Source organism: Kitasatospora sp. NPDC023120 (genome assembly GCF_055560835.1).
The window spans coordinates 281788-337856 of record NZ_JBVHHY010000002.1 but is presented as its reverse complement, the minus strand read 5'-3'; the positions used below and the strand labels follow the sequence as shown (position 1 = coordinate 337856).

The 56069-nt window shown below is 74.3% G+C and carries 50 protein-coding genes and 1 pseudogene (1 of these 51 running past the window's edge); 28 read left to right on the top strand and 23 right to left on the bottom strand.

Annotation, left to right across the window (positions count from 1 at the left end; all coding sequences use genetic code 11):
- Positions 1 to 154: 154 nt before the first annotated feature.
- Together ACZ3TI_RS04095 and ACZ3TI_RS04090 are read left to right on the top strand one after the other, a co-directional pair.
- Positions 155 to 421, top strand: a complete 267-nt coding sequence (locus ACZ3TI_RS04095; protein ID WP_465723026.1) for a GlsB/YeaQ/YmgE family stress response membrane protein — start codon at positions 155 to 157, stop codon at positions 419 to 421.
- Between the two features lie 218 nt (positions 422 to 639).
- Entirely contained in the window at positions 640 to 906 is a 267-nt protein-coding gene (locus tag ACZ3TI_RS04090; protein ID WP_465723024.1) for a GlsB/YeaQ/YmgE family stress response membrane protein, read from the top strand.
- A 59-nt stretch (positions 907 to 965) separates the two neighbouring features.
- Here the strand turns inward: ACZ3TI_RS04090 and ACZ3TI_RS04085 are convergent, their stop codons facing one another.
- The 4 genes from ACZ3TI_RS04085 to ACZ3TI_RS04070 all read right to left on the bottom strand — a co-directional run bounded on the left by ACZ3TI_RS04085 (position 966) and on the right by ACZ3TI_RS04070 (position 4686).
- Positions 966 to 1889 carry an ADP-ribosylglycohydrolase family protein gene (locus ACZ3TI_RS04085; RefSeq protein ID WP_465723022.1) on the bottom strand — a complete coding sequence of 308 codons (924 nt, stop codon included), beginning with the start codon at positions 1887 to 1889 and terminating at the stop codon, positions 966 to 968.
- A 130-nt stretch (positions 1890 to 2019) separates the two neighbouring features.
- Positions 2020 to 2607 (bottom strand): TetR/AcrR family transcriptional regulator, encoded by a 588-nt coding sequence (locus ACZ3TI_RS04080; protein ID WP_465723020.1) that lies wholly within the window; start codon positions 2605 to 2607, stop codon positions 2020 to 2022.
- An 82-nt stretch (positions 2608 to 2689) separates the two neighbouring features.
- The gene (locus ACZ3TI_RS04075; protein WP_465723018.1) at positions 2690 to 3703 is read right to left on the bottom strand and encodes an aldo/keto reductase; all 1014 of its coding nucleotides are present in this window, start codon (positions 3701 to 3703) and stop codon (positions 2690 to 2692) included.
- 110 nt (positions 3704 to 3813) lie between these two features.
- Entirely contained in the window at positions 3814 to 4686 is an 873-nt protein-coding gene (locus ACZ3TI_RS04070) for a class I SAM-dependent methyltransferase (protein WP_465723016.1), read from the bottom strand.
- A gap of 281 nt (positions 4687 to 4967) precedes the next feature.
- On the opposite strand from ACZ3TI_RS04070, the gene ACZ3TI_RS04065 reads away from it, so the two are divergent.
- From ACZ3TI_RS04065 to paaE, 8 genes are all read left to right on the top strand, one after another.
- On the top strand, positions 4968 to 6449 hold the full coding sequence (locus ACZ3TI_RS04065; RefSeq protein WP_465723014.1) for a sensor histidine kinase: 1482 nt from the start codon (positions 4968 to 4970) through the stop codon (positions 6447 to 6449).
- Positions 6446 to 7105 carry a response regulator gene (locus ACZ3TI_RS04060; RefSeq protein ID WP_465723012.1) on the top strand — a complete coding sequence of 220 codons (660 nt, stop codon included), beginning with the start codon at positions 6446 to 6448 and terminating at the stop codon, positions 7103 to 7105. The genes ACZ3TI_RS04065 and ACZ3TI_RS04060 overlap by 4 nt, the downstream gene beginning before the upstream one ends.
- 733 nt (positions 7106 to 7838) lie before the next feature.
- Positions 7839 to 9209 carry a M20 family metallopeptidase gene (locus ACZ3TI_RS04055; RefSeq protein ID WP_465723010.1) on the top strand — a complete coding sequence of 457 codons (1371 nt, stop codon included), beginning with the start codon at positions 7839 to 7841 and terminating at the stop codon, positions 9207 to 9209.
- A gap of 249 nt (positions 9210 to 9458) precedes the next feature.
- Positions 9459 to 10451 (top strand): 1,2-phenylacetyl-CoA epoxidase subunit PaaA, encoded by a 993-nt coding sequence (paaA, locus tag ACZ3TI_RS04050; protein WP_465723008.1) that lies wholly within the window; start codon positions 9459 to 9461, stop codon positions 10449 to 10451.
- A complete protein-coding gene (paaB, locus tag ACZ3TI_RS04045; RefSeq protein ID WP_030234269.1) occupies positions 10448 to 10741 on the top strand; it encodes a 1,2-phenylacetyl-CoA epoxidase subunit PaaB in 294 nt (97 codons plus the stop codon). Before paaA ends, paaB begins: the two co-directional genes overlap by 4 nt.
- Positions 10725 to 11660 (top strand): 1,2-phenylacetyl-CoA epoxidase subunit PaaC, encoded by a 936-nt coding sequence (paaC, locus tag ACZ3TI_RS04040; RefSeq protein WP_465723006.1) that lies wholly within the window; start codon positions 10725 to 10727, stop codon positions 11658 to 11660. The genes paaB and paaC overlap by 17 nt, the downstream gene beginning before the upstream one ends.
- Positions 11654 to 12277, top strand: a complete 624-nt coding sequence (paaD, locus tag ACZ3TI_RS04035) for a 1,2-phenylacetyl-CoA epoxidase subunit PaaD (RefSeq protein ID WP_465723004.1) — start codon at positions 11654 to 11656, stop codon at positions 12275 to 12277. Before paaC ends, paaD begins: the two co-directional genes overlap by 7 nt.
- Complete coding sequence (gene paaE / locus ACZ3TI_RS04030) at positions 12278 to 13462, top strand: 1,2-phenylacetyl-CoA epoxidase subunit PaaE (protein ID WP_465723002.1); 1185 nt, start codon at positions 12278 to 12280, stop codon at positions 13460 to 13462.
- Between the two features lie 74 nt (positions 13463 to 13536).
- On the opposite strand, the gene ACZ3TI_RS04025 is transcribed toward paaE, so the two are convergent.
- Both ACZ3TI_RS04025 and ACZ3TI_RS04020 read right to left on the bottom strand, forming a co-directional pair.
- The gene (locus ACZ3TI_RS04025; RefSeq protein WP_465723348.1) at positions 13537 to 14625 is read right to left on the bottom strand and encodes an NAD(P)-binding domain-containing protein; all 1089 of its coding nucleotides are present in this window, start codon (positions 14623 to 14625) and stop codon (positions 13537 to 13539) included.
- A gap of 239 nt (positions 14626 to 14864) precedes the next feature.
- Positions 14865 to 15236 carry a YbjQ family protein gene (locus ACZ3TI_RS04020; protein WP_465723000.1) on the bottom strand — a complete coding sequence of 124 codons (372 nt, stop codon included), beginning with the start codon at positions 15234 to 15236 and terminating at the stop codon, positions 14865 to 14867.
- Between the two features lie 124 nt (positions 15237 to 15360).
- Between ACZ3TI_RS04020 and ACZ3TI_RS04015 the strand changes: the two genes are divergently transcribed.
- From ACZ3TI_RS04015 to ACZ3TI_RS04005, 3 genes are all read left to right on the top strand, one after another.
- Positions 15361 to 16293 (top strand): hypothetical protein, encoded by a 933-nt coding sequence (locus ACZ3TI_RS04015; protein WP_465722998.1) that lies wholly within the window; start codon positions 15361 to 15363, stop codon positions 16291 to 16293.
- A 116-nt stretch (positions 16294 to 16409) separates the two neighbouring features.
- Positions 16410 to 16898: a hypothetical protein gene (locus tag ACZ3TI_RS04010; protein WP_465722996.1), complete on the top strand. Its 489-nt coding sequence runs from the start codon at positions 16410 to 16412 to the stop codon at positions 16896 to 16898.
- Positions 16899 to 16965: 67 nt separating this feature from the next.
- Positions 16966 to 17727, top strand: coding sequence for an aminoacyl-tRNA hydrolase (locus ACZ3TI_RS04005; protein ID WP_465722994.1), 762 nt, complete (start codon positions 16966 to 16968; stop codon positions 17725 to 17727).
- 128 nt (positions 17728 to 17855) lie between these two features.
- Here the strand turns inward: ACZ3TI_RS04005 and ACZ3TI_RS04000 are convergent, their stop codons facing one another.
- The 3 genes from ACZ3TI_RS04000 to ACZ3TI_RS03990 are packed head-to-tail and all read right to left on the bottom strand — an operon-like array spanning position 17856 to position 20370.
- Positions 17856 to 18659, bottom strand: a complete 804-nt coding sequence (locus tag ACZ3TI_RS04000) for a hypothetical protein (RefSeq protein WP_465722992.1) — start codon at positions 18657 to 18659, stop codon at positions 17856 to 17858.
- Between the two features lie 23 nt (positions 18660 to 18682).
- Complete coding sequence (locus tag ACZ3TI_RS03995; RefSeq protein ID WP_465722990.1) at positions 18683 to 19456, bottom strand: ABC transporter permease; 774 nt, start codon at positions 19454 to 19456, stop codon at positions 18683 to 18685.
- Positions 19453 to 20370 carry an ABC transporter ATP-binding protein gene (locus ACZ3TI_RS03990; RefSeq protein ID WP_465722988.1) on the bottom strand — a complete coding sequence of 306 codons (918 nt, stop codon included), beginning with the start codon at positions 20368 to 20370 and terminating at the stop codon, positions 19453 to 19455. The genes ACZ3TI_RS03995 and ACZ3TI_RS03990 overlap by 4 nt, the downstream gene beginning before the upstream one ends.
- A gap of 183 nt (positions 20371 to 20553) precedes the next feature.
- Between ACZ3TI_RS03990 and ACZ3TI_RS03985 the strand changes: the two genes are divergently transcribed.
- Together ACZ3TI_RS03985 and ACZ3TI_RS03980 are read left to right on the top strand one after the other, a co-directional pair.
- Positions 20554 to 21780: a sensor histidine kinase gene (locus ACZ3TI_RS03985; protein ID WP_465722986.1), complete on the top strand. Its 1227-nt coding sequence runs from the start codon at positions 20554 to 20556 to the stop codon at positions 21778 to 21780.
- Between the two features lie 98 nt (positions 21781 to 21878).
- The gene (locus ACZ3TI_RS03980; protein WP_465723346.1) at positions 21879 to 22538 is read left to right on the top strand and encodes a response regulator; all 660 of its coding nucleotides are present in this window, start codon (positions 21879 to 21881) and stop codon (positions 22536 to 22538) included.
- Between the two features lie 112 nt (positions 22539 to 22650).
- On the opposite strand, the gene ACZ3TI_RS03975 is transcribed toward ACZ3TI_RS03980, so the two are convergent.
- The 3 genes from ACZ3TI_RS03975 to modA form a co-directional block, all read right to left on the bottom strand.
- Complete coding sequence (locus ACZ3TI_RS03975) at positions 22651 to 23727, bottom strand: ABC transporter ATP-binding protein (RefSeq protein ID WP_465722984.1); 1077 nt, start codon at positions 23725 to 23727, stop codon at positions 22651 to 22653.
- Between the two features lie 70 nt (positions 23728 to 23797).
- Entirely contained in the window at positions 23798 to 24604 is an 807-nt protein-coding gene (locus ACZ3TI_RS03970) for an ABC transporter permease (protein WP_465723344.1), read from the bottom strand.
- Between the two features lie 125 nt (positions 24605 to 24729).
- Positions 24730 to 25581 carry a molybdate ABC transporter substrate-binding protein gene (gene modA, locus ACZ3TI_RS03965; protein ID WP_465722982.1) on the bottom strand — a complete coding sequence of 284 codons (852 nt, stop codon included), beginning with the start codon at positions 25579 to 25581 and terminating at the stop codon, positions 24730 to 24732.
- Positions 25582 to 25903: 322 nt separating this feature from the next.
- On the opposite strand from modA, the gene ACZ3TI_RS03960 reads away from it, so the two are divergent.
- From ACZ3TI_RS03960 to ACZ3TI_RS03925, 8 genes and pseudogenes are all read left to right on the top strand, one after another.
- Complete coding sequence (locus tag ACZ3TI_RS03960; protein ID WP_465722980.1) at positions 25904 to 26971, top strand: RNA ligase (ATP); 1068 nt, start codon at positions 25904 to 25906, stop codon at positions 26969 to 26971.
- An 89-nt stretch (positions 26972 to 27060) separates the two neighbouring features.
- Entirely contained in the window at positions 27061 to 28422 is a 1362-nt protein-coding gene (locus ACZ3TI_RS03955; RefSeq protein ID WP_465722978.1) for a cytochrome P450, read from the top strand.
- Between the two features lie 380 nt (positions 28423 to 28802).
- Positions 28803 to 29666: an MHYT domain-containing protein gene (locus tag ACZ3TI_RS03950; RefSeq protein WP_465722976.1), complete on the top strand. Its 864-nt coding sequence runs from the start codon at positions 28803 to 28805 to the stop codon at positions 29664 to 29666.
- 121 nt (positions 29667 to 29787) lie between these two features.
- Positions 29788 to 32169: a sensor histidine kinase gene (locus tag ACZ3TI_RS03945; protein ID WP_465722974.1), complete on the top strand. Its 2382-nt coding sequence runs from the start codon at positions 29788 to 29790 to the stop codon at positions 32167 to 32169.
- A 419-nt stretch (positions 32170 to 32588) separates the two neighbouring features.
- Positions 32589 to 32999 carry a roadblock/LC7 domain-containing protein gene (locus tag ACZ3TI_RS03940; RefSeq protein ID WP_465722972.1) on the top strand — a complete coding sequence of 137 codons (411 nt, stop codon included), beginning with the start codon at positions 32589 to 32591 and terminating at the stop codon, positions 32997 to 32999.
- Between the two features lie 14 nt (positions 33000 to 33013).
- Entirely contained in the window at positions 33014 to 33487 is a 474-nt protein-coding gene (locus tag ACZ3TI_RS03935) for a DUF742 domain-containing protein (protein WP_465723342.1), read from the top strand.
- Positions 33468 to 33860, top strand: a pseudogene (locus ACZ3TI_RS03930) (GTP-binding protein); the annotation flags it as partial. The gene ACZ3TI_RS03935 and the pseudogene ACZ3TI_RS03930, both read left to right, overlap by 20 nt.
- Positions 33861 to 33997: 137 nt before the next feature.
- Entirely contained in the window at positions 33998 to 34975 is a 978-nt protein-coding gene (locus ACZ3TI_RS03925) for a hypothetical protein (protein ID WP_465722970.1), read from the top strand.
- A gap of 89 nt (positions 34976 to 35064) precedes the next feature.
- Here the strand turns inward: ACZ3TI_RS03925 and ACZ3TI_RS03920 are convergent, their stop codons facing one another.
- Entirely contained in the window at positions 35065 to 36477 is a 1413-nt protein-coding gene (locus ACZ3TI_RS03920; RefSeq protein ID WP_465722968.1) for a cation:dicarboxylate symporter family transporter, read from the bottom strand.
- A gap of 154 nt (positions 36478 to 36631) precedes the next feature.
- On the opposite strand from ACZ3TI_RS03920, the gene ACZ3TI_RS03915 reads away from it, so the two are divergent.
- The 4 genes from ACZ3TI_RS03915 (at position 36632) to ACZ3TI_RS03900 (ending at position 42277) form a co-directional block, all read left to right on the top strand.
- The gene (locus ACZ3TI_RS03915; RefSeq protein WP_465722966.1) at positions 36632 to 38392 is read left to right on the top strand and encodes an ATP-binding protein; all 1761 of its coding nucleotides are present in this window, start codon (positions 36632 to 36634) and stop codon (positions 38390 to 38392) included.
- Positions 38389 to 39147: a response regulator gene (locus tag ACZ3TI_RS03910; RefSeq protein WP_465722964.1), complete on the top strand. Its 759-nt coding sequence runs from the start codon at positions 38389 to 38391 to the stop codon at positions 39145 to 39147. Before ACZ3TI_RS03915 ends, ACZ3TI_RS03910 begins: the two co-directional genes overlap by 4 nt.
- A 218-nt stretch (positions 39148 to 39365) precedes the next feature.
- Positions 39366 to 40766, top strand: coding sequence for a diaminobutyrate--2-oxoglutarate transaminase (locus tag ACZ3TI_RS03905; RefSeq protein ID WP_465722962.1), 1401 nt, complete (start codon positions 39366 to 39368; stop codon positions 40764 to 40766).
- On the top strand, positions 40763 to 42277 hold the full coding sequence (locus tag ACZ3TI_RS03900) for a pyridoxal phosphate-dependent decarboxylase family protein (RefSeq protein WP_465722960.1): 1515 nt from the start codon (positions 40763 to 40765) through the stop codon (positions 42275 to 42277). Before ACZ3TI_RS03905 ends, ACZ3TI_RS03900 begins: the two co-directional genes overlap by 4 nt.
- Before the next feature lie 128 nt (positions 42278 to 42405).
- On the opposite strand, the gene ACZ3TI_RS03895 is transcribed toward ACZ3TI_RS03900, so the two are convergent.
- The 10 genes from ACZ3TI_RS03895 to ACZ3TI_RS03850 form a co-directional block, all read right to left on the bottom strand.
- Positions 42406 to 43203 carry an inositol monophosphatase family protein gene (locus ACZ3TI_RS03895; protein ID WP_465723340.1) on the bottom strand — a complete coding sequence of 266 codons (798 nt, stop codon included), beginning with the start codon at positions 43201 to 43203 and terminating at the stop codon, positions 42406 to 42408.
- Positions 43204 to 43410: 207 nt separating this feature from the next.
- Positions 43411 to 44685, bottom strand: coding sequence for a type III PLP-dependent enzyme (locus ACZ3TI_RS03890; protein ID WP_465722958.1), 1275 nt, complete (start codon positions 44683 to 44685; stop codon positions 43411 to 43413).
- Positions 44682 to 46526, bottom strand: a complete 1845-nt coding sequence (locus ACZ3TI_RS03885) for an IucA/IucC family protein (protein ID WP_465723338.1) — start codon at positions 46524 to 46526, stop codon at positions 44682 to 44684. Before ACZ3TI_RS03885 ends, ACZ3TI_RS03890 begins: the two co-directional genes overlap by 4 nt.
- A 29-nt stretch (positions 46527 to 46555) precedes the next feature.
- Positions 46556 to 47779 (bottom strand): MFS transporter, encoded by a 1224-nt coding sequence (locus tag ACZ3TI_RS03880; RefSeq protein WP_465722956.1) that lies wholly within the window; start codon positions 47777 to 47779, stop codon positions 46556 to 46558.
- On the bottom strand, positions 47776 to 49653 hold the full coding sequence (locus tag ACZ3TI_RS03875; RefSeq protein ID WP_465722954.1) for an IucA/IucC family protein: 1878 nt from the start codon (positions 49651 to 49653) through the stop codon (positions 47776 to 47778). The genes ACZ3TI_RS03880 and ACZ3TI_RS03875 overlap by 4 nt, the downstream gene beginning before the upstream one ends.
- Positions 49650 to 50876, bottom strand: a complete 1227-nt coding sequence (locus ACZ3TI_RS03870) for an ATP-grasp domain-containing protein (RefSeq protein ID WP_465722952.1) — start codon at positions 50874 to 50876, stop codon at positions 49650 to 49652. Before ACZ3TI_RS03870 ends, ACZ3TI_RS03875 begins: the two co-directional genes overlap by 4 nt.
- Before the next feature lie 162 nt (positions 50877 to 51038).
- Positions 51039 to 52034 carry an ABC transporter substrate-binding protein gene (locus tag ACZ3TI_RS03865; RefSeq protein WP_465722950.1) on the bottom strand — a complete coding sequence of 332 codons (996 nt, stop codon included), beginning with the start codon at positions 52032 to 52034 and terminating at the stop codon, positions 51039 to 51041.
- 47 nt (positions 52035 to 52081) lie between these two features.
- Positions 52082 to 53008 (bottom strand): ABC transporter ATP-binding protein, encoded by a 927-nt coding sequence (locus tag ACZ3TI_RS03860; RefSeq protein WP_465722948.1) that lies wholly within the window; start codon positions 53006 to 53008, stop codon positions 52082 to 52084.
- A complete protein-coding gene (locus ACZ3TI_RS03855) occupies positions 53008 to 54042 on the bottom strand; it encodes a FecCD family ABC transporter permease (RefSeq protein ID WP_465722946.1) in 1035 nt (344 codons plus the stop codon). Before ACZ3TI_RS03855 ends, ACZ3TI_RS03860 begins: the two co-directional genes overlap by 1 nt.
- A complete protein-coding gene (locus ACZ3TI_RS03850) occupies positions 54039 to 55034 on the bottom strand; it encodes a FecCD family ABC transporter permease (protein WP_465723336.1) in 996 nt (331 codons plus the stop codon). The genes ACZ3TI_RS03855 and ACZ3TI_RS03850 overlap by 4 nt, the downstream gene beginning before the upstream one ends.
- 294 nt (positions 55035 to 55328) lie before the next feature.
- Here ACZ3TI_RS03850 and ACZ3TI_RS03845 point away from each other — a divergent pair, with 294 nt between their 5' ends.
- Positions 55329 to 56069: the 5' portion of a (2Fe-2S)-binding protein gene (locus ACZ3TI_RS03845; protein WP_465722944.1), read on the top strand. Its footprint extends 84 nt past the window's final position; the window shows 741 of its 825 coding nt (coding positions 1–741); its start codon is at positions 55329 to 55331; the stop codon falls past the right edge of the window.

The following is a 56069-nucleotide window of genomic DNA, read 5'->3' as shown; positions in this document are numbered from 1 at the left end:
GAAGGACGCCACGCGCGGTCGGGAGGGGGAGGGCGGTGGCCGGTTCCGGACGTTGTGGCCCGTGCGGGTCGGAACCGGGTGGTGGGCGGGGGCGTCCTCCGGGGCAGAGCGCACGGAACGGGGCCGTCGCGCCGCGGACGGGAGGAACGGACGGATGAGCATCGTCGCGTGGATCGTGCTGGGCCTGCTGGCGGGAGCGCTGGCCAAGCTACTGCTGCCGGGCAAGGACCCGGGCGGCCTGATCGTGACCACCCTGATCGGCATCGCCGGGTCCTTCGTCGGCGGCTGGATCGCGTCGCACTTCATGCACCGGTCGATCAACGCGCACTTCTTCGACGGGGCGACCTGGGTGTCGGCGATCGGTGGCGCCCTGGTGTTGCTGATCGTCTACCGGCTGCTCTTCGGCAACTCGCGCCGATGAAGGGTGAGTTCGCCGCGAGAGCGAGGTGAGGGCGAGGCGAAGGGGCGGCGGCGGGGCATGCCGTCCACTCGCGGGTCGTTCGGAGCGGGGGCGGTCCCGGTGGCCGGTTCGCGTGGGTCGTCGGGGGCGCCGGAAACCATTCGGCGCCCTCTCGCGTCCTTCGGTCCGGGCCCGGAGTCTCGATGGGGCCGTCACGCCGATGACGCGAGGGGCGACGGATGAGCTGGATGGCGTGGATCCTGCTGGGCCTGGTGTCGGGGACCTTGGCCAGGATGGCGATGCCGGGCAAGGGTCAGCGCGGGCTGATCGGCACCACCCTGATCGGCATCGCCGGTTCCTACGTCGGCACCTGGATCGTCTCGCACTGGATGCACGGGTCGGTGAAGGTGAGCTTCCTCGACCTGACGACCTGGGTGTCGGCGATCGGCGGCGCGGTGGTGCTGCTCTTCATCTACGGGGTGCTCCTCCGCATCGTCCGGCGCTGACCGGCCGGTGCCGACCGGCCGTCGCCGGCCAGCGGGCGCCGACCGGCCGTCGCGGTCGGCTACCGGGCCGCGGGCGCCGCCGATCCGGCGACCCAGTCGGGCAGTTCCTCCCGCGCGGCGAGCCAGGCGGGCGGGACGTCGGCGAGCCCGGTGCGGGCGGCGACCACCCCGGCGGCGATGGCGCAGGTGGTGTCCTGGTCGCCCCAGCCCTCCAGGGTCTGCCAGAGCGCCTCGGGCAGTGAGTCCGGGTGCCCGGCGGCGGACCACAGGGCGAACGGGACGGTGTCCGGGGCGGAGATCAGGACCCCGGAACCGAGCACGTTGGCGGCGTGGCGGACGCTGGTGTGCCCGGGCAACCGGGCGGCGATCCGCAGTCCGGACCGGACGTCGCTGTCCGGCAGCCGTCCGGCGACCTCGGTCAGCAACTCGGCCCGGCCGGGCGGGGTTTCGCCCCGGCTCCGGACGGCGAACGCCGCCGCGAGGGCGACCGCGACGGCACCGATCACCGCCTCCGGGTGGAAGTGCGTGGTGAGCGCCTGCAGTTCGGCCTGCCGGGCCACCTCGGCCAGGTCGTCGGCGAACCAGGCGCCCAGCGGGGCGGCCCGCATCGCGGCGCCGTTCCCGTGCGAACCCTGGCCCTCGAACTGGCTGGAGGTGATGGCGCGCCAGTCCCCGCCCGCCTGGATCCCGCGTAGCACGCGGTGCATCGACGGGCCGTACTTGCGACCGTACTCGCGCGTGTACTCGGCGGCGAACTCCCCGGCCAGCTCGTCCTGCCGGACCTCGCCGTGGGTGGTGAGGTGACGGACCAGCACGAGCGCCATCGCGGTGTCGTCGGTCCAGTGCCAGGGCGCGGGGCGGACCAGGCGGGCGGCCAGCGCCGAGGGGGCTTCGTCCACCGGGACCGAGAACCAGCGGTCGCCGAAGGCGTCGCCGAGGGCGAGCCCCTGCAGGCTGTCCAGGACAGGACCGGCCGCACGCATGTCATCCTCCATGTGAGATCAACTGTGTGCGGTCAGTATGCCGGGACGGCCGAGGCGCCGACGACCGGATTTTCCTCCGGGCGCCGGCGCCCCGGTCATCCGTGGCTCCCGATCACCTGCCCGGGCTGCGTCACTTGGCCTTCAGGCCGCCGAGGACGAGCTTCCACACGGCTTCGAAGCGGTCGTCGGCCTCGGGGGCGGACCAGGTGGTCGCGTAGGCAGGGTCGTGGAACGGGGCGGTGGCGTCGAAGACGGCGCGGGCGGTGTTGCGGATGTGGGCGAGCTTGAACTCCTTGCCGTCCATGCCGTCCTGGACGATCTGCGCGATCTGGTCGACCAGGGTGTCGATGTGGGCGTCGACGGTGCCGCTGGTCTCCTCCACCAGCACCATGTAGGTCGCGAACAGCTCCGGGTCGTCGAGCGCCTTCTTGCGCTTGGCCGCGAACAGCGTCGTCAGCCAGCGGTGCAGCCGCTCGGCGGCGTGGCCGCCCTCGGTGGAGATGGTCGCGAGCTCGTGGTGCGCCTGGTCGAGCCAGCGCTGGGTGACCGCCTCGCGCAGCGCGGCCTTGCTCGGGAAGTGGCGGTAGACGCTGCTGTGGCTGACGCCGAGGATGCGGGCGACGTCCACGACGGTGGCCTTGGCCGGGCCGAACCGCCGGAGGACGTCCTCCGCCGCGATCAGGATCTGCTCGGCGGTCAGTGTGGTGTCCGTGGTCACGGGGAGGTCCGTCCTTAGGGTCGTGCGGTCGGGTGGGGCCGTGGGGCTGTGGATCGGTGCCGGTGCTGGCGGCCCGGGCCGGTCAGCGCTCGCTGTCCAGGTGGGCCATCTGGGCGGCAGCGTACCGGTCACCTGCGGCGGAGCCGGCGGGGACGGCCGCCTCGATGGCGGCGAGGTCGGCCGCTGTCAGCGTGACGTCCAGCGCGCCGAGGGCCTCGGTGAGGCGCTCCCGGCGGCGGGCGCCGACCAGCGGGACGATGTCCTGCCCGCGCGAGGCCACCCAGGCGATGGCGACCTGGGCGACGCTCGCCCCCTTCGCGGCGGCGATCGCGCGCAGCGCCTCGACCAGCGCGAGGTTGTGGGCCAGGTTCTCGCCCTGGAACCGCGGGCTGTGGCTGCGGAAGTCGGTGCCGGTGAGGGCGCGCTCCTGGTTCCAGTGGCCGCTGAGCAGGCCGCGGGAGAGCACGCCGTACGCGGTGATGCCGATGCCGAGTTCGCGGGCGGCGGGGAGGACGGTGGCCTCGATCGACCGGGTGAGCAGCGAGTACTCGATCTGCAGGTCGCTGATCGGGTGGACGGCGGCGGCGCGGCGCAGGGTGTCGGCGCCGACCTCGGAGAGGCCGATGTGGCGGACGTGGCCGGCCTTCACCAGGTCGGCGATGGCACCGATCGTCTCCTCGATCGGGACCTTCGAGTCGAGGCGGGCGGGGCGGTAGACGTCGACGTAGTCGGTGCGCAGACGGCGCAGGGTGTAGGCGAGCGCGGTCTTGGTGGCGGCGGGGCTCGCGTCGTAGCCGAGCCACTGGCCGTCCGGACTGCGCTGGGCGCCGAACTTCACGCTGATCTGCACGCTCTCCCGGTCGCGGCCGCGCAGGGCCTCGTGGATCAGCAGTTCGTTGTGGCCCATGCCGTAGAAGTCGCCGGTGTCGAGGAGGGTGATCCCGGCGTCGAGGGCGGCGTGGATGGTGGCGATGCTCTCGGCCTCGTCGGCGGGGCCGTACAAGTCGGACATGCCCATGCAGCCGAGGCCGAGGGCGGAGGTGACGGGGCCGGAGGCGCCGAGAGGGCGCTGTGCGAGGCGGGTGGTCGAGGGCATGGGCACTCCTGGGTCCGAGGGGAGCCCGGGCTGGGGCCCGGGGTAGGGCGGTCCGGGTGCCACTATGGCACGACAGCGAACAGATTTCAAAATCTGTTCGCTGTCGTCTGTTATCTGAAAGTTGAAATCTGTCGATTGTCATCTGTTAGGGATGATCGGTCGGCGGTCGTGTCTTCGAGCGCCCCAGGCGCCGCGTCCCCGGTCGCAACCTCCCCGGTCGCCCTCCAGTCCTCGCGGCCGCCGGGGGAACGGAGGAGGTGGGCGCGGGCGGGCGGCAGATTGCGCCACACCGTGCGCGAGCCCAGTCCGTAAGCCGCCTCGAACTCCCGCAGCAGCCGCACCACCGCCCGGTGGCGGGCGCCCCGGCGGGGCCCCGAGGTGAGGGTGCGTGCCGTCGCGGTGCCGAGGTAGCCGAAGTACGTCAGCTCGCCGCCCGGCGTCAGCAGCCGCAGGTAGAGGTCGAGGATCTCGCGGACCTGTGCGGGGTGGAAGTTGGTGAACGGCAACCCGGACACGATCGCGTCGTACCGCTCCCCGGGCCGCTCCCCGTGCTCCTCCGGTCCGTCCCCCGGCAGTGTCGGCGGACGGTGCTGCGGCAGTTCCTCGACCCGGCAGGCCGAGAGCCGCAGGCCGACCGCCGGGTGGCGGGCGGCGAGCACCGGGTCCTCGCGCAGCCGGTCGACGAACCGAGGGTTCGCCTCGACGACGTGCAAGCGGTCGCCCGGGCGCAGCACTTGGACCAGGCGACGGGTCACCACGCCCGTGCCGGCGCCGACCTCGAGCACCGAGATCGGGCGGTTCGGTCGGCTGGAGACCGGAACCACCAGCGCGCTCACCAACTCCGGGCCGCTGGGGGCCAGCGCGCCGGTGTCGTGGAAGGAGCGCAGGGCCTCGGCGAGGAACAGCAGGCGGTCGTCGCGCGAGGGTGAACTGTGCCTGCAGGGAGCCGAGTCGGCGCGCTGGATCAGCTGTTCGTTCGTCATGCCGTCGACGCTAGGGAGGGCGGGAGTGTCGCGAATCGGCCGGTCAGCGACGCGGACCCCCGACGAAAGTCGAGGGTGGGGTTGGCCGGAAGACAGGGGCGCCTCGGCGCCGGGCGCCCCTAGCATCGAGCCCGGGAAGCCCCTTGGAACGAGGCAACGAGGAGCGACGAACCGGGGAATGACGAACCGGGGAACGACGAACCGGGGAACGACGAACCGGGGAACGACGAACCGGGGAATGACGAACCGGGGAACGACGAACCGGGGAAAGGAGGAGCCCGATGCGCAGGAATCTGCTCGACTGGTACGGCCCGGACCACCGCCCCTGGACGGACACCTTGCTGCTGCTCGGCCTGCTCGCCCTCACCGTCGAGGAGGGGCTGGTCCAGTGGCTCCACGCCGACGGTCCGTTCCGGGTGTCCTGGACGGTCGTGGCCGCGCTCGCCGCGCTCTCGCTGCTCCTCGCCCGCCGCTACCCGGTCGTCTCCGCCGTACTGCCGGTGCTCAGCGCCGGACTGCTCAACCGCGCCTTCCCCGGTATGTTCAGCGTCTTCTACCTCGCCTACCTCGGCCGGACCGGCCCGGCGGTGGCCGGTGGCGCCGTCATCGCGGTGTCCGGCGCGACCGACGCGCAGTCGCTGGCCGGCTGGGCGGGCGCCGCCGGTTCCCAACTCCTCGTCCAGGCCGCCACCTTGTCCGTCGGCCTGTGGCTGCACGGCAGACGGGTGCTGATCCGCACCCTGCACGAGCAGGTCGACGCGCTGCGGCGGGAGCGCGAGCTGCGCGCCGAGCAGGCCAGGTCCGCCGAACGTGCCCGGATCGCACGGGAGATGCACGACGTGCTCGCCCACCGCCTGAGCCTGCTGGTGCTGCACGCCGGGGTGCTGCGCGACCAGGCCCGGGCCGGGACCGTCGCCGCGGACAAGGACCGCCTCACCCACCGCCTCGAACTGCTGCGCACCACCGCGGCTCGCTCGCTCGACGACCTGCGCGACGTCCTGGGAGCCCTGCGCGCCGACCCGCCGCCCCAACCGGCAGTGGAAGAGGAGCCGTCCGCGTCGGCGGGGGTCGTGCCGGCGGGGGTCGTGCCGGCGGGGGTCGGGCCGGTAGGGATCGCGGAAGTCACCGCGGCCGTTCCGGCGCCCGCCCTGCGCGACCTCACCGAACTCGTCGGCGAGGCGGCCCAGGCCGGGCAGCGGGTCGAACTGGCGCTCGCGGGAGATCCGGAGACCGTCCCGACCACCCACCGGCTGGCCGTGCACCGCCTGGTCCAGGAGGCGCTGACCAACGCCCGCAAGTACGCGCCCGCCGCGCCGGTCACCGTCCGGGTCGGCTACGGGGAGCCGGCGACCACCGTCGAGGTCCGCAACGGTCCGGGCGAGGCGCCGCCGGACGGTCCGGTCGCCGGCGGCGGGTACGGCCTGGTGGGGCTGAGCGAACGGGTCGGCGCGCTCGGCGGCCACCTCGACGCGGGCCCGGACGGCAGCGGCGGCTTCCGGCTCTCCGCCCAACTGCCCGCGCCGGGTCGGCCGCCGCAGACGATGGCGGAGCCCGCCCCCGCCCGTACCGGCGATCCGCCCCCGGCGCCGCGACAGCCGAAGCCGCACGGGCAAGCGAAGCCGTACGGGCACCGCACGCAGCACGGGCAACCGGCGCACCATGGGCAACCGACGCACCATGGGCAACCGACGCAGCATGGGCAACCGACGCAGCACGGGCAAGCGAAGCGACCGAGTCGGCAGTCGAAGGAGGATATCGCGTGATCCGTACGATGGTGGTCGACGACGATGCGCTGGTCCGCCTCGGCTTGGTCGACCTGCTCGCCCAGGACCCGGCGCTGACCGTGGTCGCCGAGGCCGCCGACGGGCTCCAGGCCGTCGAACTCGCCGGGAGCCGGCGGATCGACGTCGCGCTGATGGACATCCGTATGCCCCGGCTCGACGGCATCGCCGCCACCCGGCGCCTGCGCGAACTGCCCGACGCCCCGCGGGTCATCGCGCTCACCACCTTCGACCTGGACGAGTACGTGTACCAAGCGCTCGCCGCCGGGGCCGACGGCTTCCTGCTGAAGGACACCCCGCCCGCCGAGATCGCCCGGGCCGTGCACGTCGTCGCGGGCGGCCAGGGGATGCTGCACCCGGCGGCCGCGCGGCGCCTGATCGACCGCTACCACCGCGTCGGTGCGCCCCGATCGGTCGCCGCCCGCGGCCGGGTCGCCGGGCTCACCCCGCGCGAGACCGACGTCCTGCGCGAACTGGCCGACGGGCTCTCCAACGCCGAGATCGCGGGCGTCCTGGGGATGCGCGAGAGCACCGTCAAGGCGCACGTCAGCCGGATCCTGACCGGGCTCGGCGTCGGCAACCGGGTCCAGGCCGCGCTGCTGGCACGCGATGCCGGGCTGACCGGGGACGGTGCCTGAGAACGGCGGCGGAGGCTTCAGCGGGGGCTCCTCCGGTGATTCCTTCAGTGGTTCCTCGGTCGCTCCTTCGGTGGCGGCGCACGGCGGGGCTCGTCGGGGCATTCCATCGACCGGTGTTCACGCGGGTGTTCCCCGGACGTTCTCCCGGAGTCAGGCGCGGTGCCGGAGCGGGCTTCCCTGAGCCGTCGCGTGCTCCCGGTTCGTACCGCGGGCTGAGCCGCGGTCACCCATCCGGCGTGGAAATGCCGTGCCTTGGCCGTTTGCGCTGCCGAACTCGGGCGGCGGGTCCATGGTGGAGATGGGCGCGATCCGGCGACCGCGCCCGCGCGCCGATCCAGGCCCGCGCGCCGTGCGCCCGCCGCCGTTCTCCGACGGGTGTCCGAGGCTGGGGCCCGGTACCGGCACGCTGAGAGCAGGGCCACCTCGCAGGGAACCGAACGGTTCTTCTAGGCTCACATCTCGGCTTCCCTGCGGCGGTCCGGCCACTGCGCCCGCCGCCAGGAGGCCGCCGTCCACGGGGCTCCGGGCGGACCGGGGCCACCGGATCGAGCGAGGAGGACGCAATGCCAAGCACGTCGCCCAGCCGTTCCACCGCACTTGGGCCAGACGGGCCGTTCCGGCGGGCCGCCGACCATCCCGGTCTCACGGTGAGGTCCGGCCGGGCCTGGTACCCGGGGGGGAGCGGTCGGCCGGTCCGGCCGCTGAATACCGGCGGCGGCCGCGGAGGCGAGCGTTGAGTCCGCAGATCGTCGGGTCGCCCGCCGCACCGGGGGCCGCCGCCGAACCCGACCGAGTCCAGGTCTCAGTCCCGGCCGCCACCGACGGCGAAGCCCCCGCCACAGCCGCGACACCTACCGCGTCTGCCGCGCCTGCCGCACCTACCCCACCTGCTGCAGCCACCGCGGCCGCCGCGAACGCCACCGTCACCGCGGCGCTGCCCGGTCTGCCGCAGGCGCTCAGCGCCCGTGCCCGTACGCTCGCAGGCGCCGTCCGACGCCGCTGCGCCGACCTGGCCCGAATCGAGTCGCCCAGTGGGGACGCTCCCCGACTGGATGCGCTCGCCGAGGAGTTGGCCGCCGGCTTCCGCGCCACCGGTGCCACCGCCCGCCGCGAACCCGGTCCGGCCGGCGACCACCTCGTGCTGGAGTGGGAGGGACGGGACGACTCCCTGCCGCACCTGCTGATCGTCGGCCACCATGACACGGTCTGGCCGGTCGGCACCCTGGCGGACTGGCCGGTCACCGAGCAGGACGGTCGGCTCACCGGCCCCGGCGTGGTCGACATGAAGGGTGGACTCGCCATCCTGGAGGGCGCGTTGGCGCTGCTCGCCGACCTGGGGGAGCGGCCGCACCGATCCGTGCGCCTGGTCGTGGTCTCCGACGAGGAGGTCGGCAGCCCGGACGGGCGGCGCCTGGTCGAGCGCCAACTGCGCGGCGCGGCCGCGGTGCTGGGGCTCGAACCGCCGCACCCCGACGGTCGGCTGAAGACCGCGCGGCGCGGCAGCACCCGGGTCCGGCTCACCGTGACCGGGCGCGAGGCGCACGCGGGCAACGACGCCCACGACGGGGTGTCGGCGGTCGACGAACTGGTGGACCAGCTCGTGCTCGTCCGCGGTCTCGCGGGCCAGCCCGGTACCGAGCTCAACGCCGGTCGGATCAGCGGCGGTTCACGGGCCAACGTGGTCGCGGGCCGGGCCGAGGCCGAGCTCGGCCTGCGCTTCTCCACCGCCGAGGCGCAGCGCCGTACGCTCGACCACCTCGCCCGGCTCACCGCGCTGCGCCCGGGTGCCCGGGTGCGGACGGAGGTGCTGTCCAGCCGTCCGGCGTGGCCCGAGCGGACCGGCAACCCGCTGTTGCGGCACGTGCGTTCGCTCGCCGCGGTGCTCGGACAGCAGCTGGACGGCGCCCCGGCGGGCGGGGCGGGGGACACCAATCTGCCGGGCTCGCGCGGGCTCCCGACGCTGGACGGCTTCGGCGCGGTGGGTGCCGGGGCCCACGCCCGGCACGAACACATCCGGCTGGACCAGATCGCCCCCCGGATCGCCCTGCTGGCGGCGCTCCTCGCCGTCCCGCTGCCGCGACTGCGCGACCGCGCGGAGGGGTGAGCGAGCGGTGGACCGCTGACGCCTGAGGGCTGACCGCCCGCGGCGGGCAGCCGACGGCGAACAGATCACAGATGACAGATAACAGCTGACAGATTTCGAAATCTGTCAGCTGTTATCTGTTTCCTGCCTTGCCATCCCTCCGCCCCGCCGCGCAGAATGGTACCGACCGAACGGTCAGTCGGTTGGCGCCCCGAGTCCCGGGCGGACCGGCAGGGCAGGACACGAGAGGGGACCGTGGTGACAGCAGAGGTGGCAGAGGCGGTCCCCGCACAGACGCCGGAGGACCGGTTCGAGGCGGTCGTCGCCGCCGAACAGCGGATCGAGCCCAGGGACTGGATGCCCGACGCCTACCGGGCCACCCTGATCCGCCAGATCGCCCAGCACGCCCACTCGGAGATCATCGGCATGCAGCCCGAGGGCAACTGGCTCACCCGGGCCCCCTCGCTGCGCCGCAAGGCCATCCTGCTCGCCAAGGCCCAGGACGAGGCCGGTCACGGCCTCTACCTCTACGCCGCCGCCGAGACCCTCGGCGTCGACCGCGCCGAGCTCACCGAGAAGCTGATCTCCGGCCGCCAGAAGTACTCCTCGATCTTCAACTACCCGACCCTCACCTTCGCCGACGTCGGCGTGATCGGCTGGCTGGTAGACGGTGCGGCGATCTGCAACCAGGTCCCGCTCTGCCGCTGCAGCTACGGCCCGTACGCCCGCGCGATGGTGCGGATCTGCAAGGAGGAGTCCTTCCACCAGCGCCAGGGCTACGAGCTCCTGATGACGCTGATGCGCGGCACCGAGTCCCAGCGCCGGATGGTCCAGGACGCCGTGGACCGCTGGTGGTGGCCGTCGCTGATGATGTTCGGCCCCTCGGACGCCGACTCGCCGAACTCCGCGCGCTCGATGGCCTGGCGGATCAAGCGGCACAGCAACGACGAGCTGCGCCGGCGCTTCGTCGACATGACCGTCCCGCAGGCCCAGCACCTGGGCGTCACCCTGCCCGACCCCGAGCTGCGCTGGAACGAGGAGCGCGGCGGCTGGGACTTCGGCGAGCCGGACTGGTCCGAGCTGAACCGGGTCATCCGCGGCCAGGGCCCCTGCAACGCCCAGCGGATCGAACGCCGCCGCGCCGCCCACGAGGACGGCGCCTGGGTCCGCGAGGCGGCCGTCGCCTACGCCGCCAAGCGCGCCGCGGAGCAGTCCGCCCAGCAGCCCGCCCCGCACGCCACCGAACAGGAGAACGGAAAGTGACCGAGTCCAAGGCCGGCTGGCCGCTGTACGAGGTGTTCGTGCGCCCCCGGCGCGGCCTGAACCACGTCCACGTCGGCTCGCTGCACGCGTCCGACGACCGGATGGCCCTGCTCGCCGCCCGCGACCTCTACACCCGCCGCAACGAGGGCGTCAGCCTCTGGGTGGTCCGCTCGGACGCGATCACCGCTTCCACCCCGGACGAGCGCGACCCGTTCTTCGAGCCCAGCGGCGACAAGGTCTACCGCCACCCGACCTTCTACGACATCCCCGAGGATGTCCCGCACATCTGACGGGGGAGCCACCGTGCACGACCACACCACGTCCACCACCGAGGACGACCACGTGTACCTGAGCCTCGCCGAGGCCGTCCCCGGCCCCGAGGGCGAGGGCCGCTGGGCGTACGGGACGGGCTTCGCCGACCCGCTGCTCGGCGTGGACACCGACCTGCCCGCCGGGCTGGACGGCGCGGACCTCGCCGCCTACTGCCAGATGCTCGGCGACGACGCCCTGATCCTCGCCCAGCGGCTGATCGAGTGGTGCACCCGGGCGCCCGAGCTGGAGGAGGAGGTCGCGCTCGCCAACCTGGGCCTCGACCTGCTCGGCCAGGCCCGCCTGCTGCTCACCCGGGCCGGCCAGGCGGACGGCTCCGGCCGCACCGAGGACGACCTGGCGTACTGGCGCGAGGACCACGAGTTCCGCAACGTCCGGCTGGTGGAGACGCCGAACGGCGACTTCGCGTACTCGATCGCCCGGCTGCTGGTGTTCGCCACCGCCCGCGGGGCCCTGTACGAGGCGCTGAGCGCACACCCCGACCCGGTGCTGGCGGCGGTCGCCGCCCGGGGCGTCAAGGAGCTGGCGTACCACCGCGAGTACGCCACCGCCTGGACGCTGCGCCTCGGCGACGGCACGCCGTACTCCGCCGAGCGGATGCAGGCCGGGCTGGACGCCGTCTGGCCGCTGCTGGAGGAGCTGTTCACGGCGCACCCGGTGGAGCTGCGGGTGGGCGTCGACCCGGCCACCCTGCGCGAACCGGTGCTGCGCTCGCTCGCCGCCGTCCTCACCGAGGCCGGGCTGACCGTCCCGGAGGTGCCGCCGCTGGCCACCGTCCTCGGCCGGGCCGGGCGCGACGGCGTGCACACCGAGGCCCTCGGCCCGCTGCTCGCCGAGCTGCAGGTGGTGGCCCGCGCACATCCGGGGGCGACGTGGTGACGAAGACCGTCAGCGGGACAACGGCCGGCGGGACAGCGGCCGACGGGACGACCGTCGGCACGACCCGCGACCCGGCCTGGGCGGTCGCCGCGGCCGTTCCAGACCCGGAACTGCCGATGCTCACCCTGGCCGACCTCGGCGTCCTGGCCGACGTCGAGGTGGACGGCGGCAGCGGCAGCGTCACCGCCTGGCTGACCCCGACCTACTCGGGCTGCCCCGCCGTCGCCGAGATGGCCGCCGACGTGGACCGCCGACTGCGCGCGGCCGGGTACCCGGACGTCCGGGTACGGCTGCGGCTGGACCCGCCGTGGTCCACCGACCTGATCACCGCCGAGGGCCGCCGCAAGCTCACCGAGGCGGGCATCGCCCCGCCGCGTCCGACCTCCGCCGTCCAGGCGGCCGGACCGGTCCCGCTCGCCCTCGGCCCGACCCGCACCGGCATCGCGACCCGCACTGGGACCGAGGCCCGAACGGCAGCCGCCCCGGCCCCCGTGCCCTGCCCGCAGTGCGGCGGTACGGAGACGGAGGAGCTGTCCCGCTTCGGTTCCACCGCCTGCAAGGCGCTCTGGCGCTGCCGCGACTGCCGGGAGCCCTTCGAACGCGTCAAGGAGATCTGAATGCCCGCCGCCTCGTCCGCCGCTGTTTCGCCCGACTCCGCCGAGGCCCCGGCGACCGGCGCCCAGGCGACCGACACCCGGGCGACCGGTATCCGCCCGGCCCGGCGCCCCGCCTTCCACCGGCTGCGGATCGACCGGGTGGAGCGGCTCTGCGAGGACGCCGTGGCGGTCACCTTCGCGGTGCCGGACGAGCTGGCGGAGGAGTACGCCTTCCGCCCCGGGCAGACCCTGACGCTGCGCAAGCTGGTGGACGGCGCCGACGAGCGCCGCTCGTACTCGATCTGCGCGCCCGTCGGCGGTCCGCTGCGGATCGCCGTCCGGGAGGTGCCGGGCGGGCTGTTCTCGCGCTGGCTGGTGCGCGAGGCGCGGTCCGGTGAGGAGGTGGATGTGCTGACGCCGTCGGGCCTGTTCACCCCCGAGCTCGGCGTCCCCGCTGACCACGTGCTGCTCGCGGCGGGCTCCGGCGTCACCCCGATGCTGTCGATCGCCGGCTCGGTGCTGGCCGCCGACCGCCGCTCCACCGTCACCCTGCTCTACGGGAACCGGCGCAGCGACACCGTGATGTTCGCGGACGAGTTGGCCGACCTGAAGGACCGCTACCTCGGCCGCTTCCAGCTGGTCCACGTGCTCTCCCGGGAGACCAGGGACGCCGAGCTGCTCAGCGGCCGCCTCGACCCGGAGCGGGTGCGGGCTCTGCTGGCGGCGCTGGTGGACGTCGGGAGCGTCGGGCACTGGTGGCTGTGCGGCCCGTTCGGCATGGTCGCCGGGGCGAAGGATCTGCTCGCCGAGCTGGGCGTCCCCGGCGAGCGCGTGCACCAGGAGCTGTTCCACGCCGAGGACGAGCCGTTCCCCGAGCGCGACGAGGACTGGGACCGGACGGATCCCGCGGACCGGACGGACGACGGCGCGCAGAGCGAGGTCACCGTCGTCCTCGACGGCCGCGGCAGCACCCTCTGCCTCCCGCGCGACCGCTCCATCCTGGACGGCGCCCAGCGCTCCCGTCCCGACCTGCCGTTCGCCTGCAAGGGCGGCGTCTGCGGCACCTGCCGCGCCCTGGTCACCGAGGGCGAGGTGGAGATGCGCCGCAACTTCGCCCTGGAGGAGAAGGAGCTGGCCGCCGGCTACGTCCTCACCTGCCAGGCCCGCCCGCTCACCGACAAGGTGACGGTCGACTACGACCGCTGAGCCGCCAGGCCGTTTCGAGTGGTCGGGCGGTCGAGGGCGGTCCAGTGGTGGCCCGGTGCCGGCACGGCGGCTGGTCAGACGGCGGCCGCCGGGACGGGCTGCTCCGCCGGGTCGCCGAGCAGCTTGACCAGGTCGTTGACGGCCGCGCGTCCGGCCCGGTTGGCGCCGACGGTGCTGGCGGACGGGCCGTACCCGACCAGGTGGACCCGCGGATCGGCGGTCGCGCGGGTGGCGGTGAGCGCGATGCCGCCACCCGGGGAGCGCAGGCCGAGCGGCCCGAGGTGACCGACCTCGGGCCGGAAGCCGGTGGCCCAGACGATCGCATCCACCGCCAGCTCCTCGTCGCCCCAGGCGACCCCGCGCTCGGTGAGGCGGTCGAACATCGGGCGGCGCTGCAGCGCGCCCAGCTCCTCGGCGCGGCGGTAGGCGACGGATGGGCCGAGCCCGGTCACGCTCACCACGCTGCGCACCGGCAGGCCCTGCCGGACCCGCTCCTCGACCTTGGCGACCACCGCGCGCCCGTACTCGGGGGTGAACGGTCCGTCGTGGAAGACGGGTTCGGAGCGGGTGACCCAGACCGTCTCGCCGACCGCCGCGACCTCGGACAGCACCTGGATCGCCGAGGCGCCGCCGCCCACCACCAGGACGCGCTTGCCCGCGAACTCCTCGGGGCCGCGGTAGTCGGCGTAGTGCAGCTGCCGACCGGCGTAGTGGCCCGGGTAGTGCGGGAGGAACGGGCGGGTCCAGGTGCCGGTGGCGTTGATCAGCGCGCGGGTGGACCAGGTGCCGCGGTCGGTCTCGACCAGCAGCCGGGAGTCGGGGAGCTCTGACTCGGCGCGTACGGCGCGCACCGCGACCGGGCGTACGACCGGGAGCGCGTGCCGGGCCTCGTACGCTGCGAAGTACCCCGGCACCACCTCGCGCGCGGGGGCCTCGGGGTCGACCGGCGGGAGTTCGGCGTCCGGGAGGTCGTGGAAGCCGTGCACGGTGGCCATCCGCAGGGACGGCGAGCGGTGCGCCCAGGCGCCGCCCGGCCCGGCATCGGCGTCGAGGACGACGAAGCCGCCCTCGGTACCCGCCCGGTAGGGGGCGAAGCCGCGTCGGCGCAGGTGGTAGGCGGCGGACAGGCCCGCCTGCCCGGCACCCACCACCAGGACGTCCACGAGCTGCGGCGTCCCGTCCGTCGTTCCGTGGTCCGTTGCCGCGTGGTTGGTTGCACCGTAAACAGTCACGCCTCTGAAACATCGGGGGTCCGGTGGCTGTTCCCGCCGTTCTGCGAGCGGGGATCGCGGCGACGGCGAGCGTAGGGACGGGGCCGCGTAGGGATGGCGAGCGTAGGCGTGGGGACGCGTAGGGACGACGAGCGTAGGCGCGGGGAAGCGTCGGGCGGGGAGCGCGGGCGTCAGCTGACCGGGGAGATCACGGCGGCGGTGCCGTAGGCGCAGACCTCGGTGCCGACGTCGGCGGCCTCCGTCACGTCGAAGCGCATCATCAGGACGGCGTTGCCGCCGCGGGCCTTGGTCTGCTCGACCAGCCGCTGCATCGCCTCGTTGCGGCTCTCGACGAGGGTCTTCGTCAGACCGCGCAGCTCGCCGCCGATCAGCGACTTCAGACCGGCACCGATCTGGCTGCCGAGGTGGCGGCTGCGGACGGTCAGCCCGAAGACCTCGCCGATCACGTGATCGACCCGGAAACCGGGGATGTCATTGGTGGTCACGACCAGGACGTCGGCGTTCGGGCCCTGCCCGCCGCCGAACTCGTTGATGTCAGCCATGGGGCCCATCCTGCCGATGTCGGGCGTCCGAGTGACAGAGGCGCGGCCGGGCGTTGGCCGAGAAGGCTTCCGGAAGCTGGTCCCGACCGGTGATCGGGCGGCCGAAAAGCCGTACCGTAGCCCCATGGGCGAGCGAAGCGATCATCCACAGGGGCCGGGCGCGGCGGAGGACTCCGGTGCGCAGGAGATCGAGGCGACGGTGGTGCTGGGCCTGCGGATCACCGACTGGCCGGCCCTGCGTGCGGCCGCGATCAGGGCCGTCGAGGAGCTGGACTTCGACGGCATCGACCCGGCCGGCCAGCGCCGCGAACTGTTGCGCGAGGTCGCCGAGGACGCCAACGCGGCGCTCGGCGCGCTGCTGCACCCCGACCGGCTGGTGGCCGCCATCCCCGGGGTCGAGGCGGTCGGCGGCACGCTGGAGATCAGCGTGACCGAGGACTTCACGCCGGACTTCGCCGAGCTGTTCCCGCTGGAGGGCGACGAGGAGGACGGCGGCGGCGCGGGCGCGGACTGGACGCTCACCCCGCGCACCGCCTGCCTGCTCCACGCCCAGCTGCTCGGCCTGGCCGACGCGGCCTACGACGACCTCGACGAGCACGGGGACGAGGAGGTCGCCGACGGCGAGGACACGGACTGGACGGTCTTCGCCCGGCTGCCCCAGCGCACCTGGCGGATGCACCGGGGCTGGCGGCGCACCATGGCCCGGGTCTTCGACGACCTGGCCGACGACCTCGCGCTCGGCGAGTGGCCGCTGCCGCGCTGCCTGGCCGAGGAGATCGCGCTGCGGATGGCGCTGGTGGACGCCCGGACCCTGCTCGGCGCACAGCCCGAGTCGGTGGCGGACATGATGGGCGACCTTCCGGCCGACCTCTACGACTACGACTGGGACGGCTGCCACGACGAACTGTTCGGCGTCTACGGTCCGGACGACGGCGACCCGGAGCTCGCCGCGGAGCAGCGGACGGAGGTGCTGCTGGCGGCCACGCACCCGGAGGGCTGGTTCCTGATGTACGAGGACGCGGAGGAGCGAGACCCGCAGCGCGGCTACCGGCGCTGACCGGGCGTCGGCGCTGGTCGGGTGTCGCCTCCGGCCGGGCCGGGCCGGGTCGGGCCGGGCAGGGCGGGGTGGGGCCGGGCAGGGCGGTTCGGTGGGTTGGCGGCTAGGCTGCGGGCATGTCCGATGTGTCTGGTATGCGCGATGTGGCCGGTGGGGACGAACCGGAGCTGACCCGGATCGCGCTCGGGCTGGACGGGGTGCGGGCGGCACAGCGCGGTCGGACGGCCGAGGCGCGGGCCAGTTTCGAGGCGCTCTGGGAGGAGCTGGGGGAGCGGGACGTCTTCCACCGGTGCGTGCTGGCGCACTATCTGGCCGATCTGCAGGACGACCCGCGGGCCGAGCTGGAATGGGACCTGCGGGCGCTGGCCGCCGCCGACTCGCTGACCGCCGAACGCGCCCGGACGTACGAACCGGCCCTCCAGGTGCGTGCCTTCTATCCCTCACTGCACCTCAACCTGGCCTCGGACCACCTCAAGCTCGGCGAGCCCGACCTCGCGCGCGAGCAGCTCGAACGGGCCGTGCGAAGCCTGGACGTGCTGCCCGCGGACGTCTACAGCGCGGGCATCCGGGCGGCCGTGGACGAGCTGCGGCAACGGCTGCGCTGAACGGGGGCGGACGGGGATCGACCAGGGCGGGCCGAGCCGGGGGAAACGGGGCTGGCATGCTGGACGGGTGACTTCTCCGTTCGATGCCCCGTCTTCCGTCCCCCCGTCTTCCGCGTCTGACACCGGCTCTGGCTCCGGTTCCGGCGACTCCCCGGCCGCGGGGGACCGTGACGCGCGGCCGCAGTACGTGCTGCCGTTGGTCGTCCGGATGGAGCGGGCCACCCCGCCGGGGCGGACGGACGCGCTGGAGACCTCGGCCCGGGCGGTGCTCACCCTGCTGTCCGACCCTCGGGTGACCGAGGTGGACGGTGAGTGGGCGGAGCAGGTCGCGTCCTGGGAGGATGCCCGGATCCGCAAGGTGGTCCGCCGGGCCCGGGGCGGAGAGTGGCGGCGGGCGGGCGAACTGCCGGGCGTGACGGTGCAGGGGCAGGAGGCGGAGGTGCGGGTGTTCCCGCCGGTTCCGCTGGACGGTTGGCCGAAGGAGCTCGCCAAGCTGCAGGTCTCCGGGACGGACCTGGAGGAGACGGCCGAGGTCGGCGCGCCCGAGCCGGGGCTGCCGGTGCTGTGGCTCAACCCGGAGCTGGAGATGAGCGCGGGCAAGACGATGGCGCAGACCGGGCACGCCGCCCAGCTCGCGTGGTGGCGGCTGGACGAGGCGCAGCGCAAGGAGTGGGCGGAGTCCGGCTTCGCCCTGGCCGTGCGGACGGCCTCGCCGGAGGCGTGGGAGGGACTGGTCCGCAGCGGGCTGCCGGTGGTGCAGGACGCCGGCTTCACCGAGATCGCCCCGGGCAGCTGCACGGTGATCGCGGAGCACCCGGCGCTGCGGTGACGGAAGTCGGGTTTCGGCAGGCGGCAGGCGGCAGGCAGCGGACGAATGACAGGCAACAGATGACAGATAACAGATGTTGAAATCTGTCATCTGTCATTTGTTGTCTGTTCGCGGAAACCTGAAGTCCGTCACTGTCCCCCGCGCCGCTCCAGGGCCCGCAGACCGCCGTACGCGGCTGCGCCCGCCCACAGAGCCATGATCAGCAGGCCGGTCCAGTAGCCGTAGTGGACGCCCGGCTCGGGCTGGGTGCGCATCGCGTGGAGGCCGGCCCGGTCGGGCAGGAACTGGCAGACCTCGCCTACGCCGGGGAGCGCCGCCAGGACGGTGGTACCGAGGAACAGCATCGGGGTGAGCAGGCCGAGCGCGGCACTGAAGTTGCCCAGCATCGCGGTGGCTCCGAGGCAGAGCAGCACCAGCAGCGGGTGGTAGAGCACGCCGGCCAGGAAGCTGCGGCCCAGCCCCGGCGTGGACGTGTCCAGGCCGACGGTGGCGGCGACGGCCAGGAACGAGCCCGCCGTCGACAGCAGCCCGAGCAGCAGTCCCACCCCGGCGCCGAGCAGCAGCTTGGCGCCGTACGCCCGACCGCGCCGGGGGACGGCGGTGAGCGAGGTGCTGATCATGCGGGTGTTGAACTCCTGCCCGATGAGCAGGATCCCCGTGCAGGCCACGGCGACGTGGCCGAACAGCAGCCCGTAGTAGATCCCGCCGGTCGGGTCCTCGCCGGGGGTGTAGTCCTTCGTGCCGTAGGCGAGGTTGACGGCGACGGTGATGCCCACGGTCAGCACCAGCGCGGTCAGCGGGGCCGCCCACTGCGAGGGCAGGGTGGTGAACTTGATCCGCTCGGCGCGCAGGGCGTTGGCGGTCAGGGCGTTGGCGGTCAGGCCCCGGGTCCGGCCGCGGCGGCCCGGGTTCGGGTCCGGGTTCAGGCTCATTGTCATCTTCCCTTCGTTCGGCGTCACTTGGCGCGCCGAAGGGCGCGCAGGCCGCCGTACGCGGCTGCGCCCGCCCACAGCGCCATGATCAGCAGTCCGGTCCAGTGCCCGTACACGACCTGCGGGTCGTCGACGTAGTGCAGCGCGTACTGGCCGGCGCGGTCGGGCAGGAACTGTGCCACCAGCCGGGCCCCGGGCAGGCCGCCGAGTGCCGGGGAGACCAGGAAGACGGTCGGGGTGATCAGGCCCATGGCGGCGGTGAGGTTGCCGAACAGCGTGGTCAGCCCGAGGCAGAACACCACCAGCAGCGGCGGGTACAGCACTCCGGCGATGACGGCGCGGGTGAAGGCGGGGCCGTGCCAGTCGCCGGGGACGGTCGCCGCGTAGCCCGCGAAGGCGCCCGCCGTGGCGGTCGTGCCGACGAGGAGGCCGACCAGTGCGCCGAGCGCGAGCTTCGCGCCGTACATCCGGGCGCGGTGGGGGACGGCGGTGAGGGAGACGTCGATCATGCGGGTGTTGAACTCCTGGCCGATCAGCAGGATGCCGAAGCAGGCCAGCGCGACGTGGCCGAAGTTGAGCCCGTAGAAGACGCCCACGCCGGGATCCACGACGATGTGGGGTTCCGCGCCGCCGAGCGCGGCGCCCACGGCCGTGGTGACGCCGGCGGTGAGCAGCAGGGAGAGCAGCGGGGTGAGCCAGAGCGAGCGGAGGGTGGTGAACTTGATGCGCTCGGAGCGGAGTACCTGCAGGGCTCGGACGGCGGGGGGCGCGTACGCCCCGGGGGAGCCGATGCTCATGCGGTCACCTCCGCGCGGTACTCGACGCTGTCGGCGGTCATCCGCATGAACGCCTCCTCCAGGGAGTCCTGTTGGACCGCGATCTCGTACAGCACGACGCCGTTCGCGGCGGCGAGTGCGGCGATCCGCTCGGGTTCGGCGCCGGTCACCTCCCAGGCGCCGTCGTCGGCTCGGACGGCGGTGAAGTCGTGGCCGCCGCCGCCGAGCAGCGCGGCCAGTTTCGCCGGGTCCACGGCCCGTACCCGGATCCGGGTGCGGCCGTGCTGCTCGATGAACTCGGCGGTGGAGGCGTCCGCCAGCAGCCGGCCGCGGCCGATCACCACCAGGCGGTCGGCGGTGAGCGCCATTTCGCTCATCAGGTGGGAGGAGACCAGCACCGACCGTCCCTCGGCGGCGAGTTCGCGCAGGAGCGTGCGGATCCAACGGATGCCCTCGGGGTCGAGACCGTTGACCGGCTCGTCCAGCAGCAGCACCGCGGGGTCGCCGAGCAGCGCGGCCGCCACCCCGAGGCGCTGGCGCATGCCGAGCGAGAAGCGGCGGATGCGCTGACCCGCGGCGTCCGTCAGGCCGACCTGGCCGAGCACCTCGTCGACCCGGCGCTCCGGCAGGCCGTTGCTCGCGGCGAGCCAGCGCAGGTGGCCGCGTGCCGTCCGGCCGCCGTGCAGGGCCTGGGCGTCCAGCAGCGCGCCGACCTGCCGCAGCGGGTCGGGGAGTTCGACGTACGGGCGGCCGGCGACGAGGGCGCGTCCGGCGGTGGGCCGCTCCAGTCCCAGGACCAGGCGCATGGTGGTGCTCTTGCCTGCGCCGTTCGGGCCGAGGAAGCCGGTCACAAGGCCGGGCCGGACCTCGAAGGTCAGGTCGTCGACGGCGCGCCGTCCGCCGTACTCCTTGCTGAGGCCCTGGATTTCGATCACGGCCGCGCTCCCCTCTGGGTGGTCCGGTGCGGGTGCCGGCGTCCGGGCCGGCGATCACATTCCAGCCGAGCGGTGCTCCCGGCGGATCCCGCCGCGGAGTGGAGCCGCCTCCCTCCCGGGAGGGAGCCCGCCCGGGCCCCGGGCGTGATCCCGAACCGGCAGCTGACCTGGCAGGATGGCTCGGTGACCAAGATTGCCGTGCCCAGGATCCTCGCCCCCCTGCTGGCCGGCGCCACGTACGCGCGCCTGCTGCACCTCCTGGTCGGATGGATCTTCATGGGGGTCGTCCTGCTGGTCTATCCGGGGACGGTGGGGCTGACGCTCGGCCAGATCGTGGCGGAGGCCGCGGCCGTGGATTCCGTCCTGCTGCTGCTCGTCGCCCTCATCCCGGCGGCGCGGCGCGCTGAGGGGGTCCAGGCGCGGCTGCTGCTGGTGCCCGACCGCGAGCAGGACATCGCCGCCGAACCCTCCGGCAGTTGGGCCGACCGGTGGCGCACCGCGCTCTGGCTGATCGGGCGGGTCGCGCTCGGCTCGGCCGTCGGGGTAGCGACGGTGCTCGGCCTCACCGCCGGTGGTGATCTGCTGACGGGCCCGCAGGGGTCGCGCTACCTCCTGCTCCTGCCGGTGGCACTACTCGGCTACGGCTGGCTGGTGGTGGGTGCCGGGCGCCTCCAACTCGCCATGGCGGTACGGCTGTTGGGTCCGTCGCCAGCGGAGCGACTGGCGGAGGCGGAGCTGCGGGCCGAACGGTTGCTGGAGCGCAACCGGTTGGCCCGCGAGCTCCACGACTCCATCGGCCACGCACTGACGGTGACGGTCCTCCAGGCCGGTGCCGCGCGGGAGGTCGGGGACGGCGCGTTCGTCGCCAAGGCGCTCGAGGTCATCGAGGAGACCGGTCGTCAGGCCATGGATGACCTCGAACGCACCCTGGTGCTGCTGCGCGAGACCCCCGAGGGTGCGGCCACCGAACACCCGGGCATCGACCAGCTGCCCGCGCTCTTCGACACCGCGCGGTCGGCCGGCAGCCCGGTCGAGGCACTGGTCGACCTGTCGGGGGGGACGCTGCCCGGGGTGCTGTCCCGCGAGTCCTACCGGATCGTCCAGGAGGGCGTCACCAACGCGCTCAAGTACGCGCCCGGAGAGCCGGTCAGCATACGGATCGCCGTCCGGGGCGGGCAGTTGGAGCTGCGCTGCGCCAACGCGCTGCCGACCGGCGGGAGCGTCGCCGCGCGGAATCCCGGCGCCGGGGCCCGGAACTCCGGCGCCGGGGCGCGCAAGGGCGGCAAGGGGCTGCGCGGCATCCGTGAGCGGGCCACGCTGCTCGGCGGGGAGGCCGCGGCGGGGGCGTCGCAGGACGGCAGCGGGGAGTGGGTGCTGAGCGTGCGGCTGCCCCTACGCTTGGGCTCGTGACGAATGATCTTGTGGCCGACGTTCCGGCCGACGAGCCGGCCGGTGGCCCGGCCGACGGTCCGGCCGAGGGGGTTGCCGGGGTGAAGGGGGCTGCCGGGATGACGGACATCCTGCTCGCCGACGACGAGGAGCTGGTCCGGTTCGGGCTCCGGGCCGTCCTGGAGGCGCAGGGGGACCTGCGGGTGGTCGGCGAGGCGGCCGACGGTGCGGAGGCGGTCGCCCTGGCGCGTGAGCTGCGCCCGCACGTCGTGCTGATGGACGTCCGGATGCCCGTGATGGACGGGCTGGCGGCCACCCGTGAGCTGCTGCGCCCCGGCGCCCCGGGGGAACGGCCGCCCCGGATCCTCGTCGTGACCACCTTCGAGAACGACGACTACGTGTACCAGGCGCTGCGCGCGGGCGCCGACGGCTTCCTGCTCAAGCGCTCCCGCCCGGCCGAGATCGCCCACGCGGTACGGCTGGCGGCGGCGGGTGAGTCGCTGCTGTTCCCGGCCGCGATCCGCCGCCTGGCCGCCGGGCACGGCAATCCGACCGCCCGCGCCGCCATGGAACGGGCGGCGCTGACCGAGCGCGAGGCGGAGGTGCTGCGGCTGGTCGCGCGCGGCCTCAGCAACGGGGAGATCGCCGAGCGGCTGTTCCTCGGCGTGCAGACGGTGAAGACGCACGTCAGCAGCGTGCTGGCGAAGCTGGGCGCGCGGGACCGCACCCAGGCGGTGATCGCGGCGTACGAGTCGGGGTTCGTCGAGCCGTCGGAGTAGGACCCGGTGGGCCCCGGACACTCGAGCCGTGGGCCCGGACACCCGGGCCGGTTGTCCCGGACGCCCGGGCCGGTTGTCCCGGACGCTCGGGCCGTGGTGGGGAGCGGAGGGCTCAGGCGGGGTAGGCGTGGGTCTGGGTGGCCTTGACCGAGGCCCAGACCGTGGCCCCCGGCACCAGTTCCAGCTCCGCGACGGCGGCCGGGGTGAGGTCGGCGGCCAGCGGCAGGTCGCCGGCCAGGTCGACGCGGACCCGGTCGCCGTGCAGGTCCAGGCCGGTGACCTCGGCCTGCCACAGGTTGCGCGCGCTGGACTGCGGGCGCTCCCGGTAAAGGGTCACGGCGGACGGCGGGAAGGCGACGAAGGCCGGGCCGTCCAGCTCCTCGGTGGTGGCCAGGACGGTGCCGTCCTCCAGTGTGACGTGGGTGCCCTCGGCCCGGCCCTGGTACAGGTTCAGCCCGACCAGGCGGGCGATGTAGTCGGTGCGCGGCCGCCGGGCGACCTCCGCCGGGCTGCCGGACTGCACCTCGCGACCGTGCTCGATCACCACCAGCCGGTCGGCCAGCACCATCGCGTCCAGCGGGTCGTGCGTCACCAGCACTGCCACCGCGTCGAACTCCGCCAGGTGGCGCCGCAGTTGGGCCCGTACGTCGAGACGGGTGCGGGCGTCCAGGGCGGCCAGCGGCTCGTCCAGCAGCAGCAGCCGGGGGCGGACGGCGAGCGCGCGCGCCAGCGCCACCCGCTGCGCCTGGCCGCCGGAGAGCCGGCCGGGACGGACGGAGGCGTGGTCGGCCAGGCCCATCCGCTCCAGCCAGTCGGCGGCCTCGGCCCTGGCGGCGCGCTTGGGCCGCCCCTGGCAGCGCGGGCCGAAGGCGACGTTGTCGAGCGCGCTGAGATGCGGGAAGAGCAGGTAGTCCTGGAACACCACGCCGACCGGCCGCTCCTCGGCGGGGGTGTGCACGCGCCGGGCGGGATCCTCCAGGAGGCAGTCGTCCAGGCGCAGGTGGCCGCCGGTGAGCGGGAGCAGTCCGGCGAGGGCGCGCAGGGCGGTGGACTTGCCGGCGCCGTTGGGCCCGAGCAGCGCGACCACCTCGCCGGGGGCGGCGGTGAGGGCGAGGTCGAGGGTGAACGCGGCGCGGTCGACCCGCAGTCGGGCGTCGAGGGCGGTGCTCGGGAGGCGTGCGGTGCTCATCGGGTCGGGGTCCAGGTGTCCGAGAGGGCGTCCGAGGACATGAGGGTGGGGGGTGTCACGGGTCCGGGCGTCACGGGGCCGACAGCCAGCGGTCGCGCAGGCCGGCCAGGACGGCGACGGAGACCACCAGCAGCACCAGCGACAGCGCGATCGCGGCCTGCGGGTCGGACTCCAGGGCCAGGTAGACGGCCAGCGGCATGGTCTGGGTACGGCCGGGGAAGTTGCCCGCGAAAGTGATCGTCGCACCGAACTCGCCGAGCGCCCGGGCCCAGGCCAGGACGGCCCCGGCGGCGATCCCCGGGGCGATCAGCGGCAGGGTGACCCGCCGGAACGCGGTCAGCCGGGACGCACCCAGGGTCGCGGCGGCCTCCTCGTAGCGGGGGTCGGCGGCCCGCAGCGCCCCCTCGACGCTGATCACCAGGAACGGCATGGCGACGAAGGCCTCGGCGATCACGACCCCGGTGGTGGTGAAGGGCAGCGTGAGGCCGAAGGTCGAGTCCAGCCAGGAGCCGAGGATGCCGCGCCGCCCGAGCACCAGCAGCAGCGCCACACCGCCGACCACCGGCGGCAGCACCAGCGGCAGGGTGACCAGCGCCCGGATCACCCGCCGCCCCGGCAGCTCGGTGCGGGCGAGCAGCCAGGCCAGCGGGACACCGAGGACCAGCGACACGGCGGTGGCCGCCGTCGCGCTGATCAGCGACAGGCGCAGCGCGTCCCAGACGGCGGGGCTGGTGAGCTGCTCGGACAGGCTGCTCCACGGCGCCCGGATCAGCAGGCCGACCAGCGGGAGGATCAGGAACGCGAGCCCGAGCAGCGCCGGGAGCAGCAGGGTGACCGGGACTCGGTTCCGGTGCGACCGGCGTCGGCGGTGCGGCAGGGCCTGCGCGGGTCCTGCCGCGCCCCTGACGAAGGCGGCAGCCGGGTCTGCGCCGGGCCCGTCGTGGCCGGAGCCGCTGCGGTCGGGGTCGGACCCGCCGTGGCCGGAGCCGGTGGTGCGGTCGCTCACGGTGCCTGGAAGCCCGCCGCGGTCAACACCTGCTTGGCCTCGGGCGACTGGACGTACGCGACGAAGGTGGCGGCGCCGTCCTTGTTCGGCGCCTTGGCGAGCGCGGCGATCGGGTAGTCGTTCACGGCCTTGTCGGCCTCGGGGAAGTCCACGCCGTCGATCTTCGCAGCATCGGCCCGCACATCGGTCTTGTACACCAGCGAGGCGTCCACCTCGCCGAGTTCGACCTTGGTGAGCGCACCCTTGACGTCCTGCTCCAGGGTGACCGGGGTGAGGTCGGCGCCCGCGGCCTTGAGCGCGGTCTGCGCGGCGGCGCCGCAGGGCACCTCCTTCGCGCAGAGTGCGACCTTCACACCGGAGACGGTGAGGTCCTTGAGACCCGCGATGTGCTTCGGGTTGCCCTTGGGGACGGCGATGGTGAGCGTGTTCCTGACGAAGGTCGCCGGCTGACCGCTCGCGCCGCCCGCGTCCGTCACGGTCTTCATGGTGGCCGGGCTGGCGGCGGCGAACACGTCCGCCGGGGCACCGGAGTTGATGCTGGTGGCGAGGCTGGAGCTGCCGCCGAAGTTGAAGGTGACCTTGCTGCCCGGGTTGGCGGCCTCGAACTTCTTGCCGAGCTCGGTGAAGGTCTCCTTGAGCGAGGCGGCGGCGAACACGGTGATGGTGCCGCCGGCCTTCGGCACACTGCTGCCCCCGGCGGAGGAGCCCGCGGCGGCGGTGGTCGAGGCCGCCGAACCGGAGGACTTGCCGCCGTCGCTGCCGCAGGCGGTGACCCCGAGGGCGAGGGCGAGGACCGCGGCGGTGGCGGCGGCGAGTCTGCGGGCGGTGCCGGTGGTACGCGTGCTCATCGGTGCTTCCCCTCCGGGGCGCGCGCCGGAAGGGGCGCGAGGGACTGACCGCAGCTGCGGCCATTACGCCGATCATAGTGCCGCAAATGCGAGTGATAAATCCTCTGTCGCTTTGCACAGGCGGGGGTGGGCAGGGGCGTCGGGAGTGCTGTGGGATGGCTCAAAGGGGTGCGGTGGCTCTGTTCGGCGGAGGAGGGCAGGGGCAGGCGTGCGGGGGCGTGCCCGGGCGTGTGGGGGCATGCGTGGGCGTGTGGAAAATGCGTCGCGCCGGGGGTGGTCGAGCGGTCAGAGTGGTCACCGAACCAAGGGGAGGAGCCCGTCCATGTCCACGCTGCGTGTCACCGTCGAGAAGCTGACCATCCTGGAGCACCCGAACGCCGATGCTCTGGAGCTCGCCCAGGTCGGCCTCTACCGGGCGGTGGTCGCGAAGGGCGTGTACCGGACCGGAGACCACGCCGTCTACATCCCGGAACAGTCCGTCCTCCCCGAGGAGTTGATCGCGGAGCTCGGTCTGACCGGAAAGCTGGCCGGGTCCCGGGCGAACCGGGTGAAGGCGGTACGGCTGCGCGGCGAGCTGTCCCAGGGCATCGTGTGTCGGCCCGCCGCGCTCGCCGACACCGACCTGGCCGCCGCGGCCGAGCGGGGCGAGGACTACGCCGAGCTGCTCGGGGTGGTCAAGTGGCAGCCCCCGGTGCCGACTTCGATGAGCGGTGAGGTGGTCAGCGCCCCGGACCTGCTGCCCTGGGTCGACATCGAGAACCTCAAGCGCTACCCGGACGTCTTCGAGCCCGGCGAGCCGGTGGTGCTGACCGAGAAGCTGCACGGCAGCTGCTGCCTGGTCACCTACACCGCCGGGACCGGCGAGGTGCTGGTCTCCTCCAAGGGGATCGGCGCGCAGGGGCTGGCGCTGGCCGAGGACGAGCGCAACCTGTACTGGCGGGCGGTGCGCGCCTACGACATCCCGGCGGTGGCGGCCCGGCTGGCGGAGCGGCTCGGCGCCGAGCGGGTCGGCATCTTCGGCGAGGTCTTCGGCGAGGGCGTGCAGGACCTGGGTTACGGCGCCTCCGCGCGCACCGAGCGGCCAGGGTACGCGGCGTTCGACGTGTCGGCCGTCGTGGCCGGGCAGCTGACCTGGTTGTCCGCACCCGAACTGCTGGACGGCGAACTGCCGTTGGTGCCGGAGCTGTGGCGCGGTCCGTTCGACCCGGAGACCGTGCTGGGGCACGCCCAGGGCAAGGAGACCCTCTCCGGGAGTGGACTCCACCTGCGCGAGGGCGTCGTGGTGCGTCCGGTGACCGAGCGCTGGAGCCCGGTGCTCGGCGGGCGGGCGATCGTCAAGGTGGTCAGCGACGCCTACCTGACCCGCAAGGGCGGCACCGAGTACGAGTAGGCCGGAAGGACCGGCCGCACGATCCTTCCGGCGTTGGCTACCCGTCAGTAGAGTTGATGGTGCGCCACCCCGTGGAGGAGGAGTCGCCCATGGCCACCGCAACCCCCGTGCCCGGACCGGCCGGCAATCCGCTGGTCGGATCGCTCTTCGACCTCACCCGCCGTCCGCTGCGCACCTACCTCGCCGCCCGTCGCGACCATGGCGACGTGGTGCGGCTCCAGGCCGGCCCGCCCGGACTGCGGGTGGAGTTCTACGCGGTGTTCTCCCCGGGCGGGGTCCAGCAGGTGCTGGGCGGGGAGGCGGCCAACTTCCGCAAGGAGAGCGCCTTCTACGACGAGCTGCGGACCAGCGTCGGCAACGGACTGCTCACCAGCCAGGACGCCGAGTACCAGCGCCAGCGCCGGCTGATCCAGCCGCTGTTCACCCGCCGCCGGGTGGACGGCTACGCGGAGGTGATCGCGCAGGAGGCGCAGTCGCTCGCCGAGCGCTGGCGGGCCACCTCGGGCGGAGTGGTGGACGCGTCGGAGGAGATGTCGCGGTTCGCGATGCGGGCGGTCGCACGGATCCTCTTCGGCGCCGACGTGGAGGAGGCGGCGGAGGTGGTGCACCGCAACTTCCCGCTGATCGGCGAGTACGTCAAGGAGCGCGGCTTCGCCCCGGTCCGCGTCCCGCGCACCTGGCCGACCCCGGGCAACCGGCGCGGCCTCGGGGCGCAGCGGGCGCTGTACGAGGTCTGCGACCGGATCATCGCCGCGCGCGCCGCGCGCGGGGACGGCGAGGACGCGGACGACCTGCTCGCGCTGCTCGGGCGGGCTCGCGGCGAGGACGGGGAGCGCCTGGACCCGGCCGAACTCCGGGACCAGGTACTGGTGTTCCTGGTCGCCGGGCACGAGACCACGGCCACCTCGCTGGCCTTCGCGCTGCACCTGCTGGCCAAACACCCCGAGCATCGGAAGCTCGCCCGGGAGGAGGCGCGGAGCGTCCTGGCCGGGCGGGTGCCGACGGCGGTGGACCTGGAGGCGCTGCCGTACATCACCCGGGTGCTGAAGGAGGCGATGCGGCTCTACCCGGCGGCGTCGCTGGTCGGCCGGAGGTCGGTCGACGCGACAGTCATCGACGGGTACGCCATCCCGGCGGGGGCGCAGGTCGTCGTCGCGCCGCTGGTCACCCACCGGCACCCCGACCACTGGGCGGACCCGGAGCGCTTCGACCCGGACCGCTTCCTGCCGGAGGAGGAGAAGGCCCGGCACCGCTACGCCTGGTTCCCGTTCGGGGGCGGGCCGCGGGCGTGCATCGGGCAGCACTTCTCGATGCTGGAGTCGGTGCTGACCCTGGGCGTGCTGCTGCGGGACTTCGAGATGGAGGCGGTGGACCGGCGGGTGGGGCTCGCCCAGGGCATCACGCTGCGGGCGGCGAGCCCGATGCGGATCCGGGTGACGGCGGGGAGCTGACGGGGGTTTCGGCGTCCGGAGTTCGGCGTCCGGGTTTCAGTGTTCGGATTTCAGCGGACAGATGACAGATTTCAGACTCTGTTATCTGTCCGCTGTCATCTGTCTGTCGCCCACTGTCCGACGCCCACTGTCCGACGTCCCTCGGCTGGGCACACGACCGGGTCATTCGAACACATCGCCCGTCGCTCGCGGGCAGCTTTTCAGATCTTCGGGTGGCGGTTTCCGGTCGCTCGGTAGCGTCCCACGCACCCCAGGCCGAAAGCGCACGTGCGACTGGCATATGACGAGACCTCGCCGCCGGTCGCACGGAGTCCGCCCGGCCCGGGGAGCCCGGGCGCACCTCGTACCGTCCCGGGCCCCACCGGTCGACCGGAGGTCCCATGGGCACCCTCAACCACCTCAGCCTCGGTTGGCTGACCCCCGTCCTCTCGTACCTGATGGCCTGCGCCGGCGCCGCCCTCGGGCTGCGCTGCACGCTGCGCGGTCTGGCCGCGACCGGCCCCGTCCGGCGGAACTGGCTGGTCACGGCGGCCGCCGCGATCGGCTCCGGCATCTGGACCATGCACTTCGTCGCCATGTTCGGCTTCACCGTCGACGGCACCGAGCTGCGCTACGACGTCCCGCTGACCGTCGCCGGCCTGGTCGTCGCGGTACTGGTCACCGGCCTCGGCCTGACCGTGGTCTGCTACGGCAGGCACCGTGGCCTCTCCCTGTTGGCGGGCGGCGTCACCACCGGCCTCGGCGTCGCCGCGATGCACTACCTGGGCATGGCCGCGGTGCGGATGCACGGTGGTCTGCGGTACGACGCCGGGACGGTCGCGCTGTCCGTACTGGTCGCGGTCGGCGCCGCCACCGCCGCGCTCTGGGCCGCCGTGACCATCCGCAGCGTGTACGCGGCCGGGGCCGCCGCCATGGCCATGGGCCTCGCCGTCAGCTGCATGCACTACACCGGCATGGCCGCCGTGCACGTCCGGCTGGAGCCGACCCGGACCGGGCTCGGCGGGGCCAGCCCGATGGAGTTCGTCTTCCCGCTCGCCGTCGGCCTGGGCTCGTTCCTCTTCCTCGCCTCCGCCTTCGTCGCGCTCTCCCCGACCGCCCAGGAGCGGGCCGGCTACCGGGAGGCGGGCGAGCCGGTGGTCGAGGAGTTCCCCGCCTCGGCGGCGGGTCCCGGGGCCGTTCCCCGCGAGCCCGTCCCCTCCGGGGCCGAGCGCCACGGCGCGGAGCACCACGACCGGGCGGCCTGACCGTCGCCCGCCGCCCGTCCGGCCCCGCCTTGCCCCCCGTCCGGTTCCGCCTTGCCCCCGTTCGGCCCCGCCTTGCCTCCCTCCCGCCCCGCCTCGCCACCGCCCGAAAGGCTCCCCACCCATGCGAGAAGACCGCGGTACCGCCCCCGGTACCCGCCGGGGGGCCCATGCCGGGCCGCCCGCCCGGTCGCCGCGCCCCGGCCCCTGGCTGCGCGGGCTGCGTCCCCGGACCGTCCGCGCCCGGATCATCGCCCTGCTGATGGTCCCGGTCGTCTCGGTCATCGCGCTATGGGGGTTCGCCACCGTCACCGCCGCCCAGGGTGTCTGGGACCTGCTGCGCCAGCGCGAGGCCCAGCGCACCCTGCTCACCCCCGTCGCCGAGACGGTCGCCGGGCTGCAGGCCGAACGCACCGCCGCCGGGCAGCTGTTGGCGGCCCCGGCGAGCGCCCCCACCGCCGCCCGGGAGAGCGCCCTGCGCGAGGCCTCGGCCGCCACCGACCGCGCGCTCCTCCCGCTGTTCCCCGACTCCCGGCACCCCGACCGGGGCTACAACCGCGCCGACGCCCAGGGCCTCGGCGGCGACGCGGCCGCCCGCCTGGACGCCCTCGGCAGCGCCCTCGCGGCCCTGCCCGAGCTGCGCGGCCGGGTGCTGGCGCGGAGCGTCGGCTGGCCCGAGGCCTACGCCGGGTACGGCGAGGCGGTGGACCGGGCGCTCGCCGCAGCCGGTGCCGTCGCCCCGCTGCAGGACCACCCGGTTGCCGTGGACGCGCGGGTACTGCTGGAACTGGCCCGTTCCCGCGAGCTGTTGGCCCGCGAGGACGCGCTGCTGCGTGCCGCCCAGCTCTTCGGTGCGCTCGGCGACGACCAGCTGCGCGAGTTCGCCGGTACGGCGTTCGCCCGACGGGAGTTCGAGCGGGGTGCCGCCGCCGACCTGCGCCCCGCGGACCGGGAGGCGCTGCTCGCGGTGACCGGTGGCCAGGACCATCGCGAGCTGGTCGGGTACGAGGAGAAGGTCCGTGCGGCCGCCGACGGTCCGGCGGCCGTCGGCGCGGTGCCGGCGGACCGGTGGGCGATGGTCGCCGGGAACGTCGCGGGCGGCCTGCGCGACATCGAGGACCAGGCCGGGCGGCTCGCCGCCGATGGCCAGAACCCCTACGCACTGGGCCTGTTCACCCCGGCCGGGATGGCTGTGCTGCTCGGCCTGGTCGGTGTGGCGGCCTCCCTGGTGATCTCGGTGCAGATCGGGCGCGGCCTGGTGACCGAGCTGATCGGCCTGCGCAACACGGCGCTTGAGCTCGCCGGTCGCAAACTCCCCGCCACGATCCGGAGGTTGCGCGCGGGAGAGGAGGTTGACATCGAGGTCGAGGCGCCGCGGCCGGTGGGCCGGGGCGACGAGATCGGCCAGGTGCACCGGGCACTCGGCACCGTCCAGCGGGCGGCCGTAAGGGCGGCGGTCGAGCGGGCCGAGGTGCTCTCCGGGGTGTCCGGGGTGTTCGTCAACCTCGCGCGCCGCAGCCAGGTCCTGGTGCACCGCCAACTCACCCTGCTGGACGCGATGGAGCGCCGCACCGAGAACCCGTCCGAGCTGGCCGACCTGTTCCGGCTCGACCACCTCACCACCCGCATGCGCCGCCACGCCGAGGGCCTGATCATCCTCTCCGGCGCCGCCCCGGGCCGCGCCTGGCGCAAGCCCGTCCCGCTGGTGGACGTGGTGCGCGCGGCCGTGTCGGAGGTCGAGGAGTACGCGCGGGTCGAGGTGCACCCGCTGCCGCGCGTCGCCGTCGCCGGGCACGCCGTCGCCGACCTCACCCACCTGGTCGCCGAACTGGTCGAGAACGCCACCGGCTTCTCCCCGCCGCACACCCGGGTGCACATCCGGGGCGAACAGGTCGGCACCGGCTACGCGTTGGAGATCGAGGACCGCGGCCTCGGCATGGGCCCGGAGGCCCTGGACGCCGCCAACCGCCGGATCGCGGCCGCCGAGCAGACCGACCTCTTCGACAGCGACCGGCTCGGCCTGTTCATGGTCAGCCGGCTCGCCCGGCGGCAGGACGTCAAGGTCTCGCTGGTGACCTCCGCGTACGGGGGCACCACCGCCGTGGTCCTGTTGCCCACCGCGCTGCTGGACGACGGGGCGGCCGGCGGTCCGCACCGGCCCCTCGATCCGGAGCCGGTACCGGAGTCGGTACCGGAGTCGGACGTGGAGCCGGCCGAAGCCGCGGTACCGGCCTCGTCCTGGCGCGCACAACCAGGCCCAGCGGAGCGGGAGTTCGGTCCGGTGGGTGCGAGCGTCCCGCACGACGCGGGGGATGGAGAACTTCCGGCGGTGGGTGGGCCGCAGCCGGAGGGAGGGGCGCTGCTGCCGTTCGGAGCCTGGGGGAGCGACCCCGGGCCGGTGCGCCGCACCCCCGACCGGGCCTCCGGTGCCCGGGCGGCCGGCCCGGCTGCGGACGGGGGCCCGGGTGCCGCCGTCCGTCCGCAGTCCGGGCCGCCGCAGCCGTAGCGTACGGGACCGGAGCCGTCCCAGGTGCCCGGCGATGGCCGATCCGGCTCGGGCCCGGAGGAGTTGCCGCGCCGGACCCGGCAGGCGAGCCTCGTGCCGCAGCTGCGCGGGGCCCCGGCCGGTCCGGGCCGGGCGGGGCGCAGTGCCGACGGCCGCGGTTCTGAGGGGTGCGGGCCTGAGGGTCGCGGTCCCGAGAGCCGCGGTCCTGCGGGCAGCAATCCTGAGGGCAGTGATCCTGAAAGCCGCAGTCCCGAGAGCCGCAGCCCGGAGGCGGCGCGGGCGGCGATGTCGGCCTTCCAGAACGGGTGGGCGCGCGGCCTGCGCCCCGAGGGAGGACGGTACGACCGGTCCGTCGACCTCCCGCCCGCGCCGGGAGCGCGTTACCCCCTGTCCCCGTTCCGACCCGAAGGAGAGCGTCCGTGATCGGCACCACCCACCGCGCAGGAGAGTTGAACTGGCTCCTCGACGAGCTGGTCCAGCGCGCCCCCGAGGTCCGCTTCGCCGTGATGCTCTCCGCCGACGGCCTGGCCATGGGCAGCTCGGCGGGCTCGCCGCGCGAGGACGGCGAGCACCTGGCGGCCGTCGCCTCCGGCTTCCACAGCCTGGCCAAGGGCGCAGGGCGGCACTTCGGTGCGGGCGAAGTCCGCCAGACCTTGGTCGAGTTGGAGGGAGGCTACCTGCTGGTCGCGGCAGCCGGGGAGGGAACCTGCCTGGCGGTGTTCACCACCGCCCGGGCCGACCTCGGTCTGATCGCCTACGAGATGGCCAGACTGGTCCGCCGGGTCGGGGAGCACCTGAGCACCCCGCCGCGCGCGGTCGACGGCTGGTGAGCCCGGTGTCCCGCCTGTCCGCCGAGGGGCCGTCCGACGGCCGACATCCGGAACACCCCGGGACCGAGCGCGGCCCGCACTCCCGCAACCCGCTGGCCGCCGCCCAGCGGGCGCGCTGGTACGACGACGAGGCCGGCCCGCTGGTCCGCCCGTACACCATGACCCGGGGGCGCACCGGGGCCGGTGACCAGCAGCTCGACCTCATCGCCGTGGTCGTCTGCGACCCGGCCCACCCGGCGTTCGCCCCGGACGCGCCCGAGCCGCCGGTCGGCCCCGAGCAGGCCCGCATCCTCGCGCTGTGCCGGGGCACCCCGCTCTCCGTCGCCGAGCTCGCCGCCGACCTCGACCTGCCGGTGGGCGTCGTACGGGTGCTGCTCGGCGACCTGTCGGCGGCCGGGCTCATCCGGGTCAGCCGCCCCATCCCGCCCGCCCTGCTCCCCGACGAGCGCATCCTCCAGGAGGTCATCCATGGACTCCGTGCACTCTGACCACCCGTCCGATCCGTCGGGCCCGCCGGCGCCGTTCGCCGCGGAGGACCCCGACGGCACCGTGCTCGCGCTCAAGATCCTGGTGGCGGGCGGCTTCGGCGTCGGCAAGACGACGCTGGTCGGCGCGGTCAGCGAGATCCGCCCGCTACGCACCGAGGAGCGGCTGACCGAGGCCGGGCGCGGGGTGGACGACCTCGACGGTGTGGAACGCAAGAGCGCCACGACGGTGGCGATGGACTTCGGGCGGATCACCATCCGGGAGGGCCTGGCGGTCTACCTCTTCGGCACGCCGGGGCAGGACCGGTTGTGGTTCCTCTGGGACGAGTTGGCCCAGGGCGCGCTCGGCGCCGTGGTGCTGGCCGTCACCCGCCGCCGTGCCCACGGTCGGCTGCGCGCCGTCCTCCAACGGGAACGCGAGCGGGGGTGCGGTTGACCCCCGTCCGGTGGCTCGACGCACCGTACTGGCGGCAAGTCAGCTGATGTGCGGCCCCGGCCCGTACGCTGAAAATCGTGATCACGTACGAGGACCGCCGCCTGCGCGCCCTGGCCGAGGACGGCCGTTGGCACGAGCTGCTCGCCGCCTACCGGCAGGGCCGGGCGGCCGCCGTGGTCGAGGCGGGGGAGGAGACCGCGGCGGCCCTGACCGCGCCGCTCGGTCATCTGATCGCCTACGCGGCGCCGCCCGAGCTGGCCGTCCGGCTGTTCGACCTGGACGGCGGGGAGGGGGCGGTCGCCGGGGTGGCCGACCATGACGCCGGTCCGCTCTGGGAGGTGCTGGCCACCCGGCACTCCTGGCTGCGGCTGGCTCCGCTGCTCGGTCCGGCCCCGGTGCGGCGGCTGGTGGCACACACCCGGGTGCTGCTCGGCGAGGACCTCTCCTACGGAGCCGAGCCCGATCCGGAGGGCGTGCCGCTGCGTCTGGAACCGTGGGAGGCGGCGGGCTGGGACGAGGCGGCGCGGGTGCGCGAGTACCTGCCCGGAGGGGGTGCGCGGAGCGCGCTGCTGACCCTGCCGGCCAGCCGGGAGGGCCTCGGCGAGGTGGAACTGCCCGCGCCGGTGGCGCGGACGGACGGTCGGCCGGTCGGGCCGCGGGTCACCCGGGCACTGGCCGAGCTCGGCGCGCTGGCGCCGTGGGCCCAGGTGGCCTGCGTCCGCGGCCAGGCCCCGCTGGCGGCGGCGCTGGTGGCCCGCGGCCGACGGGTGGTCGGCGGGTACCTGCCGTTCGCGCTCGCCTACCCCGCGCTGGTGCGGGCCGCCGCCGTCGGACGGGCGCAGGGTTGCGCGCACGGGCGGCTGGGGCTGTGGCGGGCGCTGGCCGCGATGGCCGGGGCGGACGGGCCGGAGCCGGGTGAGGTGAACGCGCTGGTCGGCCGGATGCGCTGCTTCACCTGGCATGAGCCGGCGGCCGGGCTGCACCACCTGCACGTCGCGCTGGAGGACCCGGCCAGCGGGGTGGCCTGGGCGGTCAGCGGTTCGCAGGAGCTGTGAGGGGCGGGTCGGGAAAGGAAGGGCCCCGGTCCGGCGCTCTTTCCGGGGTTGGGTGGCGCCGGACCGGGGAGTGAGGGGGCGTGCCGTCCTCAGACGGCGGCGGGCGCGGCGCCCTTGGTGGGGGCGGTCTCGGGGGCCGTCTCGGGGGTGGCCGCCGGTGCGGGGCTCCCGGTGCCGGCTCCGTGGCCGTCGACCAGGGTCAGCTCGTCGAACGGCACCTCGCCCGCCAGCACCCGGCGGGCCCGCTCGGTGTCGAGCTCACCGGTCCAGTGCCCGATCAGCACGGTCGCGACGGCGTTGCCCGCGAAGTTGGTGAGCGCGCGGGCCTCGGACATGAAGCGGTCGATGCCGACGATCAGACCGACACCGTCGACCAGCGCGGGCTTGTGCGACTGCAGTCCGCCCGCGAGGGTGGCCAGGCCGGCGCCGGTGACCCCGGCCGCGCCCTTGCTCGCGATCACCATGAACACCAGCAGCGAGAGCTGCTCGCCGATCGACATCGGCTTGTCCATCGCCTCGGAGATGAAGATCGACGCCATGGTCAGGTAGATCGCGGTGCCGTCGAGGTTGAAGCTGTAGCCGGTCGGCACGGTGATGCCGACGACCGGGCGGCTGACGCCGAGGTGCTCCATCTTGGCGATCAGGCGGGGCAGCGCGCTCTCGGAGGAGGAGGTCGAGAGGATCAGCAGGAACTCGCGGCCGAGGTACTTCAGCAGGGCGAACACGTTGACCCCGGCGACCAGGCGCAGCAGCGTGCCCAGCACCACGACGACGAACAACGCGCAGGTCACGTAGAAGCCGATCATGATGACCGCGAGGCTCTTCAGTGCGGCCGTGCCGGTGGCTCCGACCACGGCGGCCATCGCCCCGAAGGCGCCGACCGGTGCGACCCACATGATCATCGCCATGACCCGGAAGACCAGCTTCTGCACGTGCTCGATCCCGCGCAGCACCGGGGCGCCGGCCGGGCCCATCGCCTGCAGGGCGAAGCCGGTGAGCAGGGCGACCAGCAGGGTCTGCAGCACCTTGCCCTGGGTGAGGGCGGAGAACATGGTGTCGGGGATCATCCCGAGCAGGAAGTCGGTGGTCGACTGGGCGCCGCCGGCCGCCGCCTGGGCGTGGCCGGACTTGGCGAGCGCGGCGGTCAGGTGCAGGCCGCCGCCGGGCTCCAGCAGGTTGCCGACGAGCAGGCCGATGGCCAGCGCGACGGTCGACATGACGAGGAAGTAGCCGAGGGCCAGGCCGCCGACCTTGCCGACCTTCGCGGCCTTGGTGACCGAGCCGATGCCCAGCACGATGGTGCAGAAGATCACCGGGCTGATCATCATCTTGATGAGGTTGACGAAACCGGTGCCGACCGGCTTGAGCTCCACGGCGAAGCCGGGGGCGGCCAGTCCGACCACCACGCCCGCGAGCACCGCGGCGATCACGGCGAGGTAGAGGTAGTGGGTCCGGTCCTTGCGTCTGGGTCCCCCCGCCGTTGCGGCTCCAGCGATCGACATCTGCGGCTCCTTCGCCCTGCAGTCCTGGCGGCCCCGGGTGGTGGGCCGCTCCGACTATGAGCTCCGGGCGTGACGGAGGTCACGTTTGCGTTCATAGAGTTCACGATCGGCGCATCGGGGTCGGCCGCGCGGCCGGTGGTGCACACTGGCTGGCATGTCCGAGCGCACCGCCCCCGCCGCCCCGCGCCGCCGGCTCCCGCTGTTCCGCTCGCTCCGCGGCCCGTTCCGTCGCCTGCCCCGGCGGCTGGTGCGCAGCCTGGCCGGGCAGCTGTTCGTCGTCCAGGTGGTGATCGTCGCCGCCGTGGTCGCGGGCGGCGCGGTGCTCGCGTACCTCTTCACCGCCGACCGCACCGAGGACGCGGCGCGCAGCCAGGTCACCGCGGTCGCCCACGCCGTCGCCGACTCGCCGTCCGTCCGGGCCGCCGCCGCCGGGCCGGACCCGACCGCGGTGCTCCAGCCGTACGTCGAGCAGGTGCGCACGGACACCGGCGTCTCCTTCATCACCGTCATGGACACCGACGGGGTGCGCTGGACGCACCCGCTGCCCGAGCAGATCGGCAAGCGCTACCTCGGGCACATCGACTGGGCGCTCGCCGGGCAGACCCGCAGCGAGACGTACACCGGCACGCTCGGCCCGTCCGTCCGGGTGGTCACGCCGGTGTGGGACGAGCGGCACCGGGTGGTCGCCCTGGTCAGCGTGGGCATCACCATGGAGTCGATCTCCGCGCAGCTCAGCGGACCGCTGATGGCCCTGGTCGGGGTGGCGGTGGCCGCGCTGGCGCTCGGCGGCGTCGGCACCTACCTCGCCAACTCCCGGCTGCGGCGGCACACTCACGGCATGGGTCCGGACGAGCTCAGCCACCTCTACGAGTACCACCAGGCCACACTGCACTCGGTGCGCGAGGGGCTGGTCCTGCTGGACCGCTCGCACCGGGTGGTGCTGTGCAACGACGCCGCCCGCGAACTGCTGGGACTGGCAGGTGACGTGGACGGGCGCCCGGTGGCGATCCTGGGACTGCCGGAGGCGCTGGTCGCCGCCGTCCTGAGGGAGGAGCCGGTCCGGGACGAGGTGCACCTGACGGCGGAGCGGGTCGTGGTGCTCAACACCTCCACCATCGGCACCGGCCTCGGCCGGGTGGTCACCCTCCGGGACCACACCGAACTGCAGGCGCTCAGCGGCGAGTTGGACTCGGTGCGCGGCTTCACCGAGGCGCTCGGCGCGCAGGCGCACGAGGCCGCCAACCGGCTGCACGCGGTCGTCTCGCTGATCGAACTCGGTCGCCACGAGCAGGCCGTGGAGTTCGCCACCGCCGAACTCGAACTCGCCCAGCAGCTCACCGACCGGGTGGTCGCGGCGGTCAGCGAGCCGGTGCTGGCCGCGCTGCTGCTCGGCAAGGCCGCCCAAGCCGCCGAGCGGGGCGTGGAGTTGACCCTCACCGAGGACAGCAGGATCGACGACGGAGTGCTCCCGCCCGGGCTCTCCGCACGGGACCTGATCACCGTGCTGGGCAACCTGATCGACAACGCGGTGGACGCGGCCATCGCCGGAGCCGCGCACAGCCCCGTCCCGCCGGAGGTCACCGTCACGGCGCGGATCGACGGCGGCGGTCTGCGCGACGGCGGTGTCCTGCGCGACGGCGGTGACGGCGGAGCGGAGACCGACGGCGACTGCCTGCTGCTGCGGGTCGCCGACACCGGCGCGGGCATCGACCCCTCGGCCGTCGAGGACGTGTTCCGGCGCGGTTGGAGCACCAAGCAGGACGGTCGCGGGCACGGCCTCGGGCTGGCGCTGGTCGCCCAGACCGCCCGGCGCAACGGCGGCACCATCGAGGTCGGGCGCGAGCGCGGCGCCGTGCTCACCGTACGGCTGCCGCTGGTCGGGCTGCCCCGGCAGCGGGCGGAGGCCGGCTCGTGACCGGGGCGGCCGGCGGCACCCGGCCCGGCAGCGCCGCCGTGCCCGGCATCTCCGTCCTGGTCGTCGAGGACGACCCGGTGGCCGCCGCCGCGCACACCCTGTACGTCGAGCGCGAGCCCGGATTCCACGCCGCCGGTACGGTCCACAGCTGCACCGACGCGCTGCGCTTCCTGGACCGGGCCCGCGCGGCGGGCACCCCCGTCGACCTCACCCTGCTCGACCTCTACCTGCCGGACGGCCACGGGCTGCAGCTGTGCCGCACGCTGCGCGCCGCTGGTCACGGCACCGACGTCATCGCGGTGACCTCGGCCCGCGACCTCGCCATGGTCCGGCAGGCGGTCTCGGCGGGCATCGTGCAGTACCTGCTGAAGCCGTTCAGCGCCGCCGCCCTGCACGACCGCCTGGAACGCTACGCCCGCTACCGCGCCAGCCTCGGGCGCACCGGCGAGGCGACCGGCCAGGACGAGGTCGACCAGGCGTTCGCCCTGCTCCGCACTTCCGAGCGCAGCAGCCTGCCCAAGGGGCTGAGTGCGCCCACCCTGGACACCGTCGCCTCGGTGCTGCGGGAGGCGGCGACCGGCCTGTCGGCGGCCGCGGCCGGAGCCGCCGCCGGGGTCTCGCGGATCACCGCGCGGCGCTACCTGGAACACTTGGTGGACACCGGACGGGCGGTGCGGGAGCCGCAGTACGGCAACGTCGGACGGCCGGAGCTCTGCTACCGGTGGAAGGCGGGCCGCGATCTCCCCGGGCCGTGACATTCCGGCTTCCCCGGGCCGTGACCTCTCGGCCTTCCCGGGCGTGACATTCCGGCCTCCCCGGGCCGTGACCTTTCGACGCGGCGGTCGTTGTCATCGCGGGGGCGGCGAGACCGAGGGCGGTTCACTCGCTCGGGTGGTTCTGGGTATCCCCGAGGCGTTCCGCCAGGTCAGGGGCGATAAAGTTAGGCTTACCTAACTTCTCCTGGGGGTTTGTCGTGTCGCTCGCTGCCGTACCCGTCCAGGGCGCCTCCGGAGCCCCCGCCCCGGCCGCCGGAGAGGCCATCCTGCGTCGCCAGCGGGTCCGCGAGTCCGCCGCCAGGACGTACGCCCGCTCCTTCCCGATCGTCCCGGTCCGTGCCAACGGCATGACCGTCGAGGGTGCCGACGGGCGGCGCTACCTGGACTGCCTCTCCGGCGCCGGCACCCTCGCCCTCGGCCACAACCACCCCGTGGTGCTGGAAGCCATCCGCCGCACCCTCGACAGCGGCGCCCCGCTGCACCTGCTCGACCTCGCCACCGCCGAGAAGGACGACTTCACCAGCGCGCTGTTCGAGAGCCTGCCCGCCGAGTTCGCCGCCCGCGCCCGGGTGCACTTCTGCGGCCCGGCCGGGACCGACGCCGTCGAGGCCGCGCTCAAGCTGACCCAGACCGCCACCGGCCGCTCCGGTGCGCTCGCCTTCACCGGCGGGTACCACGGCATGACCGCCGGCGCCCTCGCGCTCACCGGCAACGTCGCCGTCAAGGAGCCGCTGCCGAGCGGCGGCGAGGTCGTCCGGCTGCCTTACCCGTACGGCTACCGGTGCCCCTTCGGGGTCGGCGGCGAGGCGGGCACCGACCTCGCCGCCACCTACGTCGAGCGGCTGCTGGACGACCCCTCGGGCGGGGTGGTACCGCCCGCCGCGATGATCCTGGAGGCCGTCCAGGGCGAGGGCGGCGTCGTCCCCGCGCCCGACCGCTGGCTGCGCGAGATGCGCCGGATCACCGCCGAGCGCGGCATCCCGCTGATCGTCGACGAGGTGCAGACCGGTGTCGGTCGCACCGGCGCGATGTGGGCGGTCGAGCACAGCGGCATCGTCCCGGACGCGATGGTGCTCTCCAAGGCCATCGGCGGCAGCCTGCCGCTCGCCGTCGTCGTCTACCGCGAGGACTTCGACGGCTGGCGGCCCGGCGCCCACACCGGTACCTTCCGCGGCAACACCCTCGCCATGGCCGCGGGTGCCGCGACCCTCCGGTACGTCGCGGCGCACGGGCTGGCCGAGCGGGCGGCGGTCGTCGGCGAGCGGATGACCGCCCGGCTGCGCGAGCTCGCGGGCGAGCTGCCGGTGATCGGCGACGTGCGCGGGCGGGGGCTGATGCTCGGCGTCGAACTGGTCGACCCGACGGCCGCGGCCGACGCCTGCGGCGCCCACCCGGCGGACCCGGCGCTCGCGGTACGGGTCCGGGAGGCGTGCCTGGAGCGGGGGCTGATCGTCGAGCTCGGCGGGCGCCACGACGCGGTCCTGCGGCTGCTCCCGCCGCTCACCGTCACGGACGAGCAGGTCGCGGCGGTGCTGGAGCGGCTGGCGGAGGCCATCGCGGCTGCGGCGGCCGTCGGAGCGGGGAGGGCGGAGCGGTGAGCTGGTCCGGGTCGGGCCCGGTCGGGATGCCGGGGGAGGAGGTCGCGACGGACGCCCTGGCCGGCGGCGCGGGCGGACCGGCCGCGTTGGGACCGCTGCTGGCCACCGTCCTCGACGCCCTCGACACGGGCATCGCCATGCGCTCCGGACCGCTGCCCGCGGGCAGCCCCGCCGAGATCGCCGCGCTGGTCGGCGAAGCCCTGGCCACCGCCGAAGGGCGCGGCGCGCTCGCCCGGCTCACCGAACTCCTCGCCTACGGCGCCGCCGACCCCGCCGACCCGGCCTGCGCCGCCCACCTGCACTGCCCGCCGCTCGCCGTCGCCACCGCGGCGGATCTCGCCGTGAGCGCCCTCAACCCCTCGCAGGACTCCTGGGACCAGGCCCCCGCCGCCACCGCGCTCGAGACCGCGCTGCTCGCCGAACTCGCCGGCCTGGTCGGCTACGACCCGGGCCGCTCCGCCGGAGTCCTCACCTCCGGCGGCACCGAGTCCAACCTCATGGGACTCATGCTGGCGCGCGACCAGAAGCTCGACGGCATCGTGGAGTTGGACGGGATCCCGGCGGGCGTCCGGCCGTGCATCCTCGCCTCCGAGGCCGCGCACTTCTCCGTCCAGCGCGCCGCCGCCGTCCTCGGGCTCGGCGAAAGGTCCGTCGTCCCCGTCCCGGTCGACCGGCAACTCCGGATGCGGGAAGAGGAGTTGGAACGGGTACTGGCCGAGGTCAGCTGGGCGGGACGGACCCCGATCGCCGTCGTCGCCACCGCCGGCACCACCGACACCGGAGCCGTCGACCCGCTGACCGCCGCCGCCGACCTCGCCGGACGGTACGGCGCCTGGCTGCACGTCGACGCCGCGTACGGCGGCGGGGCACTGCTCTCCGACCGGCTCGCCCCGCTCCTCGACGGCATCGCCCGCGCCGACTCGGTCTCCCTCGACTGGCACAAACTCGGCTGGCAGCCGGCCGCCGCCGGGGTCTTCCTGGTCCGCCGCGCCGAGACCTACGTCTCGCTCGCCCGCCGCGCCGAGTACCTCAACCCGGTCGACGACGAGCAGGCCGGCTACCCCAGCCTGCTCGGCCGCTCCCTGCGCACCACCCGCCGCGCCGACGCCTTCAAACTCGCCGTCACGCTGCGCACCCTCGGCCGTGAGGGGCTCGGCCGCCTGGTCGACACCTGCCACGACCTCGCCCGCGCCGCCGCCGACGCCGTCCGCGCCGACCCCTCGCTCGAACTCCACGCCGACCCGGTCCTCACCGCCGTGCTCTTCCGCTACCGTCCACCGGGAGTGACGGACGGGGCGGCGCTGGACGAGACGAACGGGCGGCTGCGACGGCTGCTGCTGCGCAGCGGCCGGGCGGTGGTGGGGCGTACGGAGCTTCCGGGGGAGGGGCCGGGGCGGGTGCGGTTGAAGCTGACGCTGCTCAATCCACACACGACGGTGGGGGAGGTGGGCACGCTGCTGCGGGAGGTGGTGGGTGCGGGCCGCAAGGTGGCGGGTGAGCGCGGGGGATAGGGCGGGCGCTGGGTGGCGCTCGCACAGGGCGAGCGTGCGGGGCGAGCACGCGGGGTAGGGCGCGGGGTAGAGCGCGGGGTAGGGCGCGGGGTAGGGCGCGTACTGGGCGTTCGCCTGGGCGGGGTGGGTCAGGCGCCCAGGAGGATCTTGCGGGTGAGCTCCCAGGTGTCGGGGTCGGCGGCGACCAGGAGGCCGTCCTCGCAACCGGGAGCCTCGGGGCGGTAGGGGGAGCCGTCCAGACGGGCGGAGACGCCGCCCGCTTCGGTGAGGAGGAGGGAACCGGGGGCGTGGTCCCAGGGGAGGGTGCGCCAGTAGAAGACGAAGTCGAACCCGCCCTCGGTGACGTCCGGGTACTCGATCCCGGCCGCGCTCCGACCGGAGGAGATCTCGCCGAAGACCGAGCAGGCGGCTTCGAGTCGGCGGCGGTGGTCCGGGTCGAGGAAACGGCTCTTCAGGATGCCGGAGAGCTCGCCCGCATCGTGCGGCGCCGGCGGGCGGGTCAAGCGCTCGCCGTCGCGCCAGGCTCCCGCGCCGAGTTCGGCTCGGTACGCGGTGGCGGTGGCGGGCTGCCAGATCCAGGCGGCGACGGTCAGGCCGCTGCGGACGAGAGAGCACATCACCGCGTAGTCGGGGCGGCCGGCGACGAAGTTGCTGGTGCCGTCCACCGGGTCGACCAGCCAGACGGCGGGCTCGTCGTGGATGGCCAGTGCGAGCGACGGGTCGGCCGCGACGGCCTCCTCGCCGACCACCGGGACGGGCAGCAGCTCGCGCAGGCGGCGGGCGATGATGGCCTCGGCCTCGCGGTCGGCGATCGTCACGACCTCGCCGGGTGCCTTCTCCATCACCTCGCCGGCGGCCAGCGCGCGGAAGCGTGGCTCCACCGCCTCGGCCGACGCCTCGACGAGTATCTCCGCCACCTTGTCCATCAGCACGTTCGCGCTCCCTTCGCTGTGTACCACTCTCCCACGAGTGCGCGAAGGGGGTGGTGGCGGACGGGGGGGGGGCAGGGGCCGAGGGGGCTGCGCGCAGATGGCGGCGAGCAGGTGGCAGGGAACAGGCGGCGGCGAACAGCTGACAGCGAACAGATGACAGATTTTGAAAGCTGTCAGCTGTCATCTGTTCGCTGCCGTCCGTCACTCGCCCAGGTAGTGGAAGCCCGGGCGAGGGTGCATCAGGAACTCGTGGTGCGAGATGTTCCACCCGTACGCGCCCGCCATCGCGAACAGCACGCGGTCCGCTGCCCGCAGACCGACCGCGCCGTCGGCCGCGCGGGCGAGGACGTCCTTCGGGGTGCAGAGCTGTCCGGACAGGGTGGCGCGACCGGTGGTCACGGCGGGGCGCGGCCACGGGTGCGGCCAGGTGTCCACCGGGAGCACCGCGAAGGGCTGGGAGTGCCCCCGGGTCGCCGGGGTGCGCAGGTGGTGGGTACCGCCGCGGACCACTGCGAAGTCCTCGCCGTGGCTCTGTTTCACGTCCAGCACCTCGGTCGCGTACCAGCCGCAGTAGGCGGTCAGTGCACGGCCCGGCTCGATCCGCAGGGTGAGTCCTGGATGGGCGTCGAGCAGCTTCGCCAGGCCCTCGCCGAAGGCCGTCCAGTCGAAGCGGGCCGCCGGGTCCTCGTAGTCCACGGCCATCCCGCCGCCGATGTTGACCTCCGCCAGCGGGAGGCCGTGGCGTTCGGCGAGCGCGGCCGACCAGGTGACGATCTGCGTCGCGACCGACAGCTGCGACGCCGCCGCGAGCCCGCTCGCCAGGTGGGCGTGCACCCCGCGCAGGCGCAGCCGCCGCCCCAGCGGTCCGCCGCCGGTGAGCAGCCGGACGCAGTCCTCGGCCTGCTCCGGGTCCAGTCCGAACGGCGTGGGCCGTCCGCCCATCGCGAGTGGCACCGCGTCGAGGGCGTCCGTGGTGACCGCCAGGTTGACCCGCAGCAGCACGTCCACGACCGCATCCGGGCGGTCCACGAGCGCGGCGGCGAGCCGGTGCAGCTCCTGCTCGCTCTCGACGTGCCAGCGGTGCACCCCGGACTCCACCGCTGCGGCGATCTCGGCCGGGGTCTTGCCCGGTCCGCCGAAGGCCAGTGGGGCGTCCGGTACGGCCGCCCGGACATGCGCCAACTCGCCGCCGCTGGACACCTCGTAGCCGTCGACCGCGTCGCGCAGCGCGGTCAGCAGCGGCGCGTCCGGGTTGGCCTTGGCGGCGTAGTACAGCTCGACCCGCTCGGGCAGTGCGGCCCGGACGGCGGCGGCGTGCGCGCGTAGCGCGGGCACGTCGTAGACGTAGGCGGGGAGTTCGTCGGGCGCGAGGGCGGCGACGTGGCTGCGGACCGCTTCGGCGATGCGGTCGGTCTCGGAGCCGGGGTCGGTCTCGGAGCCGCGGACGGTCTCGGAGTCGCGGTCGGTGTCGGTCATCGGGCGGTGCTCCCGGCGGGAAGGCGGGCGGGCATTCGGGCGGGCATGCGGGCGGCTTCGGCGAGGACGGAGCCGGCCAGTGGGGAGGGCAGTCGGACGTACCCGGCCTCGCGGTCGGCCTTGCGCTCCCAGCGGGTCAGCAGGTTGGCCTTGGCGGGCAGCGGGACGCCGGCGAGCAGTGCGCGCAGCCGGGGCGGGCAGCCGTGGGCGGCGGCGTACTCCTCCAGGGTGTCCCGTACGGCCTGCCAGAGCGCGCACTCCAGCTCGGGGTGGCGGTCGGCGAGGGCGGCGAGCAGTTCGGAGACGTGGTTGACCAGCAGGCAGTAGACCACCCGGTCCCAGCCGCGCTCGGCGTCGTACGTCATCGGGCCGGCGACCTCGGGCGGGAGGGCGGCGAGGAGGTCGGCGTTCTGTTCGGGGACGAGCTTGGTGCCCTCCAGGTCGCGGAAGAGCACCTGGACGGGGTGCCCGCTGGCGTCCACGCCGATGAGCACGTTCTGCAGGTGCGGCTCCAGCACCACGCCGTGGTCGAAGTAGGCGGCGAGGACCGGGGGGAGGAGCAGGCGCAGGTAGGCGCGCCACCACTCGAGTGCCTTCGCGCCGTCCGGCCCGTGGTCCGAGGCCGCGGCCGAACTCGTGCCACAACTCCCCTCCAACAGCCGGGAGATGTGCGCTGAGCTGGTCGGGTGCTCGTCGGCGACGGCGGCGGCGAGCAGCGGGGTGACGCCGTGCCGCAGCACACCGCCGAAGCCCTCGCGGACGATCAGGCCGAAGCCCTCGTACAGTGCCCGGTCGGGCCGGCCGTCGGCACCGGGGAGGGCGAGGGTGCGGAAGGCCGGTTCGCGCAGCATCGCCGCGTCGGGGAAGCGCCGGGCGAGGTCACTGAGCGCCGGGGCGAGCAGCCGGGTGAGCGCGACCGCGCCGGTGAGCTCGTAAGCGGCGTTCTTGCGCAGGCAGTTGGTGATGCGGACGTTCAGGCTGAACTTCAGGAAGGCGTCGGCGCCGTGCAGGGTGCGTACCGAGGCGGTGGCGGTGAACCGCTCGCCGCGCGGGCCGAGGTCGAGGACGTCTCCCCGGGCCAGGGCGGCGCGCAACAGCGGCTGGTCGCCGATGAGTTGGTACTGCCAGGGGTGGACGGGCAGCAGTCGGTAGCCGTCCGGCACCTCGCCGAGGCCGTCCAGCAGCTCGCTGACGCTCCCGTCCAGCGACTCCTCGGCCAGCAGCTCGGCCCGGACGGCGAGGTGGCGCAGCGGGAAGGCCGCGCGGGACTCCGGGGCGTACCTGCGCCAGTCGCCGCGCTCGGCGGAGCGGGACTTGGGGGCCGGGTGGAAGCGGTGCCCGTACAGCAGGGCCTGCTCGGACTCCAGGTAACGCTCGGTGCCGGGGGCCGGGCGGTGGTCCAGGCCCTGGTGGACGCCCTGGTGGCTGGAGGCCACCTGGTCGAGGAACTCCTCGTTGACCGTGCCGGTGCGCAGTTCCAGTTCGTCCTGGACGTACTCGGCGAGCTCCCGCCAGCCCAACTCCTCCCAGTCGCGGCCCCGTTCGATCTCCACCGGTCCGGTGAAGCGGTGCGCGCCGAGCAGCGAGGTGCGGCGCAGGGCGACCCGCAGCAGAGCGCCGCGCCGGGGCAGGCGCAGCAGCAGGCGGCCGTCGTCGGCGGCGGTCTGGTGCTCGGGCGCGGAGACCTCGCGCAGCAGGCAGTTCAGCAGGGTGTGGGCCACCGCCTCGTCGGCGGTGGGTAGTTCGGCGTTCGTCGGTCCACCGGAGTTCGTGTGCCCGGTGGTGGTCCGATCGGCGGTGGTCGTCCGCTCGGCGGTGGTCGTCCGATCGGCGGCGGTCATCTGCTTGGTGGCGGTCATCTGCTCGGTGGTCATCGGCGACTCCAGCGCTGGCGGAGGGGCGGGGAGGTGAGTGCGGTGGCCGCGACGGCGGCCAGCAGGGCGGCGGCGGTTCCGGCCACCACGGGGGCAGCGGCACCGAACCGCCCGTTGGCCAGCGCGGCGACGGCGCCGGCGGCGACGGCGCCACCCTTGGAGACGAGTTCGAGGGTGCCGAACATCCGGCCGGGCGGGCGGCCCTTGGCGGCCCCGGCGGCGAGTACGGCGAGGCAGACGAGGCCCAGGGTGAGCCCGGCGCCGAGCAGCAGCCGGACGGCGATGAACACGGGCAGTGAGTACGCGACGGCGTGTCCGGCCAGACCGAGCGCAACGAGGCCGAAGCCGAGCGCCATGCCGGTGTGCGGGCGGGAGTTGAACGCCGTGTGGGTACGGGCGGCGAACACCAGGTAGCACAGGTGCGGCAGGGCGAACAGCGCACCGGTGGTGGTGCCGTCCACACCGGGCAGGCGTTGCTCGGCGAGGGCGATGAGGTACGGGAAGGAGATCACCGTCGCGAAGACGAAGGCGAACTCGAAGACGTAGAGCGTCAGGAGCGGCGCCGTGGTGGTCCGCCCTGGGACCGGTCCCGCGGTCGCCACCGGGGCCTCGGGGCACTCCGGTTCGGGCAGCAGTGAGAAAAACACCGCTGCCGCGAGCGGGAGTACGGCCATCACCAGGTACTGGCGGTGCGGGTCGATCCAGGGAGAGAGCGCCCCGACCAGGATCGGCGCGGCCACCAGGGCCGCCCGCGCGCTGCCCTGCATCAGGGTGAGCGCACGGGAGAGCCGGGACCCGTCGAGCGCGGCGGCCAGGTAGCCGTTGGTGGCGGCGAAGGTGCCGCCGAGGAAGCCCTGGAAGACCAGTGCCAGTGTGAAGGCGGGCAGGCTGTCGGCGGCTCCGGCGAGCAGGAAGGAGACGGTGAGCCCGAGTTGGGCGCGCAGCAGCAGTCGCTTGCGGCCGAAGCGGTCGGCCAGTCGGCCCCACAGCGGCGCACCGAGCCCGCTGAACACCGTCGGCACGATGTACAGCACGCCGGCCCACCGGGCCTGCGGGTCGCCGAGCGCGGGCAGGATCGCGGTCAGGTACGGCGGCAGGCCGAGCGCGGCGAAGGAGGCGACGAAGTAGCAGGCCGCGACGGCGTGCACCTGGCGTCTGCCGAGCCCGCCGGGGTGCGCGGCTGCGGGCGACGACTGCTGCGGCAGGGTCTCCACGGTCATCGGGCGGTCCCGTCTGCGGGTGTCGCGTCGGTGACGGATCCGGGCAGTCGGTCTGGCAGCCGCTCGGGGAGCTGCTCGGGGAGCCGGTCGGCGAGCCGGTCGGCGAGCCGGTCGGCCGGGTGGTCGCGCAGGTAGTTGGGTCCGCTGGTGTAGTGCTTGTTGATGTCCGCGGCGCCCGAGCGCTGCTTGCTGAGCAGCGTCCCGGCGGTGACCATGGCCTTGACCGGCAGGCGCTCGGCGTCCAGCAGCGCCGCGCGCAGCGGCTCGCCGACCGGGCCGAGCCGTTCCACGGCCTCCGCCGTGCGCTTGCGCAACAGGGCGAGGGCGTCCGGGAGTTCGGCCAATCCATGGTCGGCGAGGCCGAAGGCGAGTGCGCCGGTGCACAGGTGGCCGGTGATGGTGGCGAAGAGGTCGACGAGGGCCCGGTCGTCGTCGCCGAAGATCCGAGCGTCGTCGAAGTCCTCGACGGCCGGGGCGAGTTCGCCGAGCGTGGCGGTCATCCGGGCGGTGTGCACCCGCGGGCCGTCGTCGTCCTTGTAGAGCAGCCGCAGGCCGTCCCGGTCGAGGACCAGCGAGGTGTTCTGCTGGTGCGACTCCAGGGCGATTCCGTAGCCGAACAGCGTGGCCTGCCAGTCCAGCAGCAGCTCCAGCAGGGCGTCGTAGCAGGCCAGGACGTCCCCGCCGTGGTAGCGGTCGGCGAGGTGGCCGACGACCGGGCGGCCGTCGGGCGCCTGGGCCAGCAGGGCGGCCAGCGGGACGGTCGACGCCTGCTCCAGCCCGGCCGGGTAGCGGCGCAGCAGGACGGCCAGCAGCTCGTGCCCGGCGTGCGCCCAGGTCTGCTCGTCGGCGTGCAGGATCCGCTCGGCGAACCGCAGCTCGCGCTCCAGCACGGCCTCGATCAACCGCTGGCCGGCCGCGCCGTCGCGCAGCGTGCCGGGCTTGATGGTGCGGCGGTTGAGACGGCCCAGGGTGGCGGTGGCGAGCGGGAGTTTGAGGTGGCAGGTGGGGTCGTCGGCGACGGCGACGGTGCGCATGGACAGGGTCGGCACGACGGTCAGGTACGGCCGCTCGGCGAGCACCGCGCGCCCGGCCAGACCGGTGGCGGCCAGCGCCTCGTCCAGCGGCGCGCCGACGGTGAGCGGGTGGACCGGCAGGGTGGTCCAGCCGTCGCCCGGGCACCGGTCGGCGATGCCGAGCCAGGCCGGGGTGGGCCACCAGCTCGGCAGCGGCTGCTCGCCGTGGACGGTCAGTTCCCCGGCCGGCACGGCGAGCCAGCGCAGCTCGAAGGCCGGGTGGAACTCTGGTGCATAGGAGCGCAGTTGGGGCTCGGTGAGGCCGGAGCGGCCGCGTGCGGTCGGGTAGACCGGGTGGTCGAGGTAGGCGGCGAGGGTGTCGTAGCCGAGTGCGGCGGCGGGGCCGGTCCAGTCGGCCGGATCGGCGCCGTACAGGTCGGTCAGCCGCTCGTGCACCTCGGCGCGGGCGTGCTCGTGCAGCTCCATGGTGGCGAGGGTCTGCCGGCATTCCTCGGCGAAGGCCGCCCAGCCGGGCCGGTCCTCGGCCTCGGCCGGCTCGGCGAGGGCCGAGACGACGGTGACCGGGCCGGTGAGGCGGCGCCCGTCGAGCTCCAGCAGCGGCAGCCGGGCGGCGTACTCGCACTGGAAGCCCTCCGGGGCCACCGGCAGGGCGAGCCGCGCCTCGGCGACGGTCAGCCAGGGGCCGTCCGGGCGGTCCTCCACGGTGCCGCGGGTGCGCAGCCCGAGGACGTCCTCGCGCAGCAGGGAGGAGAGCACCCGCAGGGTGAGTCGATCGGCGACGGTGGTGGCGGCCGCGGGGTGGGCCTGGACGGATGCGGGGCGGTCTCCGGAGGTGGTCACGGGGTGATTTCCCAGCGGTTGGCCGCGAGGAAGCGGGCGACGGCGGCGTCCACTGCACCCTGGTCGGTGCCGACGGCCCAGATGACGCCCAGGTAGTCCCGGTTGGTGCGGTAGTGCTCGTGGCGTTCGCCGAGCGGGCGCAGCGGGCGGTAGGCGAGCCTGACGCCGTCGCGGTCCTCGTCGTAGGCGCCCGGGGCGGCGGTGAGGATGCCAGCGCGGTCGGCGCAGATCAGCTCGTTGCGGGCCCGACGTGGGGTGGAGGCGCACCGTTCGGTCAGGTCGGCGGGCAGCTCGCGGCCCAGGTGGACGCCGAGGACGAGCTCGAACAGGGGGATGTCGAGGATCTCGGCGAGCATCAGGTCGCACTGGTCGCCGATGGCACGGTAGTTGACCTCGATGATGCGGGCGCGACCGTCCGGCTGGAGCACAAACTCCGTGTGGCAGATGCCGAACCCGACGCCGAGTGCGTCGAGTTGGGCGATCACCTGCTCGACCACGGGCTGCGGGTGGGCTGGGACGAAGGTGAGCAGCTCCTCGATGAAGTCCGGCGGCGGGGAGAGCCGGGTGCGGAATCCGCCGAGGACGTGTCGGCGGCGGCCGTCGCCGAGGGTCTCCAGGGTGTACAGCTGCCCGTCCAGGAACTCCTCTACCACCAGGGTGGCGTCGGCCCTGCGGTGCTGGATCTCCTTGCAGCGCTGGGCGAGTTCGGCGGCGTCGGTGACCAGAGTGACGTCCTCGCTGGCCACCCCCTCGCGCGGCTTGACCACGCAGGGGAACGGCGGGTCCAGCTCGGCCGGGTCCTGTCCGGGGGCCAACTCGGCGGACCACACCGTGTCCTGGCCGGTCAGCGTGAGGTGGCGGCGCAGCTGGCCCTTGTCCTTGGCGCGTAGCGCGGCCTTCCAGTCCTTGGCCGGGAGGCCGAAGTACTCGGCGGCCAGGGCGGTCTGGGTCTGCAGGTGGTCGCTGTTGCTGAACACCGCGTCGGGTGCGTGCTCCGGCGAGGCGAGGCCGCGACGCGAGATCAGGCTGACGACGGCGCGGAAGTCGCGGACGTCGCACTCCAGGACCTCGGGCGCGGCGAAGGGGAGCGCGGCGTAGGCCAGCCGGTGGGGTTCGGCGTGGTCGGTCAGGACGGTGACGTCGAGCCCGAGTCGGGCGGCGGCGGGCAGGAAGCCGTCGGTCACCGAGTCGGTGGGGTTCAGGGCGAGCAGGTAGAGCCGCATGGGGGGGTCCTCGGGGGCGGGCGGGGGCGGGGGCGATGGGAGAGGGTGGGGGAACGGATGACAGCTGACAGAATTCGAAAGCTGTCATCTGTCATCTGTCATCCGGCGACTGCCGGCGGTCGGCCGTCGGCTGTCAGCCGTTCACCGGCGTTCGCGGGACGACTACTTGGGCGCGTCCACGCCCGTGGCCTTGGCGATGTCGACGAGCATCGCGTCGGCGGCCTGGACGCCGATGCCGGACATCCAGGTCTCGTCCGGGACGTTGAACACCTTGTTGTTCTTCACGGCGTTCAGGCCCTGCCAGACCGGGGTCTGCTGGACCTCGCTCTCCTTGGTCTTGCTCGGGTCGTCCGCGGTGGTGACGAAGACCAGGTCGGCGTCGGCCTGGTTGATCTGCTCGGCGCTGACCTCGAGGATGTTCTGGTCCACGTCCTGCGAGGCGGGGCGGGTCAGGCCGACGTCCTTGAGCACCACGCCGCTGTAGGAGGACTTGGCGTACAGGCGGGTCGGGCCGGCCACGAAGCGGACCACCGACGCGGTCGGCATGGTGCCGTTGTACTTGGCCTTGATCTCCTCGCCGAGCTTCTTCGCCCGCGCCTCGTAGTCGGCGAGGGCCTTCTTCGCCTCGTCCTCCTTGCCGAGCGCCTGGGCGTACAGCGCCAGGTTGTCCTTCCAGGGGAACCCGGTGGTCTCGGCCAGCACGGTCGGGGCGATCGCGTTCAGCTGGGAGTACACCTTGGCGTGCCGGACCTTGGAGGAGAGGATCAGGTCGGGCTTGAGGGAGGCGATCAGCTCCAGGTTCGGCTCGTTCATCGGGCCGACGTCCTTGGTGTCCTTGATCTTGTCCTTGAGGTAGTTCGGGAACCCGCCCTCGGTCTTCATGTGCGGGGACACCGCGCCGACCGGCGTGATGCCGAGCAGCGTGACGTCGTCCAGCTCGCCGCTGTCCAGGACCACGACGCGCTTCGGCCGGCTCTTGAGCTCGGCCGTGCCGGCGGCGTGCTTGACGCTGCGCGGGAATCCGGCGGCGGTGCCGGCCGAGGCGGAGGACGCGGAGTCGCCGCCCGACGTGGCACCGTCCCCACTGCTGCCGCAGGCGGCGAGCAGGGTGGTCGAGAGGGCGACGGCGAGGACGGCGACGGGGAGTCGGCGGTTCATCGGGGGTTCCTTGGGTCGGGTCGAACAGGGGGACGGGAAAGGGAAGTTCAGAGCCCAGCGGAGGCCGCGGAGGCAGTGGAGGCCGCGGCGGCAGGCGAAGCAGCGGGGGAGGCCGAGGCTCCGGAGCCGCGCACCCGCGCCCGCGGCACGACCAGCGGCGTGCCGGTCTCCGGATCGGGCACGACCTGGCACGGCACCTGGAAGACGGCCTCCACCAGCTCCGCCGTCAGCACCTCCGACGGCGGACCGGCGGCCGCGAGCCGTCCGTCCTTGAGCACCACCAGGTGGTCGGCGTACCGGGCGGCCTGCCCGAGGTCGTGCAGCACCATGACGACGGTGCGTCCGGCCTCGGCGTGCAGGTCGGCCACCAGATCGAGCACGTCGAGCTGGTGGCGCAGGTCCAGGAAGGTGGTCGGCTCGTCGAGCAGCAGCAGGTCGGTCTCCTGGGCGAGCGCGAGCGCGATCCAGACCCGCTGGCGCTGCCCGCCGGAGAGCCGGTCGACCTGCCGGTCGCGCAGCTCGGCGGTGCCGGTGCGCGCCAGCGCCTCCTCGACGGCTGCCTGGTCGGCCTTGGACCACGGGCTGAGCATCCGCTGGTGCGGGTAGCGTCCGAGCCGTACCAGCGCTTCGACGGTGACCGCCTCCGGGGTGACCGGCTGCTGCGGCAGCAGGCCCATCCGCTTGGCGAGTGCCCGGGCGGGCATCCGGTGGATGTCCGCGCCGTCCAGGGTGACGGTCCCGGTGGCCGGGTCGAGCAGCCGGACCAGCCCGCGCAGCAGGGTCGACTTGCCGCAGGCGTTCGGCCCGACGATCGCGGTGACGGCGTTGCCGGGCAGCTCGAGGTCGAGCGCCTCGACGATGGTCCGGTCGCCGTAGCGCAGGCCGAGGCCCCGGGCGGCGAGCCGGTTCGCGGCCGCGCCGGAGGTCGCGCCGGGGCTGGTCGGGCTTCCGGTGGGGGTCCGGACGGAGGTCATCAGTTGCTCCTCTGGGGAAGCCGGCCCTGGCGGATCATCAGCACCAGGAGCCAGGGCGCGCCGAGGGTGGCGGTGACGGCACCGACCGGCAGGCCGTGGACGGGGATCACGTGGAGCACCAGGAGGTCGGCGGAGAGCAGCAGCACGGCGCCGGTGAGCGCGGTGAGCCCGAGTGTGCCGAGGGTGGGCGGCCCGGCGAGCAGCCGGACCAGGTGCGGGACGGCGAGGGCGACGAAGGCGACCGGTCCGGTGAGGGCGGCGGCCAGCGAGGCGAGGGTGATGGTGAGCAGCAGCAGCCAGAGCCGGTCGCGGGCGGGGTTGAGGCCGAGGCCGCCGGCCGAGTCGTCGCCGAGGTCGAGCACGGCGACCCGCCGCTGGCAGAGCAGCACGGCGGTGGCGGTGAGCGCGATGGCGGTGCCGCCGATCCACACCTCGGTCCAGTTGCGGCCGTAGAGCGAGCCGGTGGTCCACTGCAGCGCCGAGGAGGCCAGCTCGGCCGGGAACCGTACGATCATCAGGTTCACGGCGGCGGCCAGACCCTGCTGCACCGCCAGGCCGACCAGCACCAGCCGGGTGACGGCCAGCTTGGAGCGCCAGGCGAGGCCGCCGAGCAGCAGCGCCGCGAGCAGCCCGCCGCCGACCGCGGCCAGCGGGATCAGCTGCTGGGAGGCGCCGGTGGCGAGCATCAGGACCGCGCCGAAGGAGGCGCCGCCGGTGATGCCGATGGTGTCCGGCGCGGCCAGCGGGTTGCGGAACAGCCGCTGCAGCATCGAGCCGGCCATCGCCAGCCCGGCGCCCGCGATCAGCGCGGAGACGACGCGGGGCGCGCGGAACTGCTGCACCACCAGGACGTTGCCGGGCTCGCCCTGTCCGCAGAGCGCGCGCAGTGCGTCCCAGACGGGGATGTCGAGCTGCCCGGTGCCGAGCGCGATCCCGGTCAGCAGCACCAGCAGCGCGGCGGCGACCAGCGACCAGAGGGCGGTACGGGTCCGATGGCGGGTGAGGGCCCGCGTGGGGAGGGTGAGGGCGGTCACCTGGCCACCTTCCGGGCCAGCACCGCGAGCAGCGGTGCGCCGAGGAACGCGGTGACGATGCCGACCTCGATCTCGGAGGGGCGGACCACCAGGCGGCCGAGCACGTCGGCGGTGAGCAGCAGCAGCGGACCGGCGATCAGGCAGCCGGGCAGCAGCCAGCGGTGGTCGTTGCCGAGCAGCGGGCGGACCAGGTGCGGGGCTGCCAGTCCGATGAACGCCACCGGTCCGGCGACGGCCACCGCGCTGCCCGCGAGCAGGACGACGGCGAGCCCGCCGGCCACCCGGATCCGGGCCACCGGCACGCCCAGCGACTGGGCGGTCTCGTCGCCGAGCGCCAGCGCGTTGAGCGCGGGCGAGATGGCGAGGGCGCCGACCATGCCGAGCGCGAGGAAGGGCAGGACGGGGGTGAGGGTGTCCAGGTGCCGCCCGCCGATCGAGCCGGCCAGCCAGAACCGGGCCTCATCCAGCGTGCGGTGACTGGCCAGCATCAGCGCCGAGGTCCAGGAGGTCAGCACCACGGTGAGCACGGTGCCGCCGAGCGCGAGCCGGACCGGGTCCAGCTCCCCGCCGCGCCGGGACATCGCGTACGCGGAGACGGCGGCGACGGCCGCTCCGGCGAGGGCGAACCAGACGTACTCCATTGGGCGGGAGAGGCCCAGCGTGTAGATCGCGGCGACCACGGCGAGGCTGGCACCTGCGTTGATGCCGAGCGTGATCGGGGAGGCCAGCGGGTTGCGGGTGACGCCCTGGGCCACCCCTCCGGCGACGCCGAGCGCGGCCCCGACGGCCAGTCCGATGAGCGTGCGCGGGACCCGAAGGCCCGTCACGACATCGGCGTCACCGCCGTGGGCGGCGCCGGTGAGGGCGTCGACGACGGTGGACAGCGGGACGGAGCGGGAGCCCAGGGCGAGGCTCAGGGCCGCACACAGCGCGAGCGCGCCCACACCGGCGACCAGCAGCAGAGGCCGCCGGACCGCCGAGGTGCGAGGCAGCGCCGGGGCTGTGGGGGCCGGCGGATCGGTTCTCAGCACGAGACGACATCTTAGGTTAGGTTTACCTAACTTCGTCAAGGTTGAGCTGCTTGGGGCGGTTGGGCCGCTTGGGGCGGTAGGGGCGATTGGACCGATTGAGGTGATTGGACCGGTTGGGCCGGTTGGGCCGCTCGGGCCGGTCGAGGCGGTTGGTCGCCGGGCGGCATGAGTCATTGTAAGGTGAGCCTCACCTTAATCGATCTTATGGAATCGATCTCGGGAGTGTCGATGGTTCCCGGAACACCCCTGTCCGTCGTGCCTCGCGGTGCCCTGCCGTTCGCGGCCTCATCCGCCCTGGTCGGCGACTACCGGCGCCTGCTGGAACTGTGTCCGGTGCTGGAGCTGCGCCTGCTCGACGCCGACGAGCCGGCGCCGTCCGCCGCCGAGGGCTGGTACTCCGGAGCCGAACTCGCCACCGACGAACGGGCCCTGGCCGCCGCGCTGGCCGGCGAGGAGGCCCGCATCGCCGCCGAGCACGGCCGCGCCCCGCGACCGCACGTCACCGCCTCCCGGCTGCTGCACCACTACGTCTGGTCGGCCTGCCTGATCGTGGCCGGCCCCTGGCACCTCGCCCGGCGGGTCCCCGCCGTCGATCCCGCCGACCTCTGGCTGCACGCCCCCACCGGAGCGCTCGCGCTGCGCCCGCGCGGGCACGTGACGCTCCCCGGCGACGACGAGCTCCGCGCCGAGCTGCGGGCGGCCGTCGTCGCGCACATCGAGCCGGTGCTGGCGGCGTTCGCGGCACCCACCCGGCGCCACGACCGCGCACTCTGGGGCATGGTGACGGACGACCTCGCCTCCGCCGTCTGGTACCTCGGCCGGATGCTCGGCGAGCGGGACCCGGCCGTCGCCGCCGCGGAGGAGGACGCCGCCGTCGCCGCCGCCGGGGCCGTCCTGCCCGGTGGCACCCAGCCGCTCCCGGGCGCCGCCGACTTCCGCCGCCTGCACACGCCCGACGGGCGCGCCCACCACACCCGCACCCGGCTCGGCTGCTGT

What these genes read in the sequence shown, in the direction of transcription:
- paaE (WP_465723002.1), top strand. Translation starts at nt 12,278, where the DNA reads ATGCCCGCCGCCTCGTCCGCCGCTGTTTCGCCCGACTCCGCCGAGGCC.
- ACZ3TI_RS03865 (WP_465722950.1), bottom strand. Translation starts at nt 52,034, where the DNA reads ATGAACCGCCGACTCCCCGTCGCCGTCCTCGCCGTCGCCCTCTCGACC.
- ACZ3TI_RS03975 (WP_465722984.1), bottom strand. Translation starts at nt 23,727, where the DNA reads ATGAGCACCGCACGCCTCCCGAGCACCGCCCTCGACGCCCGACTGCGG.
- ACZ3TI_RS03915 (WP_465722966.1), top strand. Translation starts at nt 36,632, where the DNA reads ATGTCCGAGCGCACCGCCCCCGCCGCCCCGCGCCGCCGGCTCCCGCTG.
- ACZ3TI_RS04095 (WP_465723026.1), top strand. Translation starts at nt 155, where the DNA reads ATGAGCATCGTCGCGTGGATCGTGCTGGGCCTGCTGGCGGGAGCGCTG.
- ACZ3TI_RS04075 (WP_465723018.1), bottom strand. Translation starts at nt 3,703, where the DNA reads ATGCCCTCGACCACCCGCCTCGCACAGCGCCCTCTCGGCGCCTCCGGC.
- ACZ3TI_RS03955 (WP_465722978.1), top strand. Translation starts at nt 27,061, where the DNA reads ATGGCCACCGCAACCCCCGTGCCCGGACCGGCCGGCAATCCGCTGGTC.
- ACZ3TI_RS03895 (WP_465723340.1), bottom strand. Translation starts at nt 43,203, where the DNA reads ATGGACAAGGTGGCGGAGATACTCGTCGAGGCGTCGGCCGAGGCGGTG.
- ACZ3TI_RS04070 (WP_465723016.1), bottom strand. Translation starts at nt 4,686, where the DNA reads ATGACGAACGAACAGCTGATCCAGCGCGCCGACTCGGCTCCCTGCAGG.
- ACZ3TI_RS03860 (WP_465722948.1), bottom strand. Translation starts at nt 53,008, where the DNA reads ATGACCTCCGTCCGGACCCCCACCGGAAGCCCGACCAGCCCCGGCGCG.
- ACZ3TI_RS03995 (WP_465722990.1), bottom strand. Translation starts at nt 19,456, where the DNA reads ATGAGCATCGGCTCCCCCGGGGCGTACGCGCCCCCCGCCGTCCGAGCC.
- ACZ3TI_RS04065 (WP_465723014.1), top strand. Translation starts at nt 4,968, where the DNA reads ATGCGCAGGAATCTGCTCGACTGGTACGGCCCGGACCACCGCCCCTGG.
- ACZ3TI_RS04020 (WP_465723000.1), bottom strand. Translation starts at nt 15,236, where the DNA reads ATGGCTGACATCAACGAGTTCGGCGGCGGGCAGGGCCCGAACGCCGAC.
- ACZ3TI_RS04000 (WP_465722992.1), bottom strand. Translation starts at nt 18,659, where the DNA reads ATGAGCCTGAACCCGGACCCGAACCCGGGCCGCCGCGGCCGGACCCGG.
- ACZ3TI_RS03885 (WP_465723338.1), bottom strand. Translation starts at nt 46,526, where the DNA reads ATGACCGCCGCCGATCGGACGACCACCGCCGAGCGGACGACCACCGCC.
- ACZ3TI_RS03945 (WP_465722974.1), top strand. Translation starts at nt 29,788, where the DNA reads ATGCGAGAAGACCGCGGTACCGCCCCCGGTACCCGCCGGGGGGCCCAT.
- ACZ3TI_RS03870 (WP_465722952.1), bottom strand. Translation starts at nt 50,876, where the DNA reads ATGCGGCTCTACCTGCTCGCCCTGAACCCCACCGACTCGGTGACCGAC.
- paaC (WP_465723006.1), top strand. Translation starts at nt 10,725, where the DNA reads ATGTCCCGCACATCTGACGGGGGAGCCACCGTGCACGACCACACCACG.
- ACZ3TI_RS04015 (WP_465722998.1), top strand. Translation starts at nt 15,361, where the DNA reads ATGGGCGAGCGAAGCGATCATCCACAGGGGCCGGGCGCGGCGGAGGAC.
- ACZ3TI_RS03950 (WP_465722976.1), top strand. Translation starts at nt 28,803, where the DNA reads ATGGGCACCCTCAACCACCTCAGCCTCGGTTGGCTGACCCCCGTCCTC.
- ACZ3TI_RS03890 (WP_465722958.1), bottom strand. Translation starts at nt 44,685, where the DNA reads ATGACCGACACCGACCGCGACTCCGAGACCGTCCGCGGCTCCGAGACC.
- ACZ3TI_RS04090 (WP_465723024.1), top strand. Translation starts at nt 640, where the DNA reads ATGAGCTGGATGGCGTGGATCCTGCTGGGCCTGGTGTCGGGGACCTTG.
- ACZ3TI_RS03960 (WP_465722980.1), top strand. Translation starts at nt 25,904, where the DNA reads ATGTCCACGCTGCGTGTCACCGTCGAGAAGCTGACCATCCTGGAGCAC.
- ACZ3TI_RS03920 (WP_465722968.1), bottom strand. Translation starts at nt 36,477, where the DNA reads ATGTCGATCGCTGGAGCCGCAACGGCGGGGGGACCCAGACGCAAGGAC.
- modA (WP_465722982.1), bottom strand. Translation starts at nt 25,581, where the DNA reads ATGAGCACGCGTACCACCGGCACCGCCCGCAGACTCGCCGCCGCCACC.
- ACZ3TI_RS04010 (WP_465722996.1), top strand. Translation starts at nt 16,410, where the DNA reads ATGTCCGATGTGTCTGGTATGCGCGATGTGGCCGGTGGGGACGAACCG.
- ACZ3TI_RS04085 (WP_465723022.1), bottom strand. Translation starts at nt 1,889, where the DNA reads ATGCGTGCGGCCGGTCCTGTCCTGGACAGCCTGCAGGGGCTCGCCCTC.
- ACZ3TI_RS03980 (WP_465723346.1), top strand. Translation starts at nt 21,879, where the DNA reads ATGACGGACATCCTGCTCGCCGACGACGAGGAGCTGGTCCGGTTCGGG.
- ACZ3TI_RS03880 (WP_465722956.1), bottom strand. Translation starts at nt 47,779, where the DNA reads ATGACCGTGGAGACCCTGCCGCAGCAGTCGTCGCCCGCAGCCGCGCAC.